At 54.1% G+C, this 52,877-nt stretch carries 59 protein-coding genes; 25 read left to right on the forward strand and 34 right to left on the reverse strand.

Annotated features, from left to right (window positions below; translation table 11 throughout):
• Positions 1-1,013, reverse strand: a 1,013-nt coding sequence (locus tag ABF287_RS01750) for an ABC transporter permease subunit (protein WP_347183360.1), incomplete at its 3' end; no start/stop codon positions are given.
• Positions 1,014-1,265: 252 nt separating this feature from the next.
• On the opposite strand from ABF287_RS01750, the gene ABF287_RS01755 reads away from it, so the two are divergent.
• Positions 1,266-2,135, forward strand: a complete 870-nt coding sequence (locus ABF287_RS01755; protein WP_347183306.1) for a hypothetical protein — start codon at positions 1,266-1,268, stop codon at positions 2,133-2,135.
• 103 nt (positions 2,136-2,238) lie between these two features.
• On the opposite strand, the gene ABF287_RS01760 is transcribed toward ABF287_RS01755, so the two are convergent.
• Positions 2,239-2,511 (reverse strand): DUF2312 domain-containing protein, encoded by a 273-nt coding sequence (locus tag ABF287_RS01760; RefSeq protein WP_347183307.1) that lies wholly within the window; start codon positions 2,509-2,511, stop codon positions 2,239-2,241.
• Positions 2,512-2,764: 253 nt separating this feature from the next.
• Between ABF287_RS01760 and ABF287_RS01765 the strand changes: the two genes are divergently transcribed.
• Positions 2,765-2,980 (forward strand): hypothetical protein, encoded by a 216-nt coding sequence (locus tag ABF287_RS01765; protein ID WP_347183308.1) that lies wholly within the window; start codon positions 2,765-2,767, stop codon positions 2,978-2,980.
• 25 nt (positions 2,981-3,005) lie between these two features.
• Here ABF287_RS01765 and ureG read toward each other — a convergent pair whose 3' ends face one another.
• The 3 genes from ureG to ABF287_RS01780 are packed head-to-tail and all read right to left on the reverse strand — an operon-like array spanning position 3,006 to position 4,854.
• Positions 3,006-3,623 (reverse strand): urease accessory protein UreG, encoded by a 618-nt coding sequence (gene ureG, locus ABF287_RS01770; protein WP_347183309.1) that lies wholly within the window; start codon positions 3,621-3,623, stop codon positions 3,006-3,008.
• A gap of 48 nt (positions 3,624-3,671) precedes the next feature.
• A complete protein-coding gene (locus ABF287_RS01775; protein ID WP_347183361.1) occupies positions 3,672-4,310 on the reverse strand; it encodes an urease accessory UreF family protein in 639 nt (212 codons plus the stop codon).
• 28 nt (positions 4,311-4,338) lie between these two features.
• Positions 4,339-4,854 (reverse strand): urease accessory protein UreE, encoded by a 516-nt coding sequence (locus tag ABF287_RS01780; protein WP_347183310.1) that lies wholly within the window; start codon positions 4,852-4,854, stop codon positions 4,339-4,341.
• 74 nt (positions 4,855-4,928) lie between these two features.
• On the opposite strand from ABF287_RS01780, the gene ABF287_RS01785 reads away from it, so the two are divergent.
• Both ABF287_RS01785 and ABF287_RS01790 read left to right on the forward strand, forming a co-directional pair.
• The gene (locus ABF287_RS01785) at positions 4,929-5,258 is read left to right on the forward strand and encodes a hypothetical protein (protein ID WP_347183311.1); all 330 of its coding nucleotides are present in this window, start codon (positions 4,929-4,931) and stop codon (positions 5,256-5,258) included.
• Positions 5,259-5,333: 75 nt separating this feature from the next.
• A complete protein-coding gene (locus ABF287_RS01790; protein WP_347183312.1) occupies positions 5,334-5,666 on the forward strand; it encodes a hypothetical protein in 333 nt (110 codons plus the stop codon).
• 104 nt (positions 5,667-5,770) lie between these two features.
• Here the strand turns inward: ABF287_RS01790 and ABF287_RS01795 are convergent, their stop codons facing one another.
• The 5 genes from ABF287_RS01795 to ABF287_RS01815 all read right to left on the reverse strand — a co-directional run bounded on the left by ABF287_RS01795 (position 5,771) and on the right by ABF287_RS01815 (position 9,396).
• Positions 5,771-6,031, reverse strand: coding sequence for a hypothetical protein (locus ABF287_RS01795; protein ID WP_347183313.1), 261 nt, complete (start codon positions 6,029-6,031; stop codon positions 5,771-5,773).
• A 56-nt stretch (positions 6,032-6,087) separates the two neighbouring features.
• Positions 6,088-7,800 carry an urease subunit alpha gene (gene ureC, locus ABF287_RS01800; RefSeq protein ID WP_347183314.1) on the reverse strand — a complete coding sequence of 571 codons (1,713 nt, stop codon included), beginning with the start codon at positions 7,798-7,800 and terminating at the stop codon, positions 6,088-6,090.
• Positions 7,801-7,936: 136 nt separating this feature from the next.
• The gene (locus ABF287_RS01805; RefSeq protein ID WP_347183315.1) at positions 7,937-8,242 is read right to left on the reverse strand and encodes an urease subunit beta; all 306 of its coding nucleotides are present in this window, start codon (positions 8,240-8,242) and stop codon (positions 7,937-7,939) included.
• A gap of 17 nt (positions 8,243-8,259) precedes the next feature.
• Positions 8,260-8,562: an urease subunit gamma gene (locus tag ABF287_RS01810; RefSeq protein ID WP_347183316.1), complete on the reverse strand. Its 303-nt coding sequence runs from the start codon at positions 8,560-8,562 to the stop codon at positions 8,260-8,262.
• Positions 8,563-8,571: 9 nt separating this feature from the next.
• Positions 8,572-9,396, reverse strand: coding sequence for an urease accessory protein UreD (locus tag ABF287_RS01815; protein WP_347183317.1), 825 nt, complete (start codon positions 9,394-9,396; stop codon positions 8,572-8,574).
• Between the two features lie 171 nt (positions 9,397-9,567).
• On the opposite strand from ABF287_RS01815, the gene pyrC reads away from it, so the two are divergent.
• The 13 genes from pyrC (at position 9,568) to ABF287_RS01880 (ending at position 22,073) form a co-directional block, all read left to right on the forward strand.
• Positions 9,568-10,608 carry a dihydroorotase gene (gene pyrC / locus ABF287_RS01820; protein ID WP_347183318.1) on the forward strand — a complete coding sequence of 347 codons (1,041 nt, stop codon included), beginning with the start codon at positions 9,568-9,570 and terminating at the stop codon, positions 10,606-10,608.
• A 25-nt stretch (positions 10,609-10,633) separates the two neighbouring features.
• On the forward strand, positions 10,634-11,314 hold the full coding sequence (locus ABF287_RS01825; RefSeq protein WP_347183319.1) for an orotate phosphoribosyltransferase: 681 nt from the start codon (positions 10,634-10,636) through the stop codon (positions 11,312-11,314).
• Between the two features lie 369 nt (positions 11,315-11,683).
• Positions 11,684-13,156 carry a replicative DNA helicase gene (locus ABF287_RS01830; protein ID WP_347183362.1) on the forward strand — a complete coding sequence of 491 codons (1,473 nt, stop codon included), beginning with the start codon at positions 11,684-11,686 and terminating at the stop codon, positions 13,154-13,156.
• 78 nt (positions 13,157-13,234) lie between these two features.
• Positions 13,235-14,275 carry an alanine racemase gene (alr, locus tag ABF287_RS01835; RefSeq protein ID WP_347183320.1) on the forward strand — a complete coding sequence of 347 codons (1,041 nt, stop codon included), beginning with the start codon at positions 13,235-13,237 and terminating at the stop codon, positions 14,273-14,275.
• Entirely contained in the window at positions 14,272-15,063 is a 792-nt protein-coding gene (locus ABF287_RS01840; RefSeq protein ID WP_347183321.1) for an ABC transporter permease, read from the forward strand. Before alr ends, ABF287_RS01840 begins: the two co-directional genes overlap by 4 nt.
• Positions 15,060-15,809 carry an ABC transporter ATP-binding protein gene (locus ABF287_RS01845; protein WP_347183322.1) on the forward strand — a complete coding sequence of 250 codons (750 nt, stop codon included), beginning with the start codon at positions 15,060-15,062 and terminating at the stop codon, positions 15,807-15,809. Before ABF287_RS01840 ends, ABF287_RS01845 begins: the two co-directional genes overlap by 4 nt.
• A gap of 91 nt (positions 15,810-15,900) precedes the next feature.
• Positions 15,901-16,353 carry a paraquat-inducible protein A gene (locus ABF287_RS01850; protein ID WP_347183323.1) on the forward strand — a complete coding sequence of 151 codons (453 nt, stop codon included), beginning with the start codon at positions 15,901-15,903 and terminating at the stop codon, positions 16,351-16,353.
• An 83-nt stretch (positions 16,354-16,436) separates the two neighbouring features.
• A complete protein-coding gene (radA, locus tag ABF287_RS01855) occupies positions 16,437-17,807 on the forward strand; it encodes a DNA repair protein RadA (protein WP_347183324.1) in 1,371 nt (456 codons plus the stop codon).
• A 60-nt stretch (positions 17,808-17,867) separates the two neighbouring features.
• Positions 17,868-18,422 carry a CvpA family protein gene (locus tag ABF287_RS01860; protein ID WP_347183325.1) on the forward strand — a complete coding sequence of 185 codons (555 nt, stop codon included), beginning with the start codon at positions 17,868-17,870 and terminating at the stop codon, positions 18,420-18,422.
• A gap of 108 nt (positions 18,423-18,530) precedes the next feature.
• The gene (locus ABF287_RS01865; protein ID WP_347183326.1) at positions 18,531-19,175 is read left to right on the forward strand and encodes a class I SAM-dependent methyltransferase; all 645 of its coding nucleotides are present in this window, start codon (positions 18,531-18,533) and stop codon (positions 19,173-19,175) included.
• Positions 19,176-19,276: 101 nt separating this feature from the next.
• The gene (purF, locus tag ABF287_RS01870) at positions 19,277-20,746 is read left to right on the forward strand and encodes an amidophosphoribosyltransferase (RefSeq protein ID WP_347183327.1); all 1,470 of its coding nucleotides are present in this window, start codon (positions 19,277-19,279) and stop codon (positions 20,744-20,746) included.
• 101 nt (positions 20,747-20,847) lie between these two features.
• The gene (locus ABF287_RS01875; RefSeq protein WP_347183328.1) at positions 20,848-21,357 is read left to right on the forward strand and encodes a DUF2199 domain-containing protein; all 510 of its coding nucleotides are present in this window, start codon (positions 20,848-20,850) and stop codon (positions 21,355-21,357) included.
• Positions 21,358-21,404: 47 nt separating this feature from the next.
• A complete protein-coding gene (locus tag ABF287_RS01880; RefSeq protein WP_347183329.1) occupies positions 21,405-22,073 on the forward strand; it encodes an SDR family oxidoreductase in 669 nt (222 codons plus the stop codon).
• A 3-nt stretch (positions 22,074-22,076) separates the two neighbouring features.
• Here the strand turns inward: ABF287_RS01880 and ABF287_RS01885 are convergent, their stop codons facing one another.
• On the reverse strand, positions 22,077-22,472 hold the full coding sequence (locus ABF287_RS01885) for a VOC family protein (RefSeq protein ID WP_347183330.1): 396 nt from the start codon (positions 22,470-22,472) through the stop codon (positions 22,077-22,079).
• A 121-nt stretch (positions 22,473-22,593) separates the two neighbouring features.
• On the opposite strand from ABF287_RS01885, the gene surE reads away from it, so the two are divergent.
• The 4 genes from surE to ABF287_RS01905 all read left to right on the forward strand — a co-directional run bounded on the left by surE (position 22,594) and on the right by ABF287_RS01905 (position 25,768).
• Positions 22,594-23,376 (forward strand): 5'/3'-nucleotidase SurE, encoded by a 783-nt coding sequence (gene surE / locus ABF287_RS01890; RefSeq protein ID WP_347183331.1) that lies wholly within the window; start codon positions 22,594-22,596, stop codon positions 23,374-23,376.
• Positions 23,373-24,011 carry a protein-L-isoaspartate(D-aspartate) O-methyltransferase gene (locus ABF287_RS01895; RefSeq protein WP_347183332.1) on the forward strand — a complete coding sequence of 213 codons (639 nt, stop codon included), beginning with the start codon at positions 23,373-23,375 and terminating at the stop codon, positions 24,009-24,011. The genes surE and ABF287_RS01895 overlap by 4 nt, the downstream gene beginning before the upstream one ends.
• A 70-nt stretch (positions 24,012-24,081) precedes the next feature.
• Positions 24,082-25,236 (forward strand): LysM peptidoglycan-binding domain-containing protein, encoded by a 1,155-nt coding sequence (locus tag ABF287_RS01900; RefSeq protein ID WP_347183333.1) that lies wholly within the window; start codon positions 24,082-24,084, stop codon positions 25,234-25,236.
• A gap of 97 nt (positions 25,237-25,333) precedes the next feature.
• Positions 25,334-25,768 (forward strand): DUF4304 domain-containing protein, encoded by a 435-nt coding sequence (locus tag ABF287_RS01905; protein WP_347183334.1) that lies wholly within the window; start codon positions 25,334-25,336, stop codon positions 25,766-25,768.
• Between the two features lie 108 nt (positions 25,769-25,876).
• Here ABF287_RS01905 and ABF287_RS01910 read toward each other — a convergent pair whose 3' ends face one another.
• The 4 genes from ABF287_RS01910 to ABF287_RS01925 all read right to left on the reverse strand — a co-directional run bounded on the left by ABF287_RS01910 (position 25,877) and on the right by ABF287_RS01925 (position 28,537).
• A complete protein-coding gene (locus ABF287_RS01910; RefSeq protein ID WP_347183335.1) occupies positions 25,877-26,719 on the reverse strand; it encodes an ATP-binding protein in 843 nt (280 codons plus the stop codon).
• Between the two features lie 9 nt (positions 26,720-26,728).
• Positions 26,729-27,637, reverse strand: coding sequence for a twin-arginine translocase subunit TatC (tatC, locus tag ABF287_RS01915; protein WP_347183336.1), 909 nt, complete (start codon positions 27,635-27,637; stop codon positions 26,729-26,731).
• Positions 27,634-28,239: a Sec-independent protein translocase protein TatB gene (gene tatB / locus ABF287_RS01920; RefSeq protein ID WP_347183337.1), complete on the reverse strand. Its 606-nt coding sequence runs from the start codon at positions 28,237-28,239 to the stop codon at positions 27,634-27,636. The genes tatC and tatB overlap by 4 nt, the downstream gene beginning before the upstream one ends.
• 82 nt (positions 28,240-28,321) lie before the next feature.
• Entirely contained in the window at positions 28,322-28,537 is a 216-nt protein-coding gene (locus ABF287_RS01925) for a twin-arginine translocase TatA/TatE family subunit (protein WP_347183338.1), read from the reverse strand.
• Positions 28,538-28,753: 216 nt separating this feature from the next.
• On the opposite strand from ABF287_RS01925, the gene ABF287_RS01930 reads away from it, so the two are divergent.
• Both ABF287_RS01930 and ABF287_RS01935 read left to right on the forward strand, forming a co-directional pair.
• Positions 28,754-29,065 carry a hypothetical protein gene (locus tag ABF287_RS01930; protein ID WP_347183339.1) on the forward strand — a complete coding sequence of 104 codons (312 nt, stop codon included), beginning with the start codon at positions 28,754-28,756 and terminating at the stop codon, positions 29,063-29,065.
• 3 nt (positions 29,066-29,068) lie between these two features.
• On the forward strand, positions 29,069-29,803 hold the full coding sequence (locus ABF287_RS01935; RefSeq protein WP_347183340.1) for a YafY family protein: 735 nt from the start codon (positions 29,069-29,071) through the stop codon (positions 29,801-29,803).
• Here the strand turns inward: ABF287_RS01935 and ABF287_RS01940 are convergent.
• The 3 genes from ABF287_RS01940 to ABF287_RS01950 all read right to left on the reverse strand — a co-directional run bounded on the left by ABF287_RS01940 (position 29,800) and on the right by ABF287_RS01950 (position 32,978).
• The gene (locus ABF287_RS01940) at positions 29,800-30,906 is read right to left on the reverse strand and encodes an ABC transporter ATP-binding protein (RefSeq protein ID WP_347183341.1); all 1,107 of its coding nucleotides are present in this window, start codon (positions 30,904-30,906) and stop codon (positions 29,800-29,802) included. The genes ABF287_RS01935 and ABF287_RS01940 overlap by 4 nt on opposite strands.
• Positions 30,907-30,979: 73 nt before the next feature.
• Positions 30,980-32,020: a methyltransferase domain-containing protein gene (locus ABF287_RS01945; protein ID WP_347183342.1), complete on the reverse strand. Its 1,041-nt coding sequence runs from the start codon at positions 32,018-32,020 to the stop codon at positions 30,980-30,982.
• Between the two features lie 178 nt (positions 32,021-32,198).
• Positions 32,199-32,978 (reverse strand): SDR family oxidoreductase, encoded by a 780-nt coding sequence (locus ABF287_RS01950; protein WP_347183343.1) that lies wholly within the window; start codon positions 32,976-32,978, stop codon positions 32,199-32,201.
• A gap of 292 nt (positions 32,979-33,270) precedes the next feature.
• On the opposite strand from ABF287_RS01950, the gene ABF287_RS01955 reads away from it, so the two are divergent.
• Both ABF287_RS01955 and ABF287_RS01960 read left to right on the forward strand, forming a co-directional pair.
• On the forward strand, positions 33,271-34,878 hold the full coding sequence (locus ABF287_RS01955) for a peptide chain release factor 3 (protein WP_347183344.1): 1,608 nt from the start codon (positions 33,271-33,273) through the stop codon (positions 34,876-34,878).
• A 441-nt stretch (positions 34,879-35,319) separates the two neighbouring features.
• The gene (locus ABF287_RS01960) at positions 35,320-36,981 is read left to right on the forward strand and encodes a DEAD/DEAH box helicase (protein WP_347183345.1); all 1,662 of its coding nucleotides are present in this window, start codon (positions 35,320-35,322) and stop codon (positions 36,979-36,981) included.
• Between the two features lie 217 nt (positions 36,982-37,198).
• Here the strand turns inward: ABF287_RS01960 and ABF287_RS01965 are convergent, their stop codons facing one another.
• From ABF287_RS01965 to nuoF, 16 genes are all read right to left on the reverse strand, one after another.
• Positions 37,199-38,866 carry a ribonuclease J gene (locus ABF287_RS01965; protein WP_347183346.1) on the reverse strand — a complete coding sequence of 556 codons (1,668 nt, stop codon included), beginning with the start codon at positions 38,864-38,866 and terminating at the stop codon, positions 37,199-37,201.
• Positions 38,863-39,642 (reverse strand): type III pantothenate kinase, encoded by a 780-nt coding sequence (locus ABF287_RS01970; protein WP_347183347.1) that lies wholly within the window; start codon positions 39,640-39,642, stop codon positions 38,863-38,865. The genes ABF287_RS01965 and ABF287_RS01970 overlap by 4 nt, the downstream gene beginning before the upstream one ends.
• A complete protein-coding gene (locus ABF287_RS01975) occupies positions 39,642-40,388 on the reverse strand; it encodes a biotin--[acetyl-CoA-carboxylase] ligase (RefSeq protein WP_347183348.1) in 747 nt (248 codons plus the stop codon). Before ABF287_RS01975 ends, ABF287_RS01970 begins: the two co-directional genes overlap by 1 nt.
• On the reverse strand, positions 40,378-41,814 hold the full coding sequence (gene nuoN / locus ABF287_RS01980; protein ID WP_347183349.1) for an NADH-quinone oxidoreductase subunit NuoN: 1,437 nt from the start codon (positions 41,812-41,814) through the stop codon (positions 40,378-40,380). Before nuoN ends, ABF287_RS01975 begins: the two co-directional genes overlap by 11 nt.
• 12 nt (positions 41,815-41,826) lie before the next feature.
• The gene (locus ABF287_RS01985) at positions 41,827-43,365 is read right to left on the reverse strand and encodes an NADH-quinone oxidoreductase subunit M (RefSeq protein WP_347183350.1); all 1,539 of its coding nucleotides are present in this window, start codon (positions 43,363-43,365) and stop codon (positions 41,827-41,829) included.
• Positions 43,365-45,476 (reverse strand): NADH-quinone oxidoreductase subunit L, encoded by a 2,112-nt coding sequence (gene nuoL / locus ABF287_RS01990; RefSeq protein WP_347183351.1) that lies wholly within the window; start codon positions 45,474-45,476, stop codon positions 43,365-43,367. Before nuoL ends, ABF287_RS01985 begins: the two co-directional genes overlap by 1 nt.
• Positions 45,477-45,482: 6 nt before the next feature.
• A complete protein-coding gene (nuoK, locus tag ABF287_RS01995; protein WP_085849282.1) occupies positions 45,483-45,788 on the reverse strand; it encodes an NADH-quinone oxidoreductase subunit NuoK in 306 nt (101 codons plus the stop codon).
• Between the two features lie 89 nt (positions 45,789-45,877).
• Positions 45,878-46,492 carry an NADH-quinone oxidoreductase subunit J gene (locus ABF287_RS02000; protein ID WP_347183352.1) on the reverse strand — a complete coding sequence of 205 codons (615 nt, stop codon included), beginning with the start codon at positions 46,490-46,492 and terminating at the stop codon, positions 45,878-45,880.
• On the reverse strand, positions 46,489-46,896 hold the full coding sequence (locus tag ABF287_RS02005; protein WP_347183353.1) for a carboxymuconolactone decarboxylase family protein: 408 nt from the start codon (positions 46,894-46,896) through the stop codon (positions 46,489-46,491). The genes ABF287_RS02000 and ABF287_RS02005 overlap by 4 nt, the downstream gene beginning before the upstream one ends.
• Positions 46,893-47,399 (reverse strand): NADH-quinone oxidoreductase subunit NuoI, encoded by a 507-nt coding sequence (gene nuoI, locus ABF287_RS02010; RefSeq protein WP_342856511.1) that lies wholly within the window; start codon positions 47,397-47,399, stop codon positions 46,893-46,895. The genes ABF287_RS02005 and nuoI overlap by 4 nt, the downstream gene beginning before the upstream one ends.
• Positions 47,400-47,402: 3 nt before the next feature.
• Complete coding sequence (nuoH, locus tag ABF287_RS02015) at positions 47,403-48,443, reverse strand: NADH-quinone oxidoreductase subunit NuoH (RefSeq protein ID WP_347183354.1); 1,041 nt, start codon at positions 48,441-48,443, stop codon at positions 47,403-47,405.
• A gap of 11 nt (positions 48,444-48,454) precedes the next feature.
• Positions 48,455-48,823, reverse strand: a complete 369-nt coding sequence (locus ABF287_RS02020; RefSeq protein WP_347183355.1) for a hypothetical protein — start codon at positions 48,821-48,823, stop codon at positions 48,455-48,457.
• A gap of 68 nt (positions 48,824-48,891) precedes the next feature.
• A complete protein-coding gene (nuoG, locus tag ABF287_RS02025; RefSeq protein ID WP_347183356.1) occupies positions 48,892-50,916 on the reverse strand; it encodes an NADH-quinone oxidoreductase subunit NuoG in 2,025 nt (674 codons plus the stop codon).
• Between the two features lie 135 nt (positions 50,917-51,051).
• A complete protein-coding gene (locus ABF287_RS02030; RefSeq protein ID WP_347183357.1) occupies positions 51,052-51,462 on the reverse strand; it encodes a DUF5333 domain-containing protein in 411 nt (136 codons plus the stop codon).
• Entirely contained in the window at positions 51,455-51,967 is a 513-nt protein-coding gene (locus tag ABF287_RS02035) for a DUF3291 domain-containing protein (protein WP_347183358.1), read from the reverse strand. The genes ABF287_RS02030 and ABF287_RS02035 overlap by 8 nt, the downstream gene beginning before the upstream one ends.
• Positions 51,968-51,975: 8 nt before the next feature.
• Positions 51,976-52,877: NADH-quinone oxidoreductase subunit NuoF (gene nuoF, locus ABF287_RS02040; protein WP_347183359.1), on the reverse strand; the 902-nt coding region annotated here is incomplete at its 5' end.

A 52,877-nucleotide genomic window follows, 5' to 3' on the forward strand; every position in this document is an offset into this window, starting at 1 on the left:
ACCATAAACAAAGCAGCCGTGACCGTGATCAAAGCAGCGAGCCCCGCAACTGTCAGCGTATTTTTGAATGCCAACACAAGACCGGGCGCGAGCCATTGATCAGGCTCACCAAAGGCATGAACAAAGATCACCCCAACAGGCAACACAAAGCCAATCAAGAAGGGCACAGCACAGGCCGCCAATGCCAGCCATGCTTTGAAACCTGTCAGATGAATCGCTGAAATTGGTCGAGGGTGCCGTGCGCCACTATGATAGCGCGCCTTGCCGCGAGACGATTTTTCAAACGCAAGCAGCAACAAAACCACCAACAGGACAACTGATGCAATTTGCGCAGCACCGCCAGCATTCCCGCCTTCAAGCCAGGTTGAAAATATACCGGTTGTTAGGGTTTGCACGGCAAAATACGACACTGTGCCATAGTCCGAAACGGTTTCCATCATTGCGATGGCCGTGCCTGCTGCAATTGCAGGACGTGCCATGGGCAAACCGACCCGCCAAAACCGCGCAAAGGGCCCTGCCCCGAGCGCCCGAGACACCTCATAGATCGACCCTGAATGCTCACGAAAGGCTGCCCGTGCGAGCAAGAATACATAAGGTGTTAGTGCCGCTGACAAAACAATTATTGCCGAACCAAGGGAACGAATTTCGGGAAACGCGTAATCACGCGCTGAATGCCATCCAAACACGCTACGCAAAGTTGTTTGAACAGGGCCTGCATACTCCAGAAAATCCACCAGTGCATACGCGCCAACGTAGGCAGGAATCGCCAATGGCAACAGGAGCAACCATTCCAACTGACGCGACAAGGGGAACCTGTACATGGTTACGAGCCAAGCGGCCCCTGTTCCAACACAGGCTGACAGACCCGCCACACCAATCGTTAGAAGTGCAGTGGTCATCGCATAGCGCGGTAGGGTGGTGGCCAGCAAATGCGGCCAAATATTTTCTGTTGGATGCAATGCAATCCAAAGGACCGACAAGATGGGCATCAAAACCATCGCCACAATCAACATCGCACCAACCGACCAAATGCTTGGACGGTTCACGCGCTTTAAGGGCACTTTTTTGGCTTCTGACTGGCCTTCGGTCGCGCGCCGAGTTTCAGGATCAAGCTGTGGTTGAGTAATTTCGTTGGTCATTATCGAGACGCATACGCGAAACCGGTTTCCCTGTCCAGAAAAGCGCATATACTGAACGAGAAAATATCAACACGTCTTTGATCACGCAGCTAAGACCACACGAAAAAATATGGGCCTAAAACTTTTATGATTATTTCCGTTCATATCGGCTCACATCACACTCACAATGATACAGTTATTCGAAGTCTTGCAAAGAATTCCGTCAAACTCAAAGAACACGGCATCATTGTACCGCCACGCAATCGATACAAATTGGTTTTGCCCGAGCTTCTGAAACGCATGCAAGACAGCCGCGCGACGCCTGAGACCGAAGAAATGTTCATCGAAGAGCTGGCGGATTTTGAAGATTGCGATCGTCTTGTTCTGAGCTTTGACAACTTGCTGTGCTACCGCGCGGCCATTTTCCAACGCAATCAACTTTATTCAAAAGCCAGTAGCCGATTGAAGGCACTTCGAAATGTTTTTCCAGACAGTACGCTTGAATTTGTCCTTGGCGTGCGCAATCCAGCGACGCTTATCCCGACCGCTTGCGCAAAGCCGGACGAATATGGAAAATTTATCGGCAAGACCAATCTGGATGAGGTGCGGTGGTCTGATGTGATCAATTCCATTCGCGCGACACTGCCCGAGGTTCCGGTGACAGTGTTCGCTTACGAAGACACGCCGATCATTTGGGAACAAGTCTTGCGCGAGTTTTCGGGGTTGGATACCTCCATCCCAATGGATGGTGGTTTAGATGTTCTTTTACCAATCATAACACGCGACGGTATGCGACAGCTGCGGACATATTTGCACACACACCAACCCAACAGCCAAGCCCAGTATCATGAAATTGTGGCAACGTACTTGGAAAGATTCGTCAATATCGAGGCGATCGAACAAGAAATCAATCTACCTGGCTGGACAGACGATCTGGTGCAACGCCTGACAGAGCGCTATGAAGACGATCTTTTTGATATCGAGCGCATACCTGGCGTGAAATTTATTCAGCCGTAGCAAAGCAATTATACGCAAAACGGCCTATCACGGAACGCATCCGTCACAGGCCGCTTCTATTTTCTATAACGCGCGCGAAAACAACCCACGCACATTCATGGCGTTAGCTCATGCCAAGCGCTTCTTTGTACATTTCCAAAACCGCTTCTTCTTCCGCGATTTCGTCGGTTGATTTCTTGCGCAGCGCAATCACTTTGCGCAAAACTTTGGTGTCATAGCCGCGCCCCTTGGCTTCAGCCATCACTTCTTTTTGCTGATCCGCAATGTCTTTCTTTTCCATTTCTAAACGCTCAAAGCGTTCGACAAACTGGCGCAATTCGTCTGCGGTCACACGGTACGTGGCGTCAGGGCCCGATGGGGTGTTGTCTTCAATCATGATGAGCACCTTTTCTCAAAATCTGCGGCAATATCGCCAGTTCCTAATTTGATCTGATCCCTAGCGCCCCTGCTCGGGCATGGCAAGACATGGACGCGGCAAAGCCGACAGACAGCGGCGGGAAGTTGCGTGATGATGCATCTGTGCAAAAATTCCAAGTTGAGGACAGCGGAAAGACTGGTCTGACAGCTTAAAACTTGCACAAAAACCCCGAACGCGCTACGCGACCGCAACACAGATTAAAGGACATGCAATGGAAATGCTCATCATCGCTGGCGTGGTTTTAACTTTGGGCGGCGTTGCCCTCTTGGGGTATTGCATCCTTCAGGCTCTCAAAGCCAAAAAACTCGGCGGCACAGACGAAGAAATCAGCGCCCGCCTACAAAAAGTGGTCGCACTCAACATGGTGGCTTTGATGGTCTCCGCGATTGGCTTGGGCGCAGTCACAATTGGCATCATTTTGTCTTAAAATCAGACCAAAACTGACCGCCGTTTTAGACGGCCAACCCGCCGTCTTCTTCGACAAAGGCGCACACTTCATCAACGCCCCGTCCAGCACGCACAGAGGCCATCACATATGGCAGCGCCCCGCGTGCGGTTTGGGTGTCGCGCTCCAACTGCGCCACATCGACACCGACGTAAGGCGCCAAGTCGATTTTGTTGACCACAAGCATGTCTGAGCGCGTCAATCCGGGGCCCTTTTTGCGCGGAATATCTTGTCCAGCCGCCGTGTCGATCACATAGATCGTCAAATCCGCCAGCTCAGGTGAAAAAGTGGCCGCCAAGTTGTCGCCGCCGCTCTCGATCAAGATCACGTCCAAATCTGGTATTTTGTCGGTCAAATCTGCAATCGCTGCCAAATTGATCGACGCGTCCTCTCGAATAGCTGTGTGCGGGCACCCGCCAGTTTCGACGCCACGAATGCGCTCAAGCGGCAAAATTTGCTGCCGCATCAGGGCTTCCGCATCTTCTCGTGTGAAAATGTCGTTGGTGATTACCGCAACCGAATATCGCTTGGACAATTCTTTTGCCAAAGCCCCCGTCAGCGTGGTTTTTCCCGCTCCAACTGGCCCGCCGATGCCCACACGCAAAGGTCCATTTTTTGACGTCATCGTTTTGTTCTCCGTCGTAAAAACCGGTTTAAAATCGTGTCGCCGTTGTCAGCTTTTGAACAACCGCACGTCCAAATCTTCGTGGCGCGCAGCGTTTAAATCTGCAGCAAATCCACTGGTATTCAAGCTCTCGATCGTCGCGCCAATCGCGGCACTTGATTGCGCTTTGATTGTCGCGTGCAATTGCGCCAAAACACGTTGTCCTGCGCTTTGACCCAGCGGGACAAACCGCACAGCCGCGCTCACAAGGTTCGCCGCAAAGCTGTGCAAATACAACGAGATAACCGTCTCATTCGGCAAGTTCAGCGTGCGCGCCGCCTGCCCCACTGCCACAGGTAAAGCACAAGGCGCGATCTCAGCCCCTCCCATTTGCGACACGGTACGGACAAAGGCAGATCCTTGCTCAAAGGTTTCCATCCACCGCTCCCGCGTCCCCGCAAGGCTTTCGGCCAGATCAGAAACAGTGCCGATATCCTCGCCCGCAAGTACCATCGCCAAAAGTGCGGCATCAACCTTTCCACCCCCAAATTTAAGCGTGTCCGACACCCAAACCTCAAGACTGTCGGCATCTGTGACAGCCTTCTCAGCAATCGCCAATTCCAGCGCATGCGAATAGGCAAAGGCGCCCAAAGGAAACGCAGGCGACATCCACTGTGTCAGGGTCAATAAATCCATAGTATTGGTCATTGGGTCTGCCGGCGCGCTGTTGGGGATGTCAGTCATCGTGGCTGTGCTCATGTGTGTGGCTATGCTTATGGTCGTGATCGTGACTATGATCATGGCTGTGATCCCCATGGTCATGCCCCATCGTACGGCCATGTCCATAAGCACCACCTTCTGGTGTAAACGCCGCAACGATATCACGCACCTCGGCCCCCAATTGCAACAGCATCGCTTTGATCACCGGATCACGCTGGATCACCAGCTGATCTTGCGCCAAGGCGCATGGCGTGTGCCGGTTGCCGATGTGCCACGCATAGCGCAACATATCAGACCCTGTGATGGCAAAAAGTTCCTCTTCAGCGGCGTCAATTGCAACAACCCGCCCGTCTTCCAACAAGAACCCCTGCCCCGCACTTACCGAGATCGTTTTGGGCAGATCAACATAAAAAGCTTCGCCCGTCGCCATCGTCAATTTTTTACGGCGCAGCAATCTTTGGTCATAGGTTAACGCAACATGACCCTGTGCGTGCGCAGCTGAGACAACTTCGTAGGATTTTTGCAAACTCATATCGCACTCCATCGTTGAAATTCGGAAAATGTTAACCGACTCGCGGTCAAATGGGCGCCAAGGAGAGTCGGTTCATGACAAAAAAGCTGCCGCCACCCAAACACCTGTCGCCGCTTGATACGCACCAAATCGCCAAAACGGCGGACCAAATTCCGACGCCTTCCGCGATGCGTGCAACGGATTTTATCGCGCTCTTTCCTATGGGGGACTTGATCGAAGAGGATATCGAAATCGCCATAAGCCAAGCCGATAGCCCCTTGCCTGTCGCGACCGACGATGCGGCGCTGCAAGCGGCCGAAGCGTTGCAAGCCAAAGTTGACGCGCTTGTGGAGGCCACCAAGGGTCCTGACGTCGTTGACACCACCGACTTTTTTACACGCCGACGCATCAAAGGACGCAATTAAAGCCGTCTTGATGTGCACTCGCTTTAGGGCTGCGGAATTGCATGCCTCAACACTCAATCCAGAAGGATACAGATCATGTTTATGCCAAACTCTCCCGTCGATGAACTTGCGGGTATTCGCGCCAAAATCTCTGAGCTGCGCGCCCGCGAGACCGCGCTTGTCGCGCAGTTTGTTCAGCTTCAGAACACCGGCCCGTTTGTGGGATTTGCAGGTGATGTTGTGGTCGATGAAACCACCCACGAAGTTTTTGACATCTCCAAATTGCCTGCAGCCATCTTGAACGACGCGCGGTTTTATTCGATGCGCAAAGTGACCACGGTTACCATTGAACCGCATGAAGACATCAATCGGCATTCGACCTTTGCAGGGTTTGCTGGCAAGTCCGCGCAGGCTGTGGAAATTCACTAGCAGACGTTTCCAAGCCGCATCGCAATGGTTGCCATGCGGTGCAAATCCCGCGCGGCGAAGAGCGTTGGGTTTTTTGCCATCATTGGGAAATTCCAAGTAGGTCATCAAAATACGAGTCGAGCTTTCGGCGCCACGGTCCGGTAGGCTGCCCCAACATAATCGGCCAATAAGGCCGCCTCCATGGCCTTAAACGTAACGCTGGTCCAACCGTCGATCTGGTCTGCCGACACGCCCTTCGGGCAAAGCGAAACCAACGCGGCATGTTGCGGTGCCTCGAGCTTCAACAAACCCTGCCCTTTTTGTGTCAACGCAGCAAAGGCTTGACCATCATAGTCAAACGTCAAAACGCCTTTGTCTGACGTCATTTGAGCACCTTTTTGCGATTGCGCCAGTGCTGTGAAAAGTTGGTCTGGTACCCCCATCAGAACATGAAGTACCGCTGCGCCATGGGCAATTCCTTAGCGGGCTCACAGGTCAATAGCTCCCCATCGGCACGCACTTCATAGGTCTCTGGGTTGACCTCGATCTGTGGTTTTGCAGCGTTCATCACCATATCGGACTTGCCAATATTGCGGGTATTTTTGACCGCCAATGTCGATTTCGCCAAACCGTATTTCGCGGCCACGCCTGCGGCTTGCGCGGCTTCTGAGACGAAAAGAACCGCCGAGTTTTCAACAGCACGCCCCATCGCACCAAACATTTGGCGCGTGTACACAGGTTGCGGCGTTGGAATGGACGCATTTGGATCCCCCATTTGTGCAACAGCAATCGACCCACCGAGCAGAACCATATCCGGTTTCACACCAAAGAACGCAGGGGACCACATCACCAAATCGGCACGTTTACCAACAGCGATGGAGCCGATTTCAGCACTTATCCCATGGGCAATCGCAGGGTTGATGGTGTATTTCGAAACGTAACGCTTTACCCGCACGTTGTCGTTTTCGCCTGTTTCCTCTGGCAAACGTCCACGTTGCTTCTTCATCTTATCAGCGGTTTGCCAAGTACGGATCAGCACTTCGCCGACACGCCCCATCGCCTGACTGTCTGACGCGATGATCGAGAATGCACCCATGTCGTGCAGAATGTCTTCAGCAGCAATGGTTTCTTTGCGAATACGGCTTTCGGCAAAAGCGACATCTTCAGGAATAGATTTGTCGAGGTGGTGACAAACCATCAGCATGTCGAGGTGTTCTTCCAGCGTGTTCACCGTGTAGGGCCGCGTCGGGTTGGTCGAGCTTGGGATCACATGCTCTTCGCCCACCACTTTGATGATGTCCGGCGCGTGTCCGCCGCCTGCCCCTTCGGTGTGGAAGGCGTGGATTGTACGGCCTTTCATGGCTGCAACCGTGTTTTCCACAAAACCCGATTCATTCAATGTGTCGGTGTGGATCATCACTTGGACGTCCATATCATCGGCCACTGTCAGGCAGGTATCAATCGCGCTAGGCGTTGTGCCCCAGTCTTCGTGCAGTTTCATCGCACAGGCCCCAGCTTCAACCATTTCGACCAAAGCCTGCGGTTGTGACGCGTTGCCTTTGCCGGCAAGACCAATGTTCATCGGCACAGCGTCCAGCGCTTGCATCATGCGTTCGATGTGCCACGGACCCGGCGTACAAGTGGTCGCCAAGGTGCCATGCGCAGGCCCCGTGCCGCCACCAAGCATTGTGGTGAGGCCAGAGTGAAGTGCATCATCGATCTGTTGCGGACAAATAAAGTGGATGTGGCTGTCAAAACCGCCCGCGGTGATGATCCGGCCTTCGCCCGCCAAAACTTCGGTGCCAGGGCCTACGATAATATCAACATTTGGCTGCGTGTCAGGGTTGCCCGCTTTGCCAATACCCGCAATGCGCCCGCCTTTCAGGCCGATATCGGCCTTATAAATGCCAGTTGAATCGACGATAAGCGCATTGGTGACCACCGTATCAACGGCGCCTTGGGCGCGTGACAATTGCGATTGTCCCATGCCATCGCGGATGACTTTGCCGCCACCAAATTTGACCTCTTCGCCATACGGCCCTGTGAGATCGCGTTCGACTTCAATGATCAAATCCGTATCAGCCAAGCGCAGTTTGTCGCCCGTTGTGGGACCAAACATATCGGCATAAGTGGCGCGAGAAATTTTTGCAGGCATGGGGGAGGTCCTCTTTAGTGGTCTTCGTGTGCGGCACGCATGTGTGATGTGCAGCGTTCGGTGAGTGTGGCCATGCAGGCATACGCAATCAGGGATCGACTTGATCTGCCTTGATGAAGCATGCCCGTGAGGTCAATCATAACGCGCCCGAAACTTTGGAGTTAAATCCGTAAACTTCGCGCTTGCCAGACAGTGGCACCAATTTGACTTCGCGGGTCTGGCCCGGTTCAAACCGCACGGCTGTACCGGCTGCGATGTCCAAACGTTGGCCCCGCGCCGCATCGCGGTCAAAAGACAAGGCTTCGTTGGTTTCAAAGAAATGGTAGTGCGAGCCGACCTGCACGGGGCGGTCGCCGGTGTTGGACACTTCCAAAGTGGTGACAGGCGCATCTGCGTTCAGCTCGATCTCGCCATCTTCAATGAAGTATTCTCCAGGGATCATGAATTGTCCTTTCAAACTCAGCGAATGGGGTGATGCACGGTGACCAATTTGGTCCCGTCAGGAAATGTGGCTTCGACTTGCACGTCGTGGATCATCTCGGAAATGCCTTCCATGCAAATGTCTTTGGTCACGACATGGGCGGCAGTTTCCATCAATTCAGACACCATTTTGCCGTCGCGCGCACCTTCGACAACAAAGTCAGTGATCAGGGCAATCGCTTCGGGGTGGTTGAGTTTCACCCCCCGTTCCAATCGCCCACGTGCCACCATGGCAGCCACTGAAATGAGCAGTTTATCTTTTTCCCGAGGCGTTAGATTCATGGTCAGTCCTTATACTTGCCATACGCGCGGCAACTCAGTACCGCGGATTTTCGTCAAAACTTGCGCCACATAGCGACGCAGCGGATAGCCATCTTTGGCCATCGCACGAATGATGAGTTTGCCGTTCCAGCCCGACACGCCGGCGATAACGCCCTCTTGTCTCAGTGGTTTTAGAATGTCGGCCAAGGTTTCAGCGCCCTGATCGAACAGGCCGATTGTGGCGAACGCGCGCATGCCACCAAGCGTGACAGCACTCTCGCGTTTGGCCAGAATGTCCGCGTTCAGTTCAAGCGGTTCCAGAAATTCGCGCCGTCCCGCACGAAAGATGTCACGACGATCCGTCAGATGCAGTGTCTCAATCGTTTCACCCATAGCTGCGCGGCCAAGCACCAGAGATTCGACAAACAAGAACCGCGCATCCCCCGCCAGTTTGGCGTTGGTGCTGCGCGCAAGGCGTGATTTTTCGAACAAAATTGTTTCTTGCGGCAGCCATTCCAGCGACGTGCCCTGCCCTGCGATCAAATTCACCCGCACCTGCGCGGGATCAGATGTCGCGGTCGACGCATAGGCGCGTTCTGCGGTTTGCGAAGTACCAATCAAAGTGGTGTGGTCTTGCGCCTCAAGCGTATAATCCAGCCGATCGCCACCTGTCAGTCCGCCGGAGGTGTTCAAAAACACGACCTCTGGCACGCCGGTGTGAATTTTCGGCATCATCGCTTTGGCAGATCCAGATTGATGCAGATCTTTCAGACCATTCGGGCCAAACACCACGTGACCGCGCCCACGCACACGCTGCATGTTTTGAGGGGGAGTTACGAGGGTGGCGTCTAGCATTTGGGGCTCCGTTCGCCATCAAACTAACGACTTAAACAGGACAGTCACAATGCTTGGGCCAAGGGTTTACGATGGCAGCGCTGCATTTTTTGCCCGTTCGCTCAAAAAATAGGCACCCAATATGTGACCGGACCACTGGCACTTTTGCCCAAGACGCGCTATGCGAACAGCATGACCGATACACTCACACTCCGCCGCCCCGACGATTGGCATTTGCACCTGCGCGACGGCGCAATGATGCAAGCCGTCTTGCCTGAAACTGCGCGTCATTTTGCCCGTGCGATCATCATGCCGAACCTTATTCCGCCTGTGATCAAAGGTGCAGATGCCGCCGCATATCGCGACCGCATTCTGGCGGCCCTGCCCGATGGGTCAGATTTTGAGCCGTTGATGACGCTCTATCTTACCGAAGATACGGACGCAGACGATGTGGCAGCGGCCCATGCAAGTGGCTTGGTAAAATCGGTGAAATTGTATCCTGCGGGTGCGACAACCAATTCCAATTCTGGCGTGCGCAATTTCGACAATGTGCGCCCCGTGTTGGAAAAAATGGCTGAGATCGGCCTGCCGCTATGTCTGCACGGCGAAGTGACCAGCGCGGATGTCGATATTTTCGACCGCGAGGCTGTATTTATTGATACGGTTTTGGACCCAATCCGCCGCGCCAATCCCAATTTGAAAGTCGTGATGGAACACATCACCACCAAAGACGGTGTGGATTATGCACGTTCTGCGGATGAGGGTCTGGGCGCGACAATCACGACGCACCACCTTGTCATCAACCGCAACCACATTTTGGTCGGCGGCATCAAACCGCATTACTACTGCCTGCCAGTTGCCAAACGCGAAGAACATCGTTTGGCGCTTGTTGAGGCGGCGACCTCTGGCGACAAACGCTTTTTCTTGGGCACAGATTCTGCACCGCATCTGGATCACCTCAAAGAAAACGCCTGCGGCTGTGCGGGCTGTTTCACCGCCACGAATACTCTGTCGATTTTGGCGGAAGTATTTGAAGCGGAAGGCAAGCTTGAAAACCTTGAAGCCTTTACATCGCTCAACGGGCCAAATCACTACGGCTTGCCCGTCAATGAGGGCACGATCACGCTGCGCAAAGGTGCTGCAGTTGACTACCCAAAGAACATCGCCACACCAGATGGCCCCGTCACCGTCTTCGATCCGCTGATGCCGTTGCATTGGTCTGTCGAAGCCTAAGATTTAAGATACCAAGGACACTGCCATGATCCCTTCTTCTTTTCCTGACTCAACAGAAATCGCGCGCCTCACGGCGCGGATGTTGCTTGAGATCAAAGCTGTAGATTTCAACTCGAAAGAGCCGTTCACACTGGCCTCTGGCCTGCCAAGCCCGACTTATGTGGATTGTCGCAAGTTAATTTCCTACCCGCGTATTCGCTCAACCTTGATGGACTGGTTGTCCGTGACTGTGATGCGCGATGCAGGGTTCGAAGCCTTTGACAACATCGCAGGTGGCGAAACTGCGGGCATCCCATTTGCGGCGATGGTTGCAGAACGTCTTGCTTTGCCAATGACTTACGTGCGCAAAAAGCCCAAAGGCTATGGCCGCAACGCCCGCATCGAAGGCAAAATGACCGAAGGCGAACGCGTGTTGTTGGTGGAAGACCTGACAACAGACGGCGGATCTAAATTGTCCTTTGTTGACGCGATCCGCGACACAGGCGCGACCTGTGGCCACACGGCTGTGATTTTCTACTACGGCATCTTCCCTGAAACTGAAAAGACATTGGGCGAACACGGCGTGCAGTTGCATTCTTTGTGCACTTGGTGGGACGTTTTGGCCGAAGCCAAACTGCAAAAAGCCTTTGATGAGGCAACCTTGGCAGAAGTTGAGAAATTCCTCAACGCGCCACGCGAATGGCAAGAAGCCAACAAAAAGAGCTAAACTCTGCGCGCATGGCGGATCGCCCTATGCAGATCGCTAGAACATATATGAACGTCGCCTAATTTGGCGGCGTTCAACTTTTTTCTGAGCCTTTCATCAATATCTAGGTAGCTACGCCATTTGCGCCGCTACATTTTGTATTCTATAAGTTATCCACAAAACATACAGTTTGATCCAATGGCATGCGGTTCGCTACAAGATGCGAACCACGCCAATTCGGGCCAGCGACAGGAACCTCACCGGATGAATGACGATACCGCCACACTCAATGACCCGCAGACTTCCGATGATCCAGGTTACACTGACGTGCCGGATATAGGCGAAGCCGTGCCTTCTGTTCCAGAAACAGGAAAGGCTGTGGCGGGCCAAATGGGGACGGTGATTTCGTCTTACGACGGGACCTTGCCGCACAACACCGAGGCTGAACAACAGTTGCTCGGCGCGCTTTTGACCAACAACGATGTTTACGACAAGATCGCCTCGATCATCGTGCCGGACCACTTTTACGACCCCGTGCACCGCGACATTTATGAAAAAGCGGCGGAACGCATCGGGAAAAACATGCTGGCCTCCCCTGTGACGCTTAAGGCGTACATGGAAGACCACAATGGTCTGCAAGAATTGGGCGGCCCAGCGTATCTGGCGCGTTTGGCGGCGTCTGCGATTTCAACCTATGCCGTGCGAGATTACGCGCAGCTGATCTACGACCTGTTTATCCGCCGTCAGCTGATCGAATTGGGCAATGAGATTGCTGGTGCAGCAGCAAGTGGTTTGGAAATTCGCGAACCCACCGAGCAAATCGTCGCCGCCGAGCAAAAGCTGTATTCCTTGTCTGAACAAGGCAAGTCGGAAACGGGATTCAAATCGTTCCTGTCTGCGGTCACCCAAGCGGTGCTCAACGCCAATGCTGCCTATGAGCGCGGGGGCGGCATGGCGGGGATTTCATCAGGTTTGCTTGATCTCGACAAAAAGATGGGCGGTTTGCACAAGTCGGATTTGATCATCTTGGCGGGTCGTCCGTCGATGGGTAAAACCTCGCTCGCGACCAACATCGCGTACAACGTCGCAAAGGCTTACAAAAAGGGCGTTTTGCCTGACGGCAAAGAAGGCGCCGTATCTGGTGGCGTCGTCGGGTTCTATTCGCTTGAGATGAGCGCCGAACAATTGGCGGCGCGTATTTTGGCGGAAGCAGCCGAGATTTCGTCGCATAAAATTCGCCAGGGTGACATGGAAGAAGACGAGTTTCGCCGTCTCATTGAGGCCGCGAAAACGTTGGAAACCTGCCCTCTGTATATTGATGACACGCCTGCGTTGCCGATTGCGCAGCTGGCAGCGCGTGCACGACGCCTCAAGCGCACCCATGGTCTTGATGTTTTGATCGTCGACTATTTGCAGCTGGTGCGTGGCACGCCAAGCACCCAAGGCAACCGTGTGCAAGAGATCGGCGAAATTTCGATGGGTCTGAAAGCCATCGCCAAGGAATTGGACATCCCTGTCATTGCGCTGTCGCAGCTGTCGCGGACGGTGGAAAGCCGTGACGACAAACGCCCACAGCTTTCGGATTTGCGGGAATCTGGTTCGATCGAGCAAGATGCCGATGTGGTGATGTTTGTGTACCGCGGCGAATACTACAAAGAGCGTGAGAAACCTGACGACCACAACCACGAAGCCATCGCTGCATGGCAAGAGGAAATGGAACGTTTGCACGCCAAAGCCGAAGTGATTTTGGGCAAACAGCGTCACGGTCCGATTGGCACGGTTACGCTGTCGTTTACGGCCGAATTCACCCGTTTTGGCAACTTGGCCTACGAACATCACCTGCCCGACGCAGAAGAGTACTAGGTAAATCTTGTTTTAAGGAGCACTGGCTGCGGTGGTTTCGGGCTTGCGCCTGACTTCATCGTTCGTCAAAACACGTCTATGGGCACTTCTACACTACATATCGATCTCGGCGCTTTAGCGAACAACTGGCGCGCATTGGATGCAAAATCAGCTGACTCTGTTGAAACAGCCGCTGTTGTCAAAGCCGATGGCTATGGCATCGGTGCGGGCAAAGCTGGCCGCGCCTTGATGAAAGCTGGCGTGAAGACGTTTTTCGTCGCCGCAGCTGAAGAAGGCGTGATCCTGCGTGAAGCCGTCGGGCCGAGCCCGCGCATCTGTGTGTTTGGCGGCCATATGTCCGGCGATGCCGATATGATTTCTGACATGCAGTTGACGCCTATGCTCAACTCGTTGGATCAGATTACCCGCCATTTTGAAGCATTGCCGGGGCATCCTTTTGGTGTGCAGCTTGATACGGGCATGAACCGGCTGGGCATGGAAGCCAATGAATGGGATGCGGTGCGCGACTTGGTGATGCAGAAAAAGCCGATGCTGATCATGTCGCATCTTGCTTGCGCTGATGAACCAGATCACCCGATGAACGCTCAACAATTGGGCGAATTTCACCGCATGACCGATGGTCTTGACGCGCCACGCGCCTTGTCGGCCACGGGCGGCATTTTGCTTGGGTCGGAGTTTCATTTTGACCTGACACGTCCGGGTATTGGGCTCTACGGCGGTTTGCCCTTTGAAGAGGCCGAGCCTGTGGTGCGGGTGGAATGTCCGATCATTCAAATTCGCGATGTCGCGGTTGGCGAAACCGTGGGCTATGGCAATTCGTGGACCGCAGAGGTGCCGTCCCGCGTGGCCACTGTAGCGGCCGGTTATGCCGATGGCATCACACGGCACATTTCCAATCAATCGGTTTTGTTTGATGCGGACACGCCCTGCCCACTTTTGGGGCGCGTATCGATGGACTTGATCACGGTGGATGTCACCCATTTGGATCACACGCCCCGCTCCCTTGATATTTTGAACGCACACCAAACCGTGGATGATTTGGCGGATATTGGCGGCACCATCGGCTATGAGGTTTTGACCTCGCTGGGCCGCCGCTATAACCGGAGATACGTCGGATGAGTGCAGGCATCATAACGCACCCATTGGCGGCACTTGGACGTGCTGTTTTGGGCGCTTTGGCCGGACTGGGCCGTTTGACGATGTTTGCGCTGGCCACCTTGCGTCATATGGTGACCCCGCCGTTCTATCTGCGTGAATTTGTGCAAGCATTGCTGAACGTGGGATATTTGTCTTTGCCAGTGGTGGGGCTTACCGCATTCTTCACCGGTGGCGCTTTGGCGTTGCAAATCTACTCTGGCGGTGCGCGGTTCTCTGCAGAAGCGGTTGTACCGCAGATCGTGGCCATCGGTATGGTGCGCGAACTTGGCCCCGTTTTGGTTGGTCTTATGATCGCAGCCCGCGTGACAGCATCTGTCGCCGCCGAGATTGCCACCATGAAAGTCACCGAACAGATCGACGCCTTGGTCACCCTGTCCACACATCCCATGAAATATCTAACAGTGCCGCGCGTTTTGGCCGGCCTGCTGACGGTGCCGCTTTTGGTGGGCATCGGCGACATCATCGGGATCTACGGCGGCTGGCTGGTGTCGACGCAATCGCTTGGGTTCAACTCTGCAACCTATTTGAAAAACACCGTCGACTTTCTAGAGCCGATTGACGTCATTTCGTCACTGGCCAAAGGGGCCGTGTTTGGCTTTATCGCCACGTTGATGGGTTGCTATTACGGCATGAATTCTGGACGCGGCGCGCAAGGCGTGGGCAGTGCGACGAAATCTTCGGTTGTGGCCGCAGCCATCCTTATTCTCGCGGCCAACTTCCTTCTGACACAGGCGTTTTTCTCAGCATGATAGAGCTTTCAAACGTCCATAAATCCTTTGGGTCGAAGCACATCCTGCGCGGCGTCAACCTCAACGTTGCGCGCGGTGAAAGCCTTGTGATCATTGGCGGGTCGGGCACGGGGAAATCCGTGATGCTCAAATGTATTTTGGGGCTCATTACGCCTGATCAAGGCGTGATCAAAGTCGATGGTGAAGATGTGGCGCACACGGGTGACCGCGATGCGTTTTTGTCCAAATTCGGCATGCTGTTCCAAGGCGCCGCTTTGTTCGACTCGATCCCTGTATGGCAAAACGTGGCCTTTCGCTTGCTGCGCGGAGCACTCAAGCGCCCGCACAATGAAGCACGTGAAATCGCCATTGAGAAACTGCGCCGCGTGGGCTTGTCACCTGATGTCGCAGATCTATTTCCTGCAGAACTTTCGGGCGGCATGCAAAAACGCGTAGGCTTGGCGCGCGCGATTGCGGCCGACCCCGAGATCATTTTCTTTGATGAGCCGACCACGGGTCTTGATCCGATTATGGCAGGCGTCATCAACGACTTGATCCGCGAAATCGTTGTGGAAATGGGGGCGACAGCGATGACGATCACCCATGACATGACCTCGGTACGCGCCATTTCAGACACGATTGCTATGTTGCACGGTGGCAAAATTCGCTGGACGGGGCCTGTTGCAGAGATGGATTCCGGCCAAGACCCCTACTTGCAGCAGTTCATCACAGGCTCCCCAAACGGGCCGATCGAGACGCTCAGATAAGCCTAAGAATGTGCGAATGTCACGGCCCGCTTCAAATATGGCCAAGCGAGCCAAACTTGACAGGGGGACACATAACGACCACCTGTGACTTATGACTTTTGCGCGGCTTTTGAATTTATCTTTGTTGATTTTGTTTCCAGTGTCTTGGATGGCGCCCTTGCTTCGCGCGGGGCTTTTGCCGTTGTTCGGATTGCGTGAAATTTCGGTGATCTCCGGCATTCAAAGCCTTTGGGGCACCGACGTTTTGCTGGCGCTCGTCGTTGTTGTGTTTGCATTGATTGCGCCGATCGCCAAGGTTTTGACCTTGGAAGCGCTGTTGACGGACCGTCTGCCTGCGCGCTTCAAACCTTATCTGTTTCATTTGGGTCGTTTGGCGATGGCCGATGTGTTTTTGATCGCCATTTACGTCACCGTGGCCAAGGGCTTGGGCGTGGGACGTGTTGAAGTGGCATGGGGGCTTTACCTGTTCACAAGCTGCGTATTGGCGTCCTTGGGTTTGAGTATTTTTGCCAAGAAAAAGCGCGGCGATGTGAAAGTCGCTTGATCGGGCGATAGAGTTAACGCTACAACAGGGAAAAGAGAACATATCGCGAACACATCGCGCATTTGACCCGAGCGGAGCATCCCATGGCCAAAGCCCAAACCAAATTCACCTGCAGCGCCTGTGCTGCGACATACACCAAATGGTCTGGGCGGTGTGATGGCTGCGGCGATTGGAATACGATTGTCGAAGAAAAGCCTTTGTCCGCCTCTGGCCCTGCGAAAAAAACCTTGGGCGGGATGCGCGGCAAAAAAGTGCCGCTGAGCGACCTGTCCACCAAAGAGGCCCCGCCCCCACGCACGACTTGCGGCATGGCAGAGTTGGACCGTGTTTTGGGCGGCGGGCTTGTGGCTGGATCTGCGATCTTGGTGGGGGGCGATCCCGGCATTGGGAAGTCCACATTGATGCTGCAAGCCACGGCGCGCTTTGCCCAAGCAGGTCTTAAGGCGGTGTATGTATCGGGCGAGGAATCGTCGGCCCAAGTGCGTATGCGCGCGCAACGATTGGGATTGGGGGATGCGCCCGTGAAGCTGGCCGCAGAAACCAACTTGCGAGATATTTTGACCACACTGGAAGCCGAAGAACCCGATTTAGTGGTGATTGATTCCATTCAAACCATGTGGGCCGACAATGTGGAAAGCGCACCGGGGTCAGTGTCTCAGGTACGCGCAGCGGCGCATGAAATCGTCACCTTTGCCAAATCGCGCAATGTCGCTGTGATCATCGTGGGGCACGTGACCAAAGACGGGCAGCTCGCAGGACCGCGCGTGGTGGAACACATGGTGGATACTGTTCTGTATTTTGAAGGCGAACGTGGGCATCATTTCCGCCTGCTGCGCGCGGTGAAAAACCGATTTGGTCCCGCGCAAGAAATCGGCGTGTTTGAAATGACGGGTGACGGGCTGTGCGAGGTCACAAACCCTTCGGCCCTGTTTTTGTCAGAGCGCGACAAACCCACGGCAGGGTCCGTGGTTTTTGCAGGGATTGAAGGCACGCGTCCTGTCTTGGTCGAGTTCCAAGCGCTGGTCGCCCCGTCCCCCAATGCCCAAGCGCGGCGCACTGTTGTGGGCTGGGATGGCGGGCGCTTGTCGATGATTTTGGCGGTGCTCGAATCTCGCTGTGGCATCCCGTTTGCGGGGCTTGATGTTTATCTCAACGTGGCGGGCGGGATGAAAGTGTCGGAACCTGCGGCGGACTTGGCCGTGGCAGCAGCGCTTTTGTCCGCACGAGAAGACACGGCTATTCCGAAAGATTGTGTGGTTTTCGGGGAACTGTCGCTATCTGGCGGACTACGTCCCGTCAATCAGACCGAAAACAGGTTGAAAGAAGCGCAAAAACTTGGTTTTTCATCTGCAATCGCTCCGTCACGGTCTAAAGCTGGTGATGGAACAGGCATGCAGATTCGTTATATGGACGATCTTGTTGGCTTTGTTGGCGACGTTTTCGGTGCGGGCTAACCAGCACGTGTGAGAGAAACGGGTGGTGTACACACCCGATATATAGAAAGGCAAAGCTTCATGGATGGCTTTACCATTGTCGACGCAATCGTAGCGCTCGTGATCATTGTATCCGCGCTTTTGGCTTATTCGCGTGGCTTCGTACGCGAAGGCATGGCCATCGCAGGCTGGATCGCAGCTGCTATTCTTGGCTATCTTTTCGCAACACAGGCCTCCCCTTTGGTCAAAGAGATCCCCGTTCTTGGCGGCTATATTTCGGACAGCTGTGAACTGAGCATCATCGGCGGATTTTTCGGGGTGTTTGCTGTCGCCCTCATCTTGGCCTCACTGTTTACGCCGCTGTTGTCGTCGGCCATCCAACGATCCGCACTTGGCGGTATAGATCAGGGGTTAGGCTTTTTGTTCGGCGTTGTGCGTGGCATCATTTTGGTCGCAATCGCATTGGTCATCGTTGATCGCGTATCGACAGGGGATCGCATCGCGGTGCTCGAAGACTCGCGCACTGTGAAAGTGTTTGATCGCTCACAGACGCGTATCGATGAGAGCATTCCTCAAGATGCACCAGGCTGGATCACACAGCGCTACGAAGGTCTTGTTGGCAGCTGCACTGAGTAATCTGCGGCATTTGCCCTTTTGATTTGGATGAAAGGCGGTGCTTGCTTGAATAGCAGAGCCGCCTTTCCCATATCTAAAGCACACCAGTTTCAAATTGAGAGAGCCCCCATGAAGCCCACAGCCACATTTTGGAACTTGATTGCCAAGAAATATATCGCGAGCGATGTGGCTGACCAAGCCATCTATGAGCGCAAATTGGCGCAGACACAGGCGCTATTGAAACCGGACTGGCATGTTCTTGAAATTGGCTGCGGGTCTGGCAACACGGCCTTGACGCATGCCCCTTTTGTGGCCCAGATCACCGGCATTGATTTTGCGCAAAAAATGATCGACCACGCGCGCGCACAAACGGCGGAACGTGGGATCGACAATGCTGTCTTTGAAACCAAGAGCATGGACGAGATCAGCGTCGAACATCCATATGATGCCGTTTTGATGCTGTCAGTGTTGCATTTGTTGCCACAGTGGAAACAAGCCATTCGCACGGTTTATGATCTTACAGCTGAGGGCGGTGCCTTTGTGTCGTCGACGGCTTGCCTCAAAGATATGGCGCCGTTCATAGCAAAATGTGCACCGCTGTTTTCCGCATTGCCTGTATTGCCGTCGATTGCAGGGTTTTCCCAATCCGAGTTGTTGCAAGAATTGCGTGCAGCCGGATTTGAAATCGAGGACTATTGGCAGGTAAATCCCAAGGATGCGACCTTTGTTGTGGCCCGCAAACCTTTATCAAAAGCTCAATTGGCACGAGTTTGACCAAATGGTCGGAAATCTTTTGTGATCCTTTCGTGACATGCGGCGCTTAACCGACTAAACGATAGGCGAAATGCACGCCCTTGGATTCGGAGCCTGATGCCATGCGCCAGATGCCCCCTGCAAACCCGTTTGACGACGATAAATTAAAAGAGGAGTGCGGCGTCTTTGGCGTTGTCGGAGTTGCCGATGCGGCCAACTTTATCGCACTCGGATTACACGCGCTTCAGCACCGCGGACAAGAAGCAGGCGGTATCGTGACACACGACGCTGATGCCGGTTTCCAGTCAGCACGCCGCTTTGGCTATGTGCGCGATAATTTCACCAGCCAAAAGGTCATGGAAACACTGCCCGGTCCGATCGGTATCGGCCATGTGCGCTATTCCACTGCTGGCTCGAAAGGCTCCACCGCGATCCGCGATGTGCAGCCCTTCTTTGGTGAGTTCTCAATGGGCGGTGCCGCCATTGCCCACAACGGCAACATCACCAACGCCGATGCGCTGAAACGTGAGTTGATCGACCGTGGGTCTATTTTTCAATCGTCCTCAGATTCCGAATGCATCATCCATTTGATGGCGCGCTCTTTGCAGCGCAACATTCCTGAACGCATGAAAGACGCGCTGCGCCGTGTCGAAGGTGCGTTTTCTGTCGTGGCAATGACCCGTACCAAATTGATCGGTGTGCGCGACCCACGCGGTGTGCGCCCATTGGTTTTGGGTAAAGTTGGCGATGCAGGCTATGCGCTGTCCTCTGAGACCTGTGCTTTGGATATCATCGGTGCAGACTTTGTACGCGAAATCGAACCGGGTGAAATGGTTGTGATTTCGGAAGGCAAAATCGAAAGCTACAAGCCGTTTGAGCAACAAAAATCGCGCTTCTGCATTTTTGAGCACGTCTATTTCTCGCGCCCAGACAGCATTTTGGAAGGCCGTTCCGTCTATGAGACACGCCGCCAAATTGGTGTAGAACTTGCGCGTGAGGCCCCTGTTGAGGCCGATCTGGTCTGTCCAGTGCCTGACTCTGGCACCCCTGCTGCGATTGGCTTCGCGCATGAAAGTGGCATCCCTTACGGCATGGGCATCATCCGCAACCAATACATGGGCCGCACGTTTATCGAGCCGTCCGAACAGATCCGCAACATGGGTGTGCGTCTCAAGCTCAACGTGAACCGTGCGTTGATCAAAGACAAACGTATCATTCTGGTCGACGACTCTGTTGTGCGCGGCACGACATCGCAAAAGATCAAAGACATGTTGCTGGATGCAGGCGCTGCCGAAGTGCACTTCCGCATCGCGTCGCCGCCCACAATGTGGCCGTGCTTCTACGGCGTCGACACGCCGGATCGCGACAAGCTTTTGGCCGCAAACATGACGGTCGATGAAATGTGCGCGCACCTCCAAGTGGACAGCTTGCAGTTCATCTCGCTCGATGGTCTTTACCGCGCCGCAGGCGTAGCAGAGGGCCGCGATGCCAAAGCACCGCGTTACTGTGACGCTTGTTTCTCTGGCGAATACCCTGTGAAACCCACAGACATGATCGCCAAAGGCTTTGAGCTAAAAACAGCGGCGGAGTAATCGCACCAAGCCCGTGTCAGAACACACCGCCGCACCATTGATTTGGCGCGGCGGTTCTTTTATGCCCAAGACAGACATCTGCAAATCATGAAAGCACCGCTATGACCTCTATCCTTGATCTCGATCCTCGTTGGCGTGCTTTGCAAGATATGGGCGGCGTGATGGATATCGGGTTTGATCACCCAAGTGCTTGGTCACACGCAGAACGCGGGGCTGAGCCGTTTGTGAAGGTTGGCGACGATCAATTGGCGTCAGAGCTGTGCCGCCATGGCGCGGATCGTTTCATCTGCGCCACGCTGAGCGTGCCGATCCGTGGCACTCAGGAACACGTTGTCTTTGCGCTTTGGGTGAAAGTACCTGACGCGGGCTTCTACGCTTACATCGAGACCTTTGATGGCGGCGCATTGCCTGACGCTTTTGATGGCAAACTGTCTTCTGATCTTGGGCCTGTGGCTGCTTTGGGCACACCTGTGGCGCTCTCATTCACCGATGCGGCGGCGCGCCCGACGGCTGCGTTGACTGACGGTGCGACAGATATCTCATTTGATCACCTTCTGGATCTTTACGAGGCTACAGGAACGCTCAGTCGCGACGATTTGTCAGCCTCCTAAGCACCTGCCCTCTTGACCCCGCGCCCATTTGAAAGCACATCAGAGCCATGACAGATCAACCTAAAATCGCCCTCATCACAGGCGCGTCGCGCGGCCTTGGTTTCCACCTCGCTGAAGCGCTTGCACCCGACTATCACATCGTCGCCGTGGCCAAAACCACAGGTGCGCTGGAAGAGCTTGATGATCGCATCAAAGCCAAAGGCGGCGACGCGACGCTGGCCCCAATGGATATCACCAACCCAGACGCCATGGCGCATCTGTGTCGCGGCATTTATGACCGCTGGGGCTATTTGGATTTCTGGGCGCATACAGCGATTTACGCGCAGCTTTTGTCACCTGCTGATCATTTGGATCCCAAAGATCTGGACCGCACCATCGGCACCAATATCACCGCCACGGGCAAGTTGATTCCTATGGTTGGCCCTTTGCTAAACATGGGACCACGCCGTGCAGATGTCATGTTCTTTGACGATCCGCATGCTGGTGAGAAATTCTATGGCGGGTACGGCGCCTCGAAAGCCGCGCAAATTGCGATGGCGCAAAGCTGGCAGGTAGAAACCCAAAACTCAGACAAAGCGCCGCGCGTGCATATCGTGCAGCCAAACCCGATGCCCACAGGCACGCGGGCACGTTTCCACCCCGGTGAAGGCAAAGAGGCGCTGACACATCCCCGCGATGAGGCTCCGCGTCTGCTCAAAGAGCTCGGCCTCATCTAAAGCCTAGCCTTCAAGCGCAGCAAGAAGATCGATGCGGTAACCATCCGCGTCGGCCACAGTTGCATAGCGTTGCCCCCAAAAGGCATCCCATGGCTCGACCAATACTGTGAACCCAGCCGCTTTGATATTTGCAGTGTAGGCATCGACCTCGGCAGGGCTATCACAGAGCATGGCGAAAATCGAATGGTTCGGCGCGCGCGGCGCCTCGCCTGTCAATTTTTCCATCAAAGCCGCACTATCGATCATCAAACGCGGTTCGCCTGCGCGGCGCACAGGTTCAACATGATCGTCGCTTTCAAAGCCACCTTCAAAAGCAAACCCCAGCAATGTGTAAAACGCCTTGGCGCGCGTCATGTCTGTGGTGCTAACAGCAACGGCATCTAAAATTGGTTTTGGCACAATTGTCTCCATTTTAAGCACAACACTGCCCGCAAGTGACCAAAGGCTGCAACCCTTGCTTGCCGTGATTCGCGTGCTGCTTTATGGAAGAAACAACAGACGGGCAAAAGGCAGCGGATTTATGCGCATTCTCATCACCAATGACGACGGCATCAACGCGCCGGGACTTGTGACCTTGGAAGCCATCGCGCGCGACATCGCGGGCCCTGACGGAGAGGTCTGGATCGTGGCGCCTGCGTTTGAGCAATCCGGTGTCGGTCACTGCATTTCTTATGCCCATCCCACGATGATTTCAGAGCTTGCCCCACGCCGCTGGGCCGCCGAAGGCTCGCCCGCTGATTGCGTTTTGGCAGCACTGTATGACGTGATGCCAGAGCGTCCTGATTTGGTGTTGTCCGGCGTGAACCGTGGCAACAACGCTGGCGAAAATTGCATGTATTCCGGCACGATTGGCGGCGCGATGGAAGCGGCCCTGCAAGGCGTCAAAGCCATTGCCATGAGCCAGTTCTTTGGCGCAGGCAACAAGAATTTGGACGATCCCTTTGAGAGTGCGGCCACACATGGTGCAGATGTTGTCCGCAAGCTTTTGGACAAGGCCCCTTGGGGCGGCGCAGAGTACAATCTTTTCTACAACGTCAACTTCCCGCCCATTTCGGCGCAAGACACAGGCGAGATCAAAGTAACCCGCCAAGGCCGCCGCGAAGGCGCTGGTTTTGGCGTTGAAGCCCAAATTTCCCCATCAGGACGGCGGTTTCTGTGGGTTACTGGATCGGCGCAAAACGTCGAAACGGGTGCCGGCACGGATGTTTCAGCCAACTTGGCGGGGTCGATTTCCATCACCCCTATGCGTGCGGATCTCACCGCCCATGATGCACTCACAAATGTCGAGGCCGCGCTTTCATGACCGCAGCGGAAACCAAAATGCAGTTCCTCTACACGCTGCGATCCAAAGGCGTGACAGACAATCGCACGTTGCTTGCGATGGAAAAAATTGATCGCGGTGCCTTTGTACGTGGGCTGTTTGCCGAACGCGCCTATGAAGACATGCCGTTGCCCATTTCCTGTGGCCAGACAATTTCCCAGCCTTCCGTGGTGGGGCTGATGACCCAAGCGCTGAACGTGCAACCGCGCGACAAAGTGTTGGAGGTCGGCACTGGTTCAGGCTACCAAGCCGCCATCCTCAGCCAATTGGCCCGACGCGTCTATACCATCGACCGGTTTTCGCGTTTGGTGCGCGAGGCCCAAGAGGTTTTCAACACGCTGGGCATCGCCAATATCACGTCGTTTTCAGCGGACGGCAGCCATGGTTTGCCCGAACAAGCCCCCTTTGATCGCATAATCGTGACTGCGGCGGCAGAGGACCCTCCTGGCCCCCTCTTGGCGCAGCTGCGTGTTGGCGGTATCATGGTGGTACCTGTCGGCCAGTCTGATACGGTGCAAAGCTTGATCAAAGTCACCCGTTTGGAAAAAGGGTTCGACTATGAAGAGCTGCGCGCAGTGCGTTTTGTCCCTTTGCTTGAGGGAATAGGTCAAGAGTAATCGCCCATTTGGGCCAATTTTGGGGGGAAAACCCCTGCGGGCAAAGACCCGAATTTTTGAGGATCGAGCTATGACACTTAAACCATTTGCATCTGCACGACGCGCGCGCATGCTGCGCCGCTCTGCCCTTTGCGGTTGCGCTGCCCTTGCTTTGGCAGCCTGCGACGGACCAGTGGACTTTGACATGCGTGGCAAAGCTGGTGGATTTTCCACCGCATCTGCGGCTCTTGAAGTTGGGACAGCAGCCAAACCACAAGCTGACGCGCAGGGTGTGATTACCTATCCAAATTACCGCGTCGCCGTCGCACGCAAAGGCGACACCGTGACATCAATTGCCAACCGAGTGGGCGTATCACCACTGGAATTGGCAAAGTACAATGGTGTGCCTGCAGCTACTTCATTGCGTGAAGGCGAAGTGATCGCCTTGCCGAACAGCGATGGATCAACACCTGAAGGCACTATCGCAAGTGGCGGCACCGTAAACGTCACGTCCTTGGCCAACGAAGTTTTGACCGAAAAACCATTGGACGCGCCGTCAGCTGCACCCGCCAAAGCAGACGAACCTGTCCGCCACCAAGTTTCTCGCGGCGAAACGGCCTATTCCATTGCGCGCAAATACGGAATTTCCGTGCGTGCGCTTGCGGACTGGAATGGGCTTGGGGCCGATCTAGCCGTCAGCGAAGGTCGCTACCTTATCATTCCGACAAAAACGACCATCACAGCGGTCGACCCGATCACCACGACGCCAGGAGCAGGCACTGTGACGCCTACACCTCCGTCAGCTGCGAACCCGCTGCCTGACCCCGAAGAAGCAACAGCTTCCCCCGTGCAGCCAAGCACAGCTGCCCCCGACCTTGGTGCCACTCAAACATCCGGCGCTGAAATGACAAAACCTGTGTCTGGGCCGATCATCCGTGCCTTTGACAAAGACAAATCTAAATTTGTGCTGTTCTCAGCCCCTGCCGGAACCACAGTTAAAGCCGCCAAAGCGGGCACTGTGAAATTGGTATCCACCAATGCAGATGGGGTACAGATCATGGTGATCGACCACGGCAACGGCCTGCAAACGGCCTATAGCTTTATCGACAAACTGTCGGTGAAAAAAGGCGATAAGGTCACAAAAGGCCAAACCATCGCCAAGGTCACAGCCAATGAATTCAACGCGCTACAATTCATGGTTTTCAAAGGCACGCAGACGGTCGATCCGTCGCCTTACTTGAATTAAAGGCGCTCGAAGCAATAATAGGCCGCTCCACAACTGGGGCGGCATTTTTATGAAGGGTCAGGCTTCATCAACCTGACGACACTGCGAGGTCAAAGACATGGATGCAGACCGCCACACTATGGAAACTGATTTGAAGATCAATTGCATTCCATATCTTCGCAAAGCAGGCTTCAAAGGCACTTTTCCTAATTTCTACCGCGATACAGACGGATTTGTAGCTTTGGTGAATTTCCAGTTCTATTCTGCGGGAGGGAGCTTTTGCATCAACCTCGGGTACGCAGACCCTCATAGAGAAAATGTGCTTTTTCAAAAAGATACACAAATTTCAAAGCTTAGAATTAACCAAACAAAAGATCGTGTCCGATTGGGGGCCCCAGAGGGCGGCGACCAATGGTTTTCATTAGGAGAAACAAATTACAACGAAACGCGCGGTGAACCGAGATCGATCGAGGAACTCTCATTGATCTGCACAGAATTGCTATCCTCCCAAGCAGAGGACTGGTGGCGCACCAAGCAGACGTCCAAGGTTTGAGCGTACCAAATTGAATCTTGCCTGTCGGGATTAGATACGCCTGGCGTCGCTAATGCCTATATACGCGCCCCACGGCAATACCATCCACTGCCCCCTAAAACGCGAACATCACCCAAGCGCCACACCTTTGCGTCCAGCCAGATCGACAAAGAACTGCCATGCCACACGGCCAGAGCGCGAGCCACGGGTGGCTTGCCATTCGATTGCTTCAGCCCACAGGGTATCGTCGTCGATCTCGACCCCGTGCGCTGTGCAATAGCCACGGATCATCGCCAGATAGTCATCTTGACTGCACGGGTGGAACCCGAGCCAGAGCCCGAAACGATCTGACAGAGACACTTTTTCTTCCACAGCTTCAGATGGATTGATCCCAGAAGAACGTTCGTTTTCAATCATATCGCGCGGCATCAGGTGGCGGCGGTTAGACGTCGCATAGAACAGCACGTTCTCAGGCCGCCCTTCGATCCCGCCATCTAAAACGGCCTTCAAAGATTTGTAATGTTCATCGTCATGGCCAAAGGACAGATCGTCACAGAACAACACAAAGCGATGCTTTGAAGCACGCAAGTGATCCAGCAAACGCCCTACTGTTGGCAAGTCTTCGCGTTGCAATTCCACCACCTTCAGGGCGTGCCCTTCAGCGCAAACAGCGGCATGCACGGCCTTCACCAAGGATGACTTCCCCATGCCACGCGCGCCCCAGAGCAGCGCGTTGTTTGCGGGCAAGCCACGGGCAAATTGCAGGGTATTGGCCAACAAAGTATCGCGCGACCGATTGATTCCGATCAACAGCGATAGATCCACACGGGACACTTGGGGCACGGGTGTCAGGCGGTCTGGCCCTGTGTGCCAGACAAACGCTTCTGCCGCATCAAAGTCAGGCGCGGATTGCGGTGCGGGGGCCATGCGTTCCAAGGCCTCCGCGATCCGTTTCAATGTCTTACTGGCCATGTTCGTCCCCTACTTATCGTCTTCGTCGTCGAACTCTGGGTAGAGCTCTTCGTCTTCGTCCAAGATGCCAGCGGCACGCAATTCTTCGGTGCGCTTTTTCTCAACCCGAGAGACAAGGAAAATCGAGACTTCGTAAAGGCCATAGACAACCACAAACAAAATCAGCTGCGTGGTGACATCAGGTGGCGTCACCAAGGCAGCGACCAACAGAATGCCGACAACAGCGTATTTGCGCGTAGAACGCAGGCCATGTGCTGTGGCCAAACCTGCTTTGCCCATCAAGGTCAAAAGCACAGGCAATTGGAAACACAGACCGAAGGCCACGATCATTTTCAAAGTGATGTCGAGGGTCTCGTTCACCTTGCCGTTGAACACGATATCGATGCCAGAATCTGTTGAGGCAGCCGCAGCGTCGCCGCCAGAGGCCACAAGCGCAGCCACGAAAGATGGCAAGTCCGCAAAGCCTAAAAAGAACGCCATCGCGAGCGGCACAACAATGTAATGCGCAAAGGCAGCGCCCAAAATAAACAGCGCTGGCGAAGCAATCAAAAACGGCAAAAATGCATTCTTTTCATTGCGGTACAAGCCAGGGGCAACGAAGCGCCAAAGCTGTGTCGCGATGACTGGAAATGACAGCATCAAGCCGCCAACCATCGAAATGCGAATGAGCGTAAAGAAGTATTCTTGCGGTGCGGTGTATTGCATCACAGGGTTCGGATTGCCCAATGACCGCATGGTTTTCTCGATCGGCATGAGCAAGAAATCCAAAATCGCACCGCCGAATGAGAAACAAATCACCATGGCGACGAAAAACGCCAACACAGCTCTGATAAGCCGCGTGCGCAATTCTGCCAGATGTTCGATCAAGGGCGCGGAGCTGTCTTCGACCTCTCCGATCGTTGTGTCAGTCTGGCTCATGCGTCGCCTTCTTTCTTAGTCTTCTTCGCCGCGGGCTTTTTCGCAGCAGTTTTCTTCGCCGCGGGCTTCTTAGCAGCTGTTTTCGTAGCAGCAGCTTTCGCTGTCGTCGCCTTTTTCTGAGCAGCTTTTTTCGCGGCAGGCTTTTTGGCCGCTGGCTTCTTAGCAGTTGGCTTTTTCACCGTTGCGTCCGAAGCGGCAGCGGCATCTTCAGCCGCTTTGCGTGCGGTCGCCTTGCTTGCGGCCGTGTCACTGATTTTTTTGGCTTGGGCTGCGCGTTCTTCGGTCATCTCCGCGCGCTCAGGCACTTTCGATGCCCCTGCTTTCAACGGATCCCAATTCTCAAAATCGCTTGCGGCGTCCTTAAGCTTGTCCAAACCAAATTTCTTTGGGTTGGCAGCGGCGTTGAGGCTGTCCTTGATGTCGCTCACGCCCGCTTCGTCGGCGGCATCTTCCATCGCGCGTGTGAACTCGCGCCCCATCGCTTTGATCTTGGCCGTAAACCGACCCAAAGTGCGAAACATTCCGGGCAAGTCTTTTGGGCCAACAACAATAAGAGCCACAATCCCGATGATCAGGAGTTCGGACATACCGATGTCAAACATATGGAGCCGCCTTTCAATGCGTCACAAAACAGGCAGGGCGATCTGGCAAACCAGTCCCGCCCCGAAATCCAACTGAAGCAGTTTAGACTTTGTCTTTTTCAGTTTCTTCTGTGACGTCTTTTGCAGCTTCCGCTGCTTCGTCTTCGATTTCTTTGGTGCCGTCATTCACGCCCTTTTTGAACGCTGTGATGCCTTTGCCCACTTCGCCCATAAGGCCAGATACTTTGCCACGGCCGAAAAGCACCAAGACCACGACAGCGATCAAAAGAAGGCCCGGAATACCGATATTGTTAAGCATAGTCTTTCTCCTGTACGCGGGGCCAAGCGCGCCCGCCTAAAAATTCATCTGTATTAGGCTTACCAGCGATTTCAGCGAGGAAAAGCCCGAAATCTACAAAACTGGCTTGATGCACAACATTGGCGCGATCTTGCAGACTGGATTTTCACTACTGACAGGTTTATGTCAGTAGTGAAGGCGTAAAAATTAGGTCCACCCATCGAATCGGAGACCACGATGAAAAATATTCAAATTATTGAAACTGTTACTTTTCGCGCCCTTTCAGGCCACGATCCACACGAGGTCGCGGTTGCGTCAGATGCGCTTACGCCGTTTTTGGCACGCCAAAAAGGCTTTGTGTCGCGCCGCCTGTCTATGGGCGATGACGGTGTTTGGCTGGATCATGTTCAATGGACCGATATGGAGGCTGCGCAGGCCGCCAGCAAGGCGCTGATGTCTGCCCCCGAGGCTGGCGCCTTCATGGCCCTGATCGACATGGACAGCGTGACCATGCGCCATGACACCCTTATGAGCGCACAGGCAGCATAACCTATGGCAGGCGGTCGCAAACAAACCGGTATACGGCGCAGTGACCGCCTGTTTGATATCATCCAAATCATGCGCGACGGCGCTTTGCACACCGCACGCGATCTGGCCAATCATTTGGAGGTGTCAGAGCGCACCATCTGGCGCGATATGGCTACCCTGCGTGCCTCTGGCGTACCTGTGGAAGGGGAACGTGGCGTGGGGTATATGATCTCAGCGCCGATCACCCTGCCCCCGATGAACCTGACCATGGGCGAATTGGAAGCGCTGCATTTGGCGGTGGCGATTTTGGGCGAGGCCACCGATCCAGACCTGTCGAAATCGGCGCAAAGCTTGGCCGCCAAAATCGATGCCGTCTTGCCCGAAAACGCTGGCCCGCCCAGCACAGGATGGGGATTTGCCGTCTATCCTTTTGCCGATGCCGCCGCTGGGTTCAAACACATGCCGCTTTTACGCGATGCCGTGCGCGAGAAAAAACTGATCCGCATGACGTATTTATCGCTGGATGATCAGGTGAGCACGCGCCTCATTCGTCCGCTGCAATTGGAATACTGGGGGCGCGTGTGGACCATGACTGCTTGGTGCGAATTGCGAAACGATTTCCGAGTGTTTCGCGTGGACCGGATTGAGACCTTGATCGACACAGGCGCGAGCTTCAAAGACGAGGACGGCAAAAACCTGCAAGACTACTTGGCCAAAGTTGACGCAGACATGCGCCACGGTCCGACAACTGCAGTTTAAGTCTCAGGAAATACAAAACAGCGCTCGCGGCGCAGCATCAACCACAGCGGCGTGCCCACTTTGGGCAAGAACACAGACGGCACCGTGGCGCGCAGCATCGACCCGTCAAAGTCCATACGGAATTCAACCAAGCTTTCGCGCCCCATAAACCGCGCACGTTCCACAATACCGCGCGCAGGCGTGCCATCTTGCGGTGTCGGATTGGGACCGCGACCAGCGCGATCAAAGTCGATCCGCAAGTGTTGTGGGCGAATGACGATTTCAACCGGCGTGCCATCGGCGTGACCGGGGCACAAGAATTCACCAAATGCAGTGGAAACCAATGCGCCTTTGACTTCGCCGCGTATCACATTGATATCGCTGAAAAAGGCTGCTGACTTTTTATCAACCGGCGCATTGTAAATATTGTACGGCGCGCCTTGCTGGACGATCTTGCCGTCGCGCATCAACGCAATTTCATCGGCCATGCGCATGGCCTCATCCGGTTCATGCGTCACCAAAAGCACGGCGGTGCCTTCGGCTTTCAACACCTCCAAAGTGCTATCGCGGATCTCGTCTTTCAGGCGTTCATCAAGGCCTGAGAACGGCTCATCCATCAACATCACGGAAGGCCGTGGGGCCAAAGCGCGTGCCAGAGCCACGCGCTGTTGTTCGCCGCCAGACAGCTCATGCGGGTATTTATTGATCGCAGACAACAGCCCAACTTTGCCAAGCAATTCTTCGACGCGCGCGCGCTTGTCTGCCTTAGTCCCTTTGAGACCGAAAGCAACGTTGGCTGCCACGGAAAGATGCGGGAACAAGGCAAAATCTTGGAACATCAAGCCGATGGACCGATTTTCAGGCGGGACGCGGAACACCGTGTCACAGACCAGATCGCCATCCACAAAAATCTCGCCAGCGTCTTGCATGTCAACGCCCGCGATCATGCGCAAGGTCGTGGATTTGCCGCACCCCGACGGACCAAGCAAGCACGTCACCTGCCCCGGCATGACAGTGAGAGACACATCATTCACAACGTCGCGGTTTTGAAAGGTCCGCCGCAAATTGCGGATTTCCAAACGCGGGTGAGTGGTGGCAGGCTGAACAGATGTTGGGGCGTTCACGTGGGTATCCGACAAAAACTCTAAGGCTGGTCCGTCCTAACAGTCCCCGCAGCGCTTAGCAACTGTTTGACCCTTAGCAACAGGGCTGGTCGTCGCCGTTCAAGTCACTAAATGGGCTGGTCCCACCACAGCCCGCAAAAATGCCGTAGTGCGTATCAAATGACCCAATAAAGTCGAAATGGGGTGCAAAGCGTGTCTCTTTGAGCATTTTCCACGTGTTGCCACAGACAGGAAACACCTTGCCTGTTTCAATTTTGTGCCCGCCATCCAGAACAAACACATGCGGTGCGTGCGGCACTGTGCCTCTATAAATCACCGCTTGCCCGTAATCTTCGCACTCTGGTTCCAAGTCCAGTTTGAACAGGCGATACGTGGCTGAGGTAAATTCAATCGGGGCCACTTTGGCTTCCAGAACTTTGTTTTCAATCAACAATGGTCGATGCGTCACCAACCGCGGATCACCAAAGCCAGCCGCGCGCGACATGGTTTCAAAGTCATTCCAGTATAAGGCCCCAGACAGACATTCACCGTAAAGCACTGGATCAGCCCGCAGCACATCGGGAATGCGACGATCCGCATAGACGTCAGAGAAATACATCTCGCCACCCGTTTTCAACAGGCGATGGGCTTGGCGCAGCACTGCGCCTTTGTCCATTGCAAGGTTCAGCACGCAGTTCGACACAATGATGTCAAAAGACCCGTCTGCGAACGGCAGCTTGTCCAGCTCTTCGATATAGCCGTGGTGGAATTCAACGTTTGATTTGGTGAACCCGAATTCTTGCGCGTGAAATTCTTGATGGGCACGCGCCACATCGAGCTGTTCCTCGGTCATATCAACACCGACCACCAGCCCCGTTTCGCCCACCATTTGCGACAAAGCATAGACATCACGCCCAGCCCCGCTGCCCAAATCCAAAATCCGCATGCCTTCCAACGCCAAAGGGGCGATCAAGCCACAGCCGTAATAGCGCATCAATACATCATCATGGATACGCGACAGCACGGCTTTGACGTGATCTGGGATTTCGTCTGGCGTACAGCAGGCATTGGTCTGCAAATCCGCGCTGCCGGACAGGGTTTTGCCATAGTATTCTTGCACGTCTGCGTGGCTCATGTTCGCATCCTTGGGTGGTTATATCTGAGGGCGGCGCATGAACCGCAGGCATCAAGTGTTGCGGTCACAAATAGAAACCACAAGGCCGCCAACTCAAAGTGTCAGCGGCCTCACGCAAGGGTGAACATTGCGTTAGTTCTCGTGATGAGCCGTTCACGTCAGCGCAATTGTCACGAAATCACATCGTCGAAACGGTCGCCCCGCCATCCAGCAATACATTTTGCCCGACCATAAAGCCCGCGTGCTGCGAACACATAAACGCACATGTCGCGCCAAATTCGGCGGCCGTGCCATAGCGCCCAGACGGAATACTTGCATATTTTTCGGCGCGCACCTCTTCCAAGCTTTTGCCAGAGGCCTCAACAGCAAGATTGTCGAGCGATACCAGCCGGTCAGTATCATGCAAGCCCGGCAAGAGATTGTTGATGGTCACACCACTGCCTGCAACTTGGCGCGACGTGCCGGCGACATACCCCGTCAGCCCCGTACGTGCGGCATTGGACAGGCCCAGAACAGGGATCGGCGCTTTGACAGACACAGACGTGATGTTGACCACCCGCCCCCATCCGCGATCCATCATGGAAGGCACCAAGGCTTTGATCAGCGCAATCGGGGTCAGCATGTTCGCATCCAGCGCAGCAATGAAATTGTCGCGGTCCCAATCGGTCCAACTGCCAGGAGGTGGCCCGCCAGCATTTGTGACAAGAATGTCGACCTGACCTGCCACGCCCAACACTTTTGCCAATCCGTCTGGTGTTGTCACATCGGCGGCAACGGTCTCGACACTCACGTCGTATTTTTCTCTGATCTCAGCAGCTGTCGCTTCGAGCGCTTCTGCCCCGCGTGCATTGAGCACCACATTCACACCAGCTTCCGCCAATGCCTCAGCACAGCCGCGCCCCAATCCTTTGGATGATGCACACACCAACGCCCGTTTTCCGCGAATTCCGAGATCCATCTTATATCCTCCTGAAGAATCGGCCTTTTTCAAACACGACTTTAGGGAACAGTGTTGGCCCTGTCATCCAAGCGATGTCGACGTCTGCCACGCACATGCTTTCAGACGTTTTGGGTCAACCTGAAATTTGGCATTCCGAAACCCGACAAACATCTTGCAAACTGCGAATTCCACGTAAGCGCGGTTCAACAAAACGTCTGCCCCAATGCGCGTTCGTTTACATCCGCTTTTTGCCGCCCCTCAAACGTCTTCGCAGTTGCTCGCATGATCGTGCCCCGCTATAGACACGCTCATGTCAAACGCTTCACATACCGCCCTTGATCTGCCCGATGAAATTGCACGTCGGCGCACATTTGCGATCATTTCGCACCCTGATGCTGGGAAAACCACGCTGACTGAGAAATTTCTTCTCTACGGCGGGGCGATCCAGATGGCTGGGCAAGTCCGCGCCAAAGGTGAAGCACGGCGCACGCGCTCTGACTTTATGCAGATGGAAAAGGACCGCGGGATTTCCGTGTCGGCCTCTGCAATGTCCTTTGATTTCGGCCAATACCGCTTTAACTTGGTCGACACCCCCGGTCACTCGGATTTCTCTGAGGATACATACCGCACCCTGACGGCTGTGGATGCGGCCATCATGGTGATTGACGGCGCTAAGGGTGTTGAAAGCCAAACGCAGAAACTGTTCGAAGTTTGCCGTATGCGCGATCTGCCTATTTTGACGTTTTGTAACAAAATGGACCGCGAAAGCCGCGATACATTTGAGATCATTGACGAAATTCAAGAAAACCTCGCGATCGATGTGACGCCTGCCTCTTGGCCCATCGGTGTCGGTCGCGATTTTGTCGGCTGCTACGACATCTTGAATGACCGCCTTGAAATCATGGACCGCGCCGATCGCAACAAAGTTGCCGAAAGCGTTGAGATCGCAGGTTTGGATGATCCCAAACTGGCTGAGCACGTGCCCGCAGCCCAACTTGAGCAACTCAAAGAAGAGCTTGAGATGGCGCGGGAATTGCTGCCCAAATTTGATCGTGAAGCGTTCCTTGAAGGATCCATGACCCCGATTTGGTTTGGATCTGCGATCAATTCGTTCGGCGTGAAAGAACTGATGGACGGCATGGGCGATTACGGTCCCGTGCCCCAAGAACAAACTGCCCAGCCCCGTTCAATTTCTCCTGACGAGAAAAAAGTCATGGGCTTTGTCTTTAAGGTTCAGGCCAATATGGACCCGAAACACCGCGACCGCGTGGCCTTCGTGCGTTTGGCCTCAGGTCACTTTAAACGCGGCATGAAATTGACCCATGTGCGCTCTAAAAAGCCGATGGCGATCTCGAATCCTGTGCTGTTTTTGGCTTCAGACCGCGAATTGGCCGAAGAAGCTTGGGCTGGCGACATCATCGGCATTCCGAACCACGGCCAATTGCGCATCGGCGATACATTGACGGAAGGCGAAGACATCCGCGTCACAGGCATTCCGTCTTTTGCGCCTGAATTGCTGCAATCGGTGCGCGCAGGCGACCCGATGAAGTCCAAGCACTTGGAAAAAGCGCTGATGCAATTCGCCGAAGAAGGCGCTGCAAAAGTGTTCAAACCCGCGATTGGCTCTGGCTTTATCGTTGGCGTTGTGGGTGCTTTGCAGTTCGAAGTTTTGGCCTCGCGCATTGAAATGGAATACGGGCTGCCTGTGAGTTTTGGCCAGTCTCAGTTCACCTCAGCGCGCTGGGTAACGGGGCCGAAAGCCAAGGTGGATGCCTTTGCATCCGTCAATCAACAACACATCTCACACGACCACAATGGCGACATCGTCTACATGACGCGTCTGCAATGGGACATTGACCGGATTGAGCGCGACTACCCCGATTTGACGCTCTCTGCGACGCGCGAATTGATGGTTTAAGACGCAACGTCAATGACGTGCGCGCCGCGCCGCCCTTAAAATAGGAAAAGACCCGCTCATCTAGAAGCGGGTCTTTTTTATTGGCTGGACGGCCGTGCAAAAATTAGATTCAAATACTGCAACGCGGCTCATTATTCGTGAAATGTCGCGCCCTGCGCCTTGCGCGACGCAGATATGTCATTTGCGATGCAACATCATGGCAAAGTGCTGTGTTGGAAAATGCTACGGTGGTGGATTTTTAAATCACATCGTGTGATTGTGCATGCGCACCAGCAATACTGGGCGTGCGTTGGCGCCACGCATGAGTGTTCAATTGACCTTTTGCCCTTTTGAGAGTATGCACTTGCCTCAATAGGGACCCCGACGCGCGGGGTGGCAATCAAGCCGGTGACCCCATTCGACGTAACGGGCGCTGATATGTCCGTGAAACCACGGATATACATGACAAAATTCACTGATCTAAACCTTGATAAAAAGGTTCTCAAAGCGATTGATGATGCCGGCTATACAGAGCCGACACCCATTCAGGCAGGGGCGATTCCCCCCGCATTGGAAGGCAAAGACGTTTTGGGCATCGCGCAAACAGGCACAGGTAAAACTGCGTCCTTCACTTTGCCAATGATCACACGCCTTGCCCGCGGTCGCGCTCGTGCCCGCATGCCGCGCTCGTTGGTGCTTTGCCCAACACGCGAATTGGCCGCGCAGGTTGCAGAAAACTTCGACACCTACACCAAATATCACAAGCTGACCAAAGCTTTGCTGATCGGTGGCGTGTCCTTCAAAGAACAAGACAAGCTGATCGACAAAGGTGTCGACGTTTTGATTGCCACACCAGGTCGCCTGCTAGACCATTTTGAACGTGGCAAGTTGATTTTGACCGACGTGAAAATCATGGTTGTGGACGAAGCCGACCGGATGCTCGACATGGGCTTTATCCCTGACATCGAACGCATTTTTGGCCTGACACCGTTTACACGCCAAACACTGTTCTTCTCGGCCACGATGGCACCTGAGATTGAGCGCATCACCAATACGTTCTTGTCAGCCCCTGCCCGCATCGAAATTGCGCGTCAGGCCTCTGCTTCTGAGCGTATCGAGCAACACGTTGTGATGTTCAAAGGCTCGCGCCGTGATCGCACAGCCTCTGAAAAGCGTAAGCTTTTGCGCGCCTTGATCGAAAAAGAAGGCGACACACTTGATAACGCGATCATCTTTTGCAACCGCAAAACAGATGTCGATATCGTTGCGAAGTCTTTCAAAAAATACGGTATTGATTCCGCGCCAATCCACGGCGATCTGGACCAATCCCAACGTAACGCAACATTGGAACGGTTCCGCAATGGCGAAATCAAAATCCTTGTGGCCTCTGACGTTGCCGCGCGTGGCCTTGACGTGCCATCCGTGACGCACGTGTTTAACTTTGATGTCCCTGGCCACCCAGAAGACTATGTGCACCGTATCGGTCGTACGGGTCGTGCAGGTCGTGACGGCAAAGCAATCATGCTGTGTGAACCGCGTGACGAGAAAAACTTCGAAGATGTTGAACGTCTTTTGGGCAATTCAATTCCACGTCTGGATAACCCGTTTGGCAACCCCAAAGCGGATGCCCCGAAAGCGGAGAAATCCACCAAGGCACCAGCTGAAGCAAAATCTGACGAGACTGTAGTCGACGCACAGAGCACAGACGATGCGCAGCCAAAAGCCGACAAGCCCAAGCGTACCCGCACGCGTTCACGCCGCAAGCCTGCTGCTGACAAAGCGATCGAGGCGACACCTGTGGAGGCAACAGCAGACGTGAACGCTGAGCCAGCTGCAGAGGCTGCTCCTGCCCCGACTGAAACCGTCGCGACAGAGACCACTGACAAGCCTGAGACAAAGCAAACGTCGAACCGTGGTCGTGGTCGCAACGCAGATCGTGACAATTCCGATCGCAACACGCGCGGCTCTTCTGAGCGTAACGCCGGAAATGATCGTGGAAACGAACGTTCTGGCGGCGGGCGTGGTCGCGGTCGTTACCGTGACGAGAAGAACACCGTTGTTGGGTTGGGCGATCACATGCCGACCTTTATCGCGCTCAGCTTTGAAGAACGTTTCGCAAGCTAAGACGCTGCGACGTTTATGAAATTGAAAACCCCGTGCTTTTGGCGCGGGGTTTTCTTTTGGGCATGCGTCAGCCTTGTCACTATAGTCAGTTTGGTCGTTGCGCGCATGGAAACGAAACAGGGTCGACGGACATATCCGCCGACCCTGTAATGGTCGCATTCAAGATCGCTTAAACGTCACGACCTGCCCGCAATGTTGCGAACAAGTGGCGTCGGGCTTAGCTGGACAGACGCGAAATCACGATTTGGACTTCGGGCTTTTTGCCAATTTCTTGTTGTGTAGAACGACGGATGATGCGACGCATCTCTTCTTCGAGTTTGTCATCGTCGCGCAATGTCTTCTTGTTGGCACGCATCAAGAACTGATTGAGATCTTCTTCCAGCACATCAACAAGCGGCGCTTTGGAACGGCCCAATTCTGGCAGGCCTTTGATTTCACACCAGCATTCGCCCAACGGCGCATCGTCTTCGATGATCACAGTTGAAACAACCATGCCATTGAGTGCCATACGGATACGATCACGTACCACACCGTCCATCGCGCCGATTTGCACGGAACCGTCCAAATATGTGCGGCCCGTTTCAACGAATTCCACAACTTTCACCTCACCGCCGGCAAGGTTCACACCCGTCCCGTTTGGCGCAATGATGGAACGGAACCCATTTTCTTCAGCCAATTTGGCGTGCGCCCGCAGGTGACGGTGTTCGCCGTGCATCGGAATAACAAGGTTCGGTTTCACCACCGCATGCGCATGCGAAATGTCAGGGCGGTTGGCGTGGCCAGACACGTGGTACAGCCCGTCAGAATCCGTCACCACATCCACACCCATTTCAGAGAATGAGTTTACAATACGGCTTACCGATGTTTCGTTCCCAGGAATGGTTTTGGACGAGAAGATGACCGTGTCGCCCTCTTTCAACTTCATTCCAAGGTATTTGCCACGTGACAGCTGAGCTGTGGCAGCGCGGCGTTCGCCTTGCGACCCTGTGGTCAGCAAGAGCAAGTTCTCGCGCGGCACATCGAACGCTTTGTCTGGTGACAAGGTCGGTGGGAAATCGGTGATGATCCCTGTCTCAATACCAGCTGTAATCATGCGGCGCATCGCACGGCCCATCAACACAACGGAACGACCCGCTTTGGTGCCCGCATCCGCAAGGGTTTTAACCCGCGCCACGTTTGAGGCAAATGTCGTCGCGGCCACAAGACCGGGAAGATCTTTCATCAACTGTGTCAGTGGCTCGACAACTTCAGCCTCTGAACGGCCTGCGTGGGGGCTAAAGACGTTGGTGGAATCGCAAACAAGTGCGATCACGCCATCTTTGGAAACATCGGCCCAAAGGTCGTCATCAAATGGCTCACCCACAAGCGGTGTGCGGTCAACCTTGAAGTCGCCAGAGTGAATGATGCGGCCCTCAGGCGTATCAATAACCAGTGCAGAGCTTTCAGGGATCGAGTGCGACACAGGCAAGAAACCAACGTTGAACGGACCAGTTTGGGTCTGCTCAGGCCAAGCGCCAACCGTTTTGATTTGCAACTCGTCGTGGCCGTGCTCTTCGAACTTAAGACGTCCAAGGTGGGCGGTGAATTTGCGGGCATAGATCGGCGCGCCGAGACGCGGCCACAGGTGGCCAATGGCCCCGATGTGGTCTTCGTGCGCGTGGGTGATGTAGATGGCGTCGATGCGCTCTTTGCGCTCTTCCAGCCATGCGATATCAGCGAAAATCAGATCGACGCCAGGGGTGCCATCCATGTCAGGGAAGGTTACGCCAAGATCAACAACGATGAGACGCTCTTTGCCCACAGGACCGTAGCCGTAGACATAGCAGTTCATGCCGATTTCGCCAGCGCCGCCGAGCGGCAAGTACAAAAGACGATTGGTGCTCATAATGTGCCTTGGTCCTTGTTATAATTATAGATGACCACGAGGCCATGCATGGTTAGGAATTCATCGAATTCGTCAAAGAGCTTGTGGCCCTGATTGAACAGCGGCGCAAGCCCGCCAGTGGCAATGACTTTCATTGGACGGTCATATTCGTCCTTAATTCTGTTACAGGTTTCCCGTACGAGACCTATATAGCCCCAGAAGACCCCTGATTGCATACAGGCAACGGTGTTTGTTCCGATCACTTTTTGCGGCATGGTAATATCGACATGCGGCAAGGCAGCGGCTTTGAGGTGCAGACTTTCCAAAGATGTGTTCACGCCGGGCGAGATCACACCACCAACGTAAGCGCCATCATGTGCAACAACATCAAAGGTCGTGGCGGTTCCAAAATCAACCACGATCAAGTCGCCGCCAAACTTGTCAAAGGCGGCGGCGGAATTGACCAAACGGTCTGGACCCACAGTCGTCCCCTCATCCACCCGCGATGCAATTGGCAACAAACACTCAGGTTTTCCCACAACCAATGGACGGCAATCAAAATAGCGGTTGGCAAAAACACGCAGATTGAACACCACACGCGGCACGGTGGATGAGATGATCACCTCGGTTATGTCGGCCTCGATCTTTTGGAAATTCATCAAGGTCGACAGCCAAACATAGTACTGATCTGCGGTGCGCTGGGTCTCAGTCGAGGTGCGCCAAGTGGCGATAAACGCGTCGCCGTCCCAGATCGAGAAAACTGTATTGGTGTTGCCGGTGTCGATACATAGAAGCATTAGAAAAAGACCTCTGCTGCGGGAATAGAAAGCGTGCCGGCCGACTGGCGCAGCACAAGGTTACCATCTGCATCCACGTCTTCGAACGTGCCGTGATGCTCTTCTTGGGTTGTACGGGCGCGAATGGGTTGGCCCAATTTGGCAGCCCGTGCGAGCCACGCCGTGCGGATGGGATTAAAGCCATAGGTCACGAATTGAGCCTCCCAATGGGCATAGGCAGGCGCCAAAGCATCGAGAAATTCCTCAGGCGTCGCCTGAACCGACGCCTCAGCATTCAGAGATACAGGCGGAAATGGGCTTGGTTCTACATCGGATACGGGCGGAGCGGCTGCCAGATTTGCGCCGATACCGATCGACAAATGGTTTGCACCGCGCTCCAACAAGATGCCAGCAAATTTCCCGCCATTCAATAGCACATCGTTTGGCCATTTCAGCGCCAACATGTCTGATCGGCCTGTCACATCTGCAACGGCGTCAAACAAGGCCAGTGATGCAACGAAAGATCGTAAAGCAATTTGCGCAGCGGCTTCATTTGGGAACATCACGAGCGTGGCGGCAAAGTTGCCTTTCGGCATGGTCCAAGGACGACCACGGCGGCCATGACCTGCAGTTTGGTCAAGGGCAAGAATCCACTGTGGAAACGGCGAAGAGGCCGCGACGCGCGCGGCCTCTTTCATTGTACTGTCCGTTTGCGGCAGAACAATGCGCCCTACCCCTTCCGGCCAACTGTGGCGACTAGCGGACAAGAGCCTCAGCCGCTGTCATCGCCATTGTGTCCACACCAAACAGGTTGATAACACCAACCAGCATCACGGCACCGACGACCAGAACCGCGATGTTGGCAAGGCCACCTTTTGTGTTGTCGAGAGGCTCAACTTCAGAACCGAAGAACATGTAGTAGACGATGCGCAGGTAGTAGAACGCACCGATGACGGACGCGATCACACCAGCGGTTGCCAGCCAAGTCATGTTGGCCTCAACAGCCGCTTGAAGCACGGCCAACTTACCGAAGAAACCGACCATTGGTGGGACACCCGCCATGGAGAACATCAGCAACAACACAGCCAAAGCTTTGGTCGGGTTGACCTGCCAGTAGCGGTTCAACGCTTTGATTTCTGTCACAGGGCGACCGTCGCGCTCCATCGTCATGATAAAGGCGAAAGTACCGATGTTCATCACAACGTAGATTGCCATGTAGATCAAAGCCGCTTGAACACCACCAACGGTGCCAGATGCAACGCCGATCAAGGCAAAGCCCATGTGAGAGATCGAAGAGTACGCCATCAGACGTTTGATGTTGGTTTGTCCAACACCCGCAATCGCACCAAGGAACATGGAAGCAACTGCGATGATCGCCACAACTTGTGACCAGTCGCTGGAAATGCCGCCGAACGCATCGTGCAAAACACGGGCGAACAGCGCCATGGCCGCCAACTTAGGTGCTGTTGCGAAAAAGGCTGTGACCGGTGTTGGCGCGCCTTCGTAAACGTCTGGTGTCCACATGTGGAACGGAACAGCAGACACTTTAAACGCCATACCTGTGATCATGAACACGAGGCCGAACAGAACACCTAAAGGTGCGCCATCGTGAATCACGTCCAAGATGCCCGCGAAATTGGTTGTGCCTGCAAAGCCGTAGGTCAAAGACGCACCGTACAAAAGCAAACCGGAAGACAGCGATCCAAGCACGAAGTACTTCAGACCCGCTTCAGATGAGCGCACGGAGTCGCGGCGGAACGATGCGAGCACGTAAAGTGACAAGGACATCAATTCGAGGCCCATGTAGAGCGCCATCAAATCGCCTGCAGAAACCATTACCATCATGCCGACGGTGGACAGAGTGGCAATAATCGGCAACTCGAACTTAAGCATGTCGTGCTTTTTCAGGTAGTCCTGAGACATTACCAAAACCGCTGCCGCTGACAGCAAAATGCCGACCTTGGCGAAACGCGCAAAAGCATCGTCCACAAACATACCATTGAAGGCAACATTCGCGCCCGCTGCGCGCGAAGCGATGATTGCTGCGGCGACAAGAAACACCGTTGCCGTGGCCCAAGTGACAAGGCCCGCAACTTTGTCTTTACCAGTGTAGACAGCAAACAAAAGCGCTGCGAGTGCATAAACCGCCAGAAGGAACTCTGGAAGGACGATCGAAAAATCAGCTGAAGTCATGATCGCGGCTCCTTAGTGGGTTACGGCTGCGGCGACAGTTTCAGTCGGCAAAGCAGCACTATAGTTATGAAGAAGTTCGGTAACCGATGGCCCGATGATGTCTGTGACCAAGCTCGGGTAAACACCCAAGAGCAATGTCATCGCAATAAGCGGCGCAATGATCCACTTTTCACGAGGTGTCAGATCTTTGATGGTCTTCAAGCTTTCCTTGATCAACTCGCCCATAACAACGCGGCGGTAGAGCCACAAAGCGTAAGCAGCTGAGAAGATCACGCCTGTCGTGGCAATCATCGCAACCCAAGTGTTGGCTTGGAACATGCCCATCAGCGTCAAGAATTCACCGACAAAGCCAGAGGTGCCCGGCAGACCCACGTTGGCCATCGTGAAGAACATGAACACCAAAGCGTAAGCAGGCATCCGGTTCACAAGACCACCGTAAGCGTCGATTTCGCGGGTGTGCATCCGGTCGTAGATCACGCCAACACTCAAGAAGAGCGCGCCGGAAATGAAGCCGTGTGAAATCATTTGGAAGATCGCACCATCAATACCTTGTTGGTTGAGCGAGAAAATACCAGCCGTCACATACCCCATGTGTGCAACAGATGAATAAGCGATGAGCTTTTTCATGTCAGATTGCACCAAGGCCACGAGGGACGTGTAAACAATCGCAATCGCCGACATCCAAAGGATGACATCTGCCATCATGTGCGACGCCACTGGGAACATCGGCAGCGAGAAGCGCAGGAAGCCGTAGCCGCCCATTTTCAGCAAGATCGCCGCAAGTACAACGGAACCAGCTGTTGGCGCTTGAACGTGCGCGTCGGGCAACCACGTGTGCACGGGCCACATTGGCATTTTCACCGCGAAGGACGCGAAGAAGGCCAAGAACGCGAGCATCTGCATGCCGCCAACAACGTGAATGCCAAGGACGCTGAAGCTCTCGGTTGAGAACTCATGCGCCATAAGCGCCACGATATCTGTCGTGCCTGCATCCATGTACATCGCGATCATCGCAACCAGCATCAAAACAGAGCCAAGGAAGGTGTAGAGGAAGAACTTGAACGATGCATAAACGCGGTTTACCCCGCCCCAAACACCGATGATCAAGAACATCGGGATCAAGCCGGCTTCGAAGAAGACGTAGAACAACATCAGGTCGAGCGCACAGAACACACCGAGCATCAGCGTTTCGAGCAACAAGAATGCAATCATGTATTCTTTAACACGAACCTTCACATCCCATGTCGACCAGATCACCAGCGGCATAAGGAAGGTTGTGAGCATCACGAACAGAACTGAAATCCCGTCGACACCCATTTTGTATTGCAGACCCATGATCCATTCAGCTTGCTCAACCATCTGGAACCCAGTGTTGGATGGATCGAACTGAGCAATCACAAACAAGGACACCAAGAAGGTGATGATTGTCGTGAACAAGGCCAAACGTTTTGCGTTAAGCTGAGCCACCTCGTCGTCCCCGCGCAAGAACAGCGCCAGAACCAAGGCCGCAACAGTCGGCAGAAAGATAATAAAGGACAGGACGTAATCCATTAGTGAGCCCCTCCGCCGATCGACATCCAGGTGATCAAAACAACGATCCCCAGAACCATCGCGAATGCATAAGTAAAGATAAAGCCAGACTGCAAACGACCCGCAAGTCGCGTGAAGAACGGCACGATGCCAAGCGCCAAACCATTGATGGCACCATCGATTGTTTTCACATCACCGCGCTGCCACAAGAAGCGACCCAAGCCCAAAGCAGGTTTGATAAAGATCGCGTTGTACAGCTCGTCGAAGTACCATTTGTTCAGCAAGAACTGGTACAGTGGCTGCTGGTCTTCGGCCAATTTGTTCGGCAGATCGGGCTTCTTGATGTAGAAGACCCAAGCTGTGACAAAGCCAATCAGCATCGCAATGAACGGTGACAGAATGACCCAAGCTGGAACATGGTGTGCATCATCCAAGATGGTGTTGTCTTCGGCGATAAAGATCGCGCCCGTTGGGGCGACTGCCATATCAGAACCGTGGTCAGCAGCTGCCGCATGATCATCGCCATGCGCCTCTGTTGCTGTGCCATGGTCGTCATCTGCTTTCGCGAAATCGTCGCCATGCCCTTCATCCGCTGCAGCGTGGTGCGCTGGAATTCCAAAGAACGCATTGTGTTTGTCGTGATCGCCAAAGAAAGATCCATACCAAACCATGCCCGAGAACACCGCCCCAAGTGCAAGAACGCCAAGTGGGATCAACATCACTTTTGGGCTCTCATGCGCGTGGTCATGCGTATGTTTGTCGCCGCGTGCTTTGCCGTAGAAGGTCAAGAAAATCAGGCGCCAAGAATAGAAGGACGTGAACAATGCCGCGATAACCAGCATCCAGAACGCGTAGCCAATACCTGAGGCGTAAGCGCTCTCGATGATCGCATCTTTCGAAAAGAAGCCAGCAAAGCCAAGTTTGGTGAACGGAATACCTACACCAGTGATGGCCAAGGTGCCGATCATCATTGCCCAGTACGTCGCAGGGATCTTTTTGCGTAGACCACCGTAGTTGCGCATGTCTTGTTCGTGGTGCATCGCGTGGATCACAGAACCCGCGCCCAAGAACAACATCGCTTTAAAGAATGCGTGCGTCAAAAGGTGGAACATCGCAGGACCGTAAGCGCCAACACCCACAGCGACGAACATGTAGCCAAGCTGTGAACAGGTTGAATATGCGATCACGCGTTTGATGTCGTTTTGCACCAAGCCAACAGTCGCCGCAAAGAACGCAGTCGATGCGCCGATGTAGACGATGAATGTCTGTGCTTGTGGCGCGTACTCGAACAAAGGTGACATACGTGCCACCAAGAATACACCCGCGGTCACCATGGTCGCAGCGTGGATCAAAGCAGACACAGGTGTCGGGCCTTCCATCGCGTCTGGCAACCAAGTGTGCAGGAACAGTTGGGCTGATTTACCCATCGCTCCGACGAACAAGAGGAATGCCAACAAGTTTGCCGCGTTCCATTCTGTCCACAAGAAGTGCAATTGCGTGTTGGCCAGTTCTGGCGCTTTCGCAAAGACAACATCCAGATCGATCGAGCCAGTCAGGTAGAACAGGCCAAAGATACCAAGTGCAAAACCAAAGTCACCCACACGGTTGACGATGAACGCTTTCATCGCGGCCGCACCAGCGGATGGTTTCTTAAAGTAGAAGCCGATCAACAGGTATGAGGCAACGCCCACGCCTTCCCAACCGAAGAACATCTGAACCAAGTTATCAGAAGTCACCAGCATCAACATGGAGAAGGTAAAGAAGGACAGGTATGCAAAGAAACGTGCGCGGTAAGGCTCAGCGTCCGAGAAGTTCTCGTCATGCGCCATGTAGCCAAAGGAATACAAGTGAACCAGCGCCGATACCGTATTGATAACGATGAACATAATCGCAGTCAGACGATCAAGGCGAATGCCCCAAGATGTCGACAACTCGCCACTTTCGATCCAACGGAACAAAGTGATGTGTTGCACGTGACCGTCAAACGACAAGAACACAACCCAAGACAGCAAAGCCGCCAACATCAGCAGACCTGTGGTCAGATACTGTGCGTTGCGTTCGCCGATGATGCGCCAACCGAAACCGGCCAAAAGCGCGCCCAGCAACGGAGCAAAGAGAATAATCTGTGCCATGTGAGCTTACCCTTTCATCACGTTGATGTCTTCAACATCAATCGTGCCGCGGTTGCGGAAGAAGCCTACGAGAATAGCCAGACCAATCGCGGCCTCGGCTGCTGCGACCGTGAGGACGAGCATGGTGAAAATCTGGCCAACCAAGTCACCCGAAAAGGATGAAAAGGCCACGAGATTTATGTTGACCGACAAAAGGATCAATTCAACGGACATCAAAATGATGATCACGTTCTTTCGGTTCAAAAAGAGCCCGAAAATCCCGATGACAAACAGCGCTCCTGCGACTGCTAGGTAATGTTCAAGTCCGACCATGTCGTCCCTCAGTTCTTTTTTACGCCTTACGGGCGATTTTTCAGATCAGGGCGGAGATCCGCCCGTCGGTTTCGTCGTCGGGAAAAGGCTTAAAGCCCCTGCCCTGATTTGACGTCTTTCAATTCCATTGCCTTGGCGGGGTCGCGGTGCATCTGCGCGATCACGTTCTGGCGTTTGACGTTCGGGTTGTGACGCAAAGTCAAAACAATCGCGCCGATCATCGCAGTGAGCAAGATAAGCCCCGCGAGCTGGAACAAGAGCAGGTAGTCGTCATACATCAACAATCCCAATGCGGCGGTGTTGTGCACCTCAGGCGTCGCGATGTCGCCCAATGAAGCTGCAACATTCACGCCATCAGCCACATGCCAATCGCCGTAAGCCGCGCCCATTTGGATCAACACGACAACACCGATCATCACAGCGAATGGCAAAAACTTTGCCATCCCACCGCGCAACTGCGCAAAGTCGACATCCAACATCATCACCACAAACAAGAACAGCACCATGACGGCGCCCACGTAAACGATGATCAACAGCATCGCGACGAATTCAGCGCCCAAAAGCACGAACAGGCCCGAAGCGGACAAAAAGGTCAAAATGAGCCAGAGCACAGAGTGGACGGGGTTGCGTGCCACCACTGTGAACAGACCCGACGCCACCATAAGGATGGCGAAAAGGTAAAATGCGTAATCCGCGACAGTCATGCACTGTCCTCCTGCTTTTCGGCGAAGACTTCGGTAACAAAGCCAAGCGCCTTTGACATAGCTGGCAAACCGCCCAGCATCGACATCTGATAGATCGTTTCACCGATCTGTTGTTTCGTGGCCCCTGCTTCGAGTGCATTGCGAACCGTTGCTTTAAACGCCACTTCGCTTTGTGCTCCCAAAACCGTTTGACCGGCCAAAACCACGAGAAGACGCGTTTTGGCGTCCAAACCCTCGGGGTTAAATTTCGTGCCCCACATCATGTCCAATTGCTCTTTGGACAGCGTGGGAAAAAGCTGCTCAAAGTTCGGCATCTCAAAATCTTTGAGCGCCGGATTGAACGCAGCGGCCATTTTCTGGCCCTGTGCGGTCATCTCTTCGAATAGCTTATTGAAATCATTCATCGGTAAGGCGCATCCAATTCGAGGTTGCGTGCAATCTCTGCTTCCCAGCGGGCACCGTTGTCCAAAAGCTTGTCCTTATCGTAGAACAGCTCTTCGCGGGTTTCCGTTGCGAACTCAAAGTTCGGGCCTTCAACAATCGCATCCACAGGACAAGCTTCTTGGCAGAAACCACAGTAGATACATTTTGTCATATCGATGTCATAGCGCGTTGTGCGGCGTGATCCATCGTCGCGAGGCTCCGCGTCAATGGTGATTGCTTGCGCAGGGCAAACCGCTTCACACAATTTACACGCGATGCAGCGCTCTTCGCCATTTGGGTAACGACGCAACGCGTGCTCGCCGCGAAAACGTGGGGACAAAGGCCCCTTTTCGTGCGGGTAGTTGATCGTCGCCTTGGGGCTAAAGAAATACCGCAGACCGATCCGGAAACCGGCGATGACATCTGTCATCAAGAAGTATTTCACTGCGCGGGTGTAGTCGAAATCTGATTTTGCTTGAGCCATGATTTAGCCTCCAATCGCCCAGCGAGCATAGGCCCCGCCGAATGCGCCGAATTGAGCAAAGAATGCCACGAGAACGACCCATGCCAATGACAGCGGCAAGAAGACTTTCCAGCCAATGCGCATCAATTGGTCGTAGCGGTAGCGCGGAGTGATCGCCTTTACCATTGAGAAGATAAAGAAGAAGAAGCCCATTTTGAGGATCATCCAGAAGATACCGTCTGGCAGACCTGGGATTGGTGACAACCAACCGCCGAAGAACATCAGCGAGATCAGCGCACACATCAAAACCACAGCCATCAATTCGCCCATCATGAACAAAAGGAACGGCGTAGATGAGTACTCAACCTGATAACCGGCAACGAGTTCTGATTCAGCTTCCGGCAAATCGAATGGTGGGCGGTTTGTTTCGGCCAAGGCAGAGACAAAGAACAACACAACCATTGGGAAATGCGGGATCCAGTACCAAGAGAAGATACCAAAGCGTCCGTCTTGGGCTGCAACAATGTCACCAAAGTTCATGGAGCCGGATGAGATGATCACACCGATGATGATCAAACCGATTGAAACTTCGTAGGAAATCATCTGCGCCGCAGAGCGAAGCGCACCAAGGAATGGGTATTTCGAGTTGGACGCCCACCCCCCCATGATCACGCCGTAAACTTCGAGCGATGAAATCGCGAATATGTAGAGGATCGCAACGTTGAGATCAGAGATCACCCAACCATCGTTCCAAGGGATCGCAACCCAAGCGATGGTCGCCATCACAAAGGTGATCATTGGCGCGAGGTAGAAGACAAATTTGTCAGCCCCCGCAGGCACAACCACCTCTTTGACCACGTATTTCAGCAAGTCTGCAAAAGATTGCAGCAAGCCAAAGACACCAACCACGTTGGGGCCTTTGCGCATCTGAACCGCAGCCCAGACTTTGCGATCGCCATACATCAAAAAGGCAAGAGCAACGAACAAGGGCAAAAGAACCAGCAGACATTGTCCGAGGATCAAGAGCGCAATGCCCAAATTTGTTGTCGTGAAAAATTCGACCATTTCGTAGTCCTTCACACCGTCGGTATTCTAAATTCGCGGCCGTTTGAAACGATGACCTTAGTGTCAAGCGTTCGCAAACCATCGAGCGGCGCTGACGTGTTGCTGTAAACAGCATCCGCGCGCCAAATTCCAGCCTCTTGTGAGACATTTGTTCGTAAGTTTTGCGTAAATCCATTTGCACGGACTTGCGCCATTTGTGTCGCATTCGATTTTGACAAAATCGCAAAGCCGCGATCTGTCTTTGCAGCCATATTTACGGTCGCAAAATCTGAAGATTTATTGACCATCTCACCTGTCACCGCGCGCACAGGGCGTGCTGCGACTTCAGAAACATCCGCACAAGGAAGCCCGCGCACACCACGCAGCACAGTGGCCGACAAAACACACTCTTGCGTGTTTTGCGCGGTCTGCTGTGACGCGAATTGATATGTGTGCGCAGCAATCATTCTTACTCGGCCGCCACTGCGTCTTGGCCACGTGCTTTGGCAGCTGCTGAAAGTTCCGCCATCAACGCCGATGCACGCGCAATCGGGTTGGTCAGGTAGAAATCTTTCACTGCGTAGCGCACGGATGCGGTTGCTGGCTTGCGAACTTCGATCGCAGACCATGCGTTTTCGGCCACAACATCCAAATCAGCCAGATGCGGAGCAGCTTCGATCAATGTAGAGCGCAAGGCCGCGAGCGAAGAGTAATCCAAAGTCGCGTCAAGCTCTGCAGACAAAGCCCGCAAAATCGCCCAGTTTTCTTTCGCCTCACCAGGAGGGAAAGAGGCACGTGCAGCAAGCTGTGGGCGCCCTTCTGTATTGACGAACAGACCGCTTTCTTCAGTGTAAGCAGCACCCGGCAAGATCACGTCAGCGCGGTGTGCGCCACGATCACCGTGTGAGCCTTGGTAAACAACAAACGCGTCGCCAGCAATTTCGATCTCGTCAGCGCCCAAGTTGTAGATCGCTTCGGCGCCATCAAGAGCGGCGTCCAAACCGCCCTCAGTCACCGCACCGATATCCATCGCACCAACGCGACTTGCGGCAGTGTGCAAGATCATCAGTTTGGAGCCTGTGTTTTCAGCCAGTTTCATTGCTTGTGACAAAACAGCTTCGCCATCTGCCTCTTGCAAGGCGCCCATGCCTACGATGACAATAGTGTTTTTCTCATCGCGGGTTTCAGCGGAAATCTTGCGATCAGCCAAAGCAACCAATGCAGCACGGTCTGTGCCAACGTGATGGTATTCGTATGTCAAATCAACAGCTTCGCCGACCAAACCAATATCCGCACCGCGCGCCCAAGCCGCACGGATACGCGCGTTCAGCACTGGCGCTTCTTCGCGTGGGTTGGTGCCGATCAATTGGATCATGTCCGCAGAGTCGATATCTTCGATTGTCGCCGTTCCTACATAAGCAGAGCGGTTTCCAATCGGAAGTTTCGCACCGTCTACGCGGGATTCAACTTTGCCGCCAAGACCTTCAACCAATTGCTTCAAAGCAAAGGCGGATTCGACAGACACTAGATCGCCAACAAGACCGGCAACTTTTTTGCCCTTCAAGCCAGCCGCAGCAGCTGCGAGAGCCTCATTCCAAGACGCTTTGCGCAACTTGCCGTTTTCACGGATGTAAGGTGTGTCCAAACGCTGGCGACGCAGACCGTCCCAAACGAAACGTGTTTTGTCGGAAATCCACTCTTCGTTCACGCCATCGTGGTTGCGCGGCAAAATGCGCATCACTTCGCGACCTTTGGTGTCCACACGGATGTTTGAGCCAAGCGCGTCCATCACGTCGATGGTTTCGGTTTTGGTCAATTCCCAAGGGCGGGCCGTAAAGGCGTAAGGTTTAGACGTCAGTGCCCCAACAGGACACAGGTCGATGATGTTGCCTTGCAAGTTCGACACAAGTGTCTCGTTCAAGTAGCTCGTAATCTCAGAATCTTCGCCACGACCTGTTTGACCCATTTGCGTGATGCCAGCGACCTCAGTCGTGAAGCGCACACAGCGTGTACATGAAATACAGCGGGTCATTGTGGTGGCAACAAGTGGACCGAGATCCAGATCTTCCGTTGCGCGCTTTGGTTCGCGGAAACGTGAGAAATCAACACCGTAAGCCATGGCTTGGTCTTGCAAATCGCATTCGCCACCTTGGTCACAGATTGGGCAATCCAGCGGGTGGTTGATGAGCAAGAACTCCATCACACCTTCGCGCGCTTTTTTGACCATAGGAGAATTGGTTTTCACAACAGGCGGCTGGCCTTCTGGACCAGGGCGCATGTCTTTCACTTGCATCGCGCAAGACGCCGTCGGCTTGGGCGGACCGCCAACAACCTCGACCAGACACATGCGGCAGTTGCCCGCAATTGTAAGACGCTCATGGTAGCAAAAGCGCGGCACTTCGATCCCTGCGACTTCACAAGCCTGTAGGATCGTCATGGCCGGATCGACCTCGACTTCATTTCCGTCAATGATAAGTTTGCGCGTATCTGCCATATCACGTCACCTGTGTTCATGAAGGTGCCGCACGCGACATGCGCCGCACCTTCGGTATTTCAAACGCCTTTCACAGCGTCAATTTCATCTCACCCACGGAACCAATCCGTGAGAAACTTAACGGGACAAATGCCCCTATTTCCGTATGCGCAAAAACGACCCTGTCAGGGTGTTTGCAACAATTTCATTCGATCCAAGCGTACAAAGATCAGCGACACTTGCTGGGTCGAGACCTTTGGAACGCATATACGCTTCGCCAAGGTCGCGCATGCGTGCCTTTTCAGCGTCGCTTTCGACGTAACTTTTGATTTCTGCATCTGAATATCCAAGCCGCTTTGCTGCTGACTTCAATCCCCAAAGATAGTTCAACCCTTTGAGAGTGCGCGCACTAATGCTTGGGCATTTGTCAGAAATCTCGATGGCCATCGCGACGCTCAGCATCGGGCGATCAATCGTTGGCTCATCACGCAAAGACTTTGCGGATGCTGTGGCTGCGACTGTGTTCATAACAAGGGCTGCAATAACTGCAGATTTAAACTTATACATGTGGAGACTCCATACCATGCGGCGCGCATGCTTTAGTGATATGCAATTGCGCCTCTTGTAGATACGACCAGCCAAAGGCGTAGTCGCTGTCCCCATGTCTTTCTTTGTAGGCAAGACGTTCAAGCGCCTCGTCCAATGTGGGCTTGTGCCCCGCCTCTACGTACCACATCACAAAGTGCTGGCCCCCCAAAACTTGGAACCATTCTTCGCGGCGGTCGTAGAATTTTTTGTGGACTGTGTTGAACACGAAATGCTCGAGGCTTTTCACGTCTTCCCACACAGTCATATTGGCAACCATCTGCGGATCATCACCAATAGAATTTTCAGTATTTCCAGTCCCGGGTTCGCCGGAACCTTCCATCATCCAAACGAACCCCGGCATGCGTTTGCCAAGGCTGTTCACCATATCCAATGCATTCATAAAATCGGCCACGCGCGGATCATCGGTCGGCGCAATGAGCCGTCCGATGTTCAGTTCCGCAATATGTGTGCCGCTTGGTTGCATCGTGTGATTTACTCCGCAGCCATCGCGCCCATACGGCCCGATTTTTGTGCTTTGATACGGTCTTCGATTTCTTCGCGGAAGTTGCGGATCAGGCCTTGGATTGGCCAAGCGGCAGCATCGCCGAGCGCACAGATTGTGTGGCCCTCAACCTGTTTGGTCACGTCCCAAAGCATGTCGATTTCTTCCAGCTCAGCTTCGCCTTTCACCAGACGATCCATCACGCGCATCATCCAGCCTGTGCCTTCACGACACGGCGTACATTGGCCACAAGACTCGTGCTTGTAGAACATAGACAAGCGGTGAATGGCTTTGATGATGTCAGTGGATTTGTCCATGACGATGACCGCCGCTGTGCCAAGGCCAGAGCCAAGTTCACCGCGCAGGTAATCAAAGTCCATGATCGCGTCTTTCATCTGTTCGCCGCGCACCAATGGCACAGAAGACCCACCAGGGATCACAGCCAAAAGATTGTCCCAACCGCCGCGGATGCCGCCACAGTGGGTTTCGATCAGCTCTTCGAACGAGATCGACATGGCTTCTTCAACAACACATGGGTTGTTAACGTGGCCAGAGATCGCGAACAATTTCGTGCCCGCGTTGTTGGCGCGACCGAAACCAGCAAACCATTCAGGACCGCGACGCAAAATGGTCGGCGCAACGGCGATGGATTCAACGTTGTTCACAGTGGTCGGGCAACCGTACAAGCCAGCACCCGCTGGGAACGGTGGCTTCATCCGTGGCATGCCTTTTTTGCCCTCAAGGCTTTCGAGCAATGCTGTTTCTTCACCACATATGTAGGCGCCAGCCCCGTGGTGCAGGTAAAGATCAAAGTACCAACCAGACTTGGCTGCGTTCTTGCCCAACAGGCAAGCGTCGTAGCATTCGTCAATCGCTGTTTGCAGAGCTTCGC

Origin of the sequence: Pacificibacter sp., assembly GCF_039769035.1 — a bacterium.
In the GTDB taxonomy this organism is placed as follows: domain Bacteria; phylum Pseudomonadota; class Alphaproteobacteria; order Rhodobacterales; family Rhodobacteraceae; genus Celeribacter.

Bases quoted from the DNA above. Each gene is read 5' to 3' on its own strand.
- ABF287_RS01765 (WP_347183308.1), top strand. From the start codon at position 2,765: ATGGAAATGCTCATCATCGCTGGCGTGGTTTTAACTTTGGGCGGCGTT.
- ABF287_RS01950 (WP_347183343.1), bottom strand. From the start codon at position 32,978: ATGGATCTCGGAATTCGCGGAAAACGGGCGTTGGTGTGTGCATCATCC.
- ureG (WP_347183309.1), bottom strand. From the start codon at position 3,623: ATGACGTCAAAAAATGGACCTTTGCGTGTGGGCATCGGCGGGCCAGTT.
- ABF287_RS01875 (WP_347183328.1), top strand. From the start codon at position 20,848: ATGACCTCTATCCTTGATCTCGATCCTCGTTGGCGTGCTTTGCAAGAT.
- ABF287_RS01840 (WP_347183321.1), top strand. From the start codon at position 14,272: ATGAGTGCAGGCATCATAACGCACCCATTGGCGGCACTTGGACGTGCT.
- ABF287_RS01780 (WP_347183310.1), bottom strand. From the start codon at position 4,854: ATGAGTTTGCAAAAATCCTACGAAGTTGTCTCAGCTGCGCACGCACAG.
- nuoH (WP_347183354.1), bottom strand. From the start codon at position 48,443: ATGGTCGAATTTTTCACGACAACAAATTTGGGCATTGCGCTCTTGATC.
- ABF287_RS02030 (WP_347183357.1), bottom strand. From the start codon at position 51,462: ATGTATAAGTTTAAATCTGCAGTTATTGCAGCCCTTGTTATGAACACA.
- ABF287_RS01860 (WP_347183325.1), top strand. From the start codon at position 17,868: ATGGATGGCTTTACCATTGTCGACGCAATCGTAGCGCTCGTGATCATT.
- ABF287_RS01900 (WP_347183333.1), top strand. From the start codon at position 24,082: ATGACACTTAAACCATTTGCATCTGCACGACGCGCGCGCATGCTGCGC.
- ABF287_RS01795 (WP_347183313.1), bottom strand. From the start codon at position 6,031: ATGACGTCAGACAAAGGCGTTTTGACGTTTGACTATGATGGTCAAGCC.
- ABF287_RS01815 (WP_347183317.1), bottom strand. From the start codon at position 9,396: ATGCTAGACGCCACCCTCGTAACTCCCCCTCAAAACATGCAGCGTGTG.
- ABF287_RS01930 (WP_347183339.1), top strand. From the start codon at position 28,754: ATGAAAAATATTCAAATTATTGAAACTGTTACTTTTCGCGCCCTTTCA.
- ABF287_RS01830 (WP_347183362.1), top strand. From the start codon at position 11,684: ATGGGGACGGTGATTTCGTCTTACGACGGGACCTTGCCGCACAACACC.
- ABF287_RS02000 (WP_347183352.1), bottom strand. From the start codon at position 46,492: ATGACTGTCGCGGATTACGCATTTTACCTTTTCGCCATCCTTATGGTG.
- nuoL (WP_347183351.1), bottom strand. From the start codon at position 45,476: ATGGCACAGATTATTCTCTTTGCTCCGTTGCTGGGCGCGCTTTTGGCC.
- ABF287_RS01810 (WP_347183316.1), bottom strand. From the start codon at position 8,562: ATGAATCTAACGCCTCGGGAAAAAGATAAACTGCTCATTTCAGTGGCT.
- ABF287_RS01970 (WP_347183347.1), bottom strand. From the start codon at position 39,642: ATGCTTCTATGTATCGACACCGGCAACACCAATACAGTTTTCTCGATC.
- pyrC (WP_347183318.1), top strand. From the start codon at position 9,568: ATGACCGATACACTCACACTCCGCCGCCCCGACGATTGGCATTTGCAC.
- ABF287_RS01960 (WP_347183345.1), top strand. From the start codon at position 35,320: ATGACAAAATTCACTGATCTAAACCTTGATAAAAAGGTTCTCAAAGCG.
- ABF287_RS01790 (WP_347183312.1), top strand. From the start codon at position 5,334: ATGTTTATGCCAAACTCTCCCGTCGATGAACTTGCGGGTATTCGCGCC.
- ABF287_RS01845 (WP_347183322.1), top strand. From the start codon at position 15,060: ATGATAGAGCTTTCAAACGTCCATAAATCCTTTGGGTCGAAGCACATC.
- tatB (WP_347183337.1), bottom strand. From the start codon at position 28,239: ATGTTTGACATCGGTATGTCCGAACTCCTGATCATCGGGATTGTGGCT.
- ABF287_RS01935 (WP_347183340.1), top strand. From the start codon at position 29,069: ATGGCAGGCGGTCGCAAACAAACCGGTATACGGCGCAGTGACCGCCTG.
- nuoK (WP_085849282.1), bottom strand. From the start codon at position 45,788: ATGGTCGGACTTGAACATTACCTAGCAGTCGCAGGAGCGCTGTTTGTC.
- nuoN (WP_347183349.1), bottom strand. From the start codon at position 41,814: ATGACTTCAGCTGATTTTTCGATCGTCCTTCCAGAGTTCCTTCTGGCG.
- ABF287_RS01965 (WP_347183346.1), bottom strand. From the start codon at position 38,866: ATGAGCACCAATCGTCTTTTGTACTTGCCGCTCGGCGGCGCTGGCGAA.
- ABF287_RS01785 (WP_347183311.1), top strand. From the start codon at position 4,929: ATGACAAAAAAGCTGCCGCCACCCAAACACCTGTCGCCGCTTGATACG.
- radA (WP_347183324.1), top strand. From the start codon at position 16,437: ATGGCCAAAGCCCAAACCAAATTCACCTGCAGCGCCTGTGCTGCGACA.
- ABF287_RS02005 (WP_347183353.1), bottom strand. From the start codon at position 46,896: ATGAATGATTTCAATAAGCTATTCGAAGAGATGACCGCACAGGGCCAG.
- tatC (WP_347183336.1), bottom strand. From the start codon at position 27,637: ATGAGCCAGACTGACACAACGATCGGAGAGGTCGAAGACAGCTCCGCG.
- purF (WP_347183327.1), top strand. From the start codon at position 19,277: ATGCGCCAGATGCCCCCTGCAAACCCGTTTGACGACGATAAATTAAAA.
- ureC (WP_347183314.1), bottom strand. From the start codon at position 7,800: ATGCCTGCAAAAATTTCTCGCGCCACTTATGCCGATATGTTTGGTCCC.
- ABF287_RS01850 (WP_347183323.1), top strand. From the start codon at position 15,901: ATGACTTTTGCGCGGCTTTTGAATTTATCTTTGTTGATTTTGTTTCCA.
- ABF287_RS02035 (WP_347183358.1), bottom strand. From the start codon at position 51,967: ATGCAACCAAGCGGCACACATATTGCGGAACTGAACATCGGACGGCTC.
- ABF287_RS01945 (WP_347183342.1), bottom strand. From the start codon at position 32,020: ATGAGCCACGCAGACGTGCAAGAATACTATGGCAAAACCCTGTCCGGC.
- ABF287_RS01895 (WP_347183332.1), top strand. From the start codon at position 23,373: ATGACCGCAGCGGAAACCAAAATGCAGTTCCTCTACACGCTGCGATCC.
- ABF287_RS01760 (WP_347183307.1), bottom strand. From the start codon at position 2,511: ATGATTGAAGACAACACCCCATCGGGCCCTGACGCCACGTACCGTGTG.
- alr (WP_347183320.1), top strand. From the start codon at position 13,235: ATGGGCACTTCTACACTACATATCGATCTCGGCGCTTTAGCGAACAAC.
- ABF287_RS01865 (WP_347183326.1), top strand. From the start codon at position 18,531: ATGAAGCCCACAGCCACATTTTGGAACTTGATTGCCAAGAAATATATC.
- ABF287_RS01805 (WP_347183315.1), bottom strand. From the start codon at position 8,242: ATGATCCCTGGAGAATACTTCATTGAAGATGGCGAGATCGAGCTGAAC.
- ABF287_RS01905 (WP_347183334.1), top strand. From the start codon at position 25,334: ATGGATGCAGACCGCCACACTATGGAAACTGATTTGAAGATCAATTGC.
- nuoI (WP_342856511.1), bottom strand. From the start codon at position 47,399: ATGGCTCAAGCAAAATCAGATTTCGACTACACCCGCGCAGTGAAATAC.
- nuoG (WP_347183356.1), bottom strand. From the start codon at position 50,916: ATGGCAGATACGCGCAAACTTATCATTGACGGAAATGAAGTCGAGGTC.
- ABF287_RS01985 (WP_347183350.1), bottom strand. From the start codon at position 43,365: ATGGATTACGTCCTGTCCTTTATTATCTTTCTGCCGACTGTTGCGGCC.
- ABF287_RS01775 (WP_347183361.1), bottom strand. From the start codon at position 4,310: ATGACCAATACTATGGATTTATTGACCCTGACACAGTGGATGTCGCCT.
- ABF287_RS01755 (WP_347183306.1), top strand. From the start codon at position 1,266: ATGATTATTTCCGTTCATATCGGCTCACATCACACTCACAATGATACA.
- surE (WP_347183331.1), top strand. From the start codon at position 22,594: ATGCGCATTCTCATCACCAATGACGACGGCATCAACGCGCCGGGACTT.
- ABF287_RS01880 (WP_347183329.1), top strand. From the start codon at position 21,405: ATGACAGATCAACCTAAAATCGCCCTCATCACAGGCGCGTCGCGCGGC.
- ABF287_RS01955 (WP_347183344.1), top strand. From the start codon at position 33,271: ATGTCAAACGCTTCACATACCGCCCTTGATCTGCCCGATGAAATTGCA.
- ABF287_RS01910 (WP_347183335.1), bottom strand. From the start codon at position 26,719: ATGGCCAGTAAGACATTGAAACGGATCGCGGAGGCCTTGGAACGCATG.
- ABF287_RS01825 (WP_347183319.1), top strand. From the start codon at position 10,634: ATGATCCCTTCTTCTTTTCCTGACTCAACAGAAATCGCGCGCCTCACG.
- ABF287_RS01925 (WP_347183338.1), bottom strand. From the start codon at position 28,537: ATGCTTAACAATATCGGTATTCCGGGCCTTCTTTTGATCGCTGTCGTG.